Origin of the sequence: Shewanella sp. Sh95, assembly GCF_001308045.1 — a bacterium.
GTDB lineage: Bacteria > Pseudomonadota > Gammaproteobacteria > Enterobacterales > Shewanellaceae > Shewanella > Shewanella xiamenensis.
The window spans coordinates 1-57,671 of record NZ_LGYY01000215.1 but is presented as its reverse complement, the minus strand read 5'-3'; the positions used below and the strand labels follow the sequence as shown (position 1 = coordinate 57,671).

General features: G+C 46.6%; 52 protein-coding genes, 8 tRNA genes and 1 pseudogene (1 of these 61 running past the window's edge). 22 read left to right on the top strand and 39 right to left on the bottom strand.

Going from position 1 to position 57,671, the window contains the following annotated elements; all coding sequences use genetic code 11:
• The 4 genes from AEA42_RS16090 to AEA42_RS16075 all read left to right on the top strand — a co-directional run.
• On the top strand, positions 1–103 hold the final stretch of the coding sequence (locus AEA42_RS16090; protein WP_055648259.1) for a hypothetical protein. 206 nt of this gene lie to the left of the window's left edge; the window shows 103 of its 309 coding nt (coding positions 207–309); its start codon lies beyond the left edge, outside the window; it ends in the stop codon at positions 101–103.
• Positions 93–797 (top strand): hypothetical protein, encoded by a 705-nt coding sequence (locus AEA42_RS16085; protein ID WP_055648258.1) that lies wholly within the window; start codon positions 93–95, stop codon positions 795–797. The genes AEA42_RS16090 and AEA42_RS16085 overlap by 11 nt, the downstream gene beginning before the upstream one ends.
• Positions 798–1,068: 271 nt before the next feature.
• Complete coding sequence (locus AEA42_RS16080; protein WP_231640406.1) at positions 1,069–2,196, top strand: ATP-binding protein; 1,128 nt, start codon at positions 1,069–1,071, stop codon at positions 2,194–2,196.
• Between the two features lie 84 nt (positions 2,197–2,280).
• Positions 2,281–3,063 (top strand): CLCA_X family protein, encoded by a 783-nt coding sequence (locus tag AEA42_RS16075; protein WP_055648257.1) that lies wholly within the window; start codon positions 2,281–2,283, stop codon positions 3,061–3,063.
• Positions 3,064–3,073: 10 nt separating this feature from the next.
• Here the strand turns inward: AEA42_RS16075 and AEA42_RS16070 are convergent, their stop codons facing one another.
• Positions 3,074–4,000: a hypothetical protein gene (locus tag AEA42_RS16070; RefSeq protein WP_055648256.1), complete on the bottom strand. Its 927-nt coding sequence runs from the start codon at positions 3,998–4,000 to the stop codon at positions 3,074–3,076.
• Between the two features lie 475 nt (positions 4,001–4,475).
• On the opposite strand from AEA42_RS16070, the gene AEA42_RS16065 reads away from it, so the two are divergent.
• From AEA42_RS16065 to AEA42_RS16055, 3 genes are all read left to right on the top strand, one after another.
• Positions 4,476–5,645, top strand: coding sequence for a PepSY-associated TM helix domain-containing protein (locus tag AEA42_RS16065; protein WP_055648255.1), 1,170 nt, complete (start codon positions 4,476–4,478; stop codon positions 5,643–5,645).
• Entirely contained in the window at positions 5,645–6,109 is a 465-nt protein-coding gene (locus AEA42_RS16060; RefSeq protein ID WP_037429078.1) for a hypothetical protein, read from the top strand. The genes AEA42_RS16065 and AEA42_RS16060 overlap by 1 nt, the downstream gene beginning before the upstream one ends.
• 97 nt (positions 6,110–6,206) lie before the next feature.
• On the top strand, positions 6,207–6,473 hold the full coding sequence (locus AEA42_RS16055; protein WP_055648254.1) for a hypothetical protein: 267 nt from the start codon (positions 6,207–6,209) through the stop codon (positions 6,471–6,473).
• A 145-nt stretch (positions 6,474–6,618) separates the two neighbouring features.
• On the opposite strand, the gene nth is transcribed toward AEA42_RS16055, so the two are convergent.
• The 13 genes from nth to AEA42_RS15990 form a co-directional block, all read right to left on the bottom strand.
• Positions 6,619–7,260: an endonuclease III gene (nth, locus tag AEA42_RS16050; RefSeq protein WP_055648253.1), complete on the bottom strand. Its 642-nt coding sequence runs from the start codon at positions 7,258–7,260 to the stop codon at positions 6,619–6,621.
• Positions 7,261–7,326: 66 nt separating this feature from the next.
• Positions 7,327–8,025, bottom strand: a complete 699-nt coding sequence (locus AEA42_RS16045; protein WP_055648252.1) for an electron transport complex subunit E — start codon at positions 8,023–8,025, stop codon at positions 7,327–7,329.
• Entirely contained in the window at positions 8,018–8,656 is a 639-nt protein-coding gene (gene rsxG / locus AEA42_RS16040; RefSeq protein ID WP_083757899.1) for an electron transport complex subunit RsxG, read from the bottom strand. The genes AEA42_RS16045 and rsxG overlap by 8 nt, the downstream gene beginning before the upstream one ends.
• 53 nt (positions 8,657–8,709) lie before the next feature.
• Positions 8,710–9,759 (bottom strand): electron transport complex subunit RsxD, encoded by a 1,050-nt coding sequence (rsxD, locus tag AEA42_RS16035; protein WP_011622830.1) that lies wholly within the window; start codon positions 9,757–9,759, stop codon positions 8,710–8,712.
• A gap of 80 nt (positions 9,760–9,839) precedes the next feature.
• Entirely contained in the window at positions 9,840–12,500 is a 2,661-nt protein-coding gene (gene rsxC, locus AEA42_RS16030) for an electron transport complex subunit RsxC (RefSeq protein ID WP_055648251.1), read from the bottom strand.
• Between the two features lie 3 nt (positions 12,501–12,503).
• Positions 12,504–13,085 carry an electron transport complex subunit RsxB gene (rsxB, locus tag AEA42_RS16025; protein WP_011626120.1) on the bottom strand — a complete coding sequence of 194 codons (582 nt, stop codon included), beginning with the start codon at positions 13,083–13,085 and terminating at the stop codon, positions 12,504–12,506.
• Entirely contained in the window at positions 13,086–13,664 is a 579-nt protein-coding gene (rsxA, locus tag AEA42_RS16020; RefSeq protein WP_011622827.1) for an electron transport complex subunit RsxA, read from the bottom strand. It lies immediately after the preceding gene.
• Between the two features lie 125 nt (positions 13,665–13,789).
• Positions 13,790–15,694 (bottom strand): GGDEF domain-containing protein, encoded by a 1,905-nt coding sequence (locus tag AEA42_RS16015; protein WP_055648250.1) that lies wholly within the window; start codon positions 15,692–15,694, stop codon positions 13,790–13,792.
• Positions 15,695–15,899: 205 nt separating this feature from the next.
• A tRNA-Asn gene (locus AEA42_RS16010) sits at positions 15,900–15,975 on the bottom strand.
• 47 nt (positions 15,976–16,022) lie between these two features.
• Positions 16,023–16,098, bottom strand: a tRNA-Asn gene (locus AEA42_RS16005).
• 46 nt (positions 16,099–16,144) lie between these two features.
• A tRNA-Asn gene (locus tag AEA42_RS16000) sits at positions 16,145–16,220 on the bottom strand.
• Positions 16,221–16,250: 30 nt separating this feature from the next.
• Positions 16,251–16,326, bottom strand: a tRNA-Asn gene (locus AEA42_RS15995).
• Positions 16,327–16,373: 47 nt separating this feature from the next.
• Positions 16,374–16,449 (bottom strand) — tRNA-Asn (locus tag AEA42_RS15990).
• A 586-nt stretch (positions 16,450–17,035) separates the two neighbouring features.
• Between AEA42_RS15990 and AEA42_RS15985 the strand changes: the two genes are divergently transcribed.
• Together AEA42_RS15985 and uvrB are read left to right on the top strand one after the other, a co-directional pair.
• Positions 17,036–17,239, top strand: coding sequence for a hypothetical protein (locus AEA42_RS15985; protein ID WP_011622825.1), 204 nt, complete (start codon positions 17,036–17,038; stop codon positions 17,237–17,239).
• Between the two features lie 711 nt (positions 17,240–17,950).
• The gene (gene uvrB, locus AEA42_RS15980; RefSeq protein WP_055648249.1) at positions 17,951–19,972 is read left to right on the top strand and encodes an excinuclease ABC subunit UvrB; all 2,022 of its coding nucleotides are present in this window, start codon (positions 17,951–17,953) and stop codon (positions 19,970–19,972) included.
• Between the two features lie 140 nt (positions 19,973–20,112).
• On the opposite strand, the gene rrtA is transcribed toward uvrB, so the two are convergent.
• Together rrtA and queC are read right to left on the bottom strand one after the other, a co-directional pair.
• Positions 20,113–20,730: a rhombosortase gene (gene rrtA / locus AEA42_RS15975; RefSeq protein WP_055648248.1), complete on the bottom strand. Its 618-nt coding sequence runs from the start codon at positions 20,728–20,730 to the stop codon at positions 20,113–20,115.
• On the bottom strand, positions 20,727–21,443 hold the full coding sequence (gene queC, locus AEA42_RS15970) for a 7-cyano-7-deazaguanine synthase QueC (RefSeq protein WP_055648247.1): 717 nt from the start codon (positions 21,441–21,443) through the stop codon (positions 20,727–20,729). The genes rrtA and queC overlap by 4 nt, the downstream gene beginning before the upstream one ends.
• Before the next feature lie 188 nt (positions 21,444–21,631).
• Here queC and queE point away from each other — a divergent pair, with 188 nt between their 5' ends.
• On the top strand, positions 21,632–22,300 hold the full coding sequence (queE, locus tag AEA42_RS15965) for a 7-carboxy-7-deazaguanine synthase QueE (protein WP_037418685.1): 669 nt from the start codon (positions 21,632–21,634) through the stop codon (positions 22,298–22,300).
• A 198-nt stretch (positions 22,301–22,498) separates the two neighbouring features.
• Here the strand turns inward: queE and AEA42_RS15960 are convergent.
• The 3 genes from AEA42_RS15960 to AEA42_RS15950 form a co-directional block, all read right to left on the bottom strand.
• Positions 22,499–22,583: transfer RNA gene (locus AEA42_RS15960), tRNA-Tyr, on the bottom strand.
• 117 nt (positions 22,584–22,700) lie between these two features.
• A tRNA-Tyr gene (locus AEA42_RS15955) sits at positions 22,701–22,785 on the bottom strand.
• Between the two features lie 39 nt (positions 22,786–22,824).
• A tRNA-Tyr gene (locus AEA42_RS15950) sits at positions 22,825–22,909 on the bottom strand.
• A gap of 125 nt (positions 22,910–23,034) precedes the next feature.
• Between AEA42_RS15950 and AEA42_RS15945 the strand changes: the two genes are divergently transcribed.
• The 3 genes from AEA42_RS15945 (at position 23,035) to AEA42_RS15935 (ending at position 26,346) form a co-directional block, all read left to right on the top strand.
• Entirely contained in the window at positions 23,035–23,523 is a 489-nt protein-coding gene (locus AEA42_RS15945) for a VC2046/SO_2500 family protein (protein WP_055648246.1), read from the top strand.
• A gap of 164 nt (positions 23,524–23,687) precedes the next feature.
• On the top strand, positions 23,688–23,975 hold the full coding sequence (locus AEA42_RS15940; protein WP_037418691.1) for a DUF406 family protein: 288 nt from the start codon (positions 23,688–23,690) through the stop codon (positions 23,973–23,975).
• A 187-nt stretch (positions 23,976–24,162) separates the two neighbouring features.
• A complete protein-coding gene (locus AEA42_RS15935; protein WP_055648245.1) occupies positions 24,163–26,346 on the top strand; it encodes an EAL domain-containing protein in 2,184 nt (727 codons plus the stop codon).
• Positions 26,347–26,431: 85 nt separating this feature from the next.
• On the opposite strand, the gene AEA42_RS15930 is transcribed toward AEA42_RS15935, so the two are convergent.
• Together AEA42_RS15930 and AEA42_RS15925 are read right to left on the bottom strand one after the other, a co-directional pair.
• On the bottom strand, positions 26,432–26,926 hold the full coding sequence (locus AEA42_RS15930; RefSeq protein WP_037418697.1) for a YchJ family metal-binding protein: 495 nt from the start codon (positions 26,924–26,926) through the stop codon (positions 26,432–26,434).
• A gap of 29 nt (positions 26,927–26,955) precedes the next feature.
• Positions 26,956–27,531 (bottom strand): hypothetical protein, encoded by a 576-nt coding sequence (locus AEA42_RS15925; RefSeq protein WP_037418700.1) that lies wholly within the window; start codon positions 27,529–27,531, stop codon positions 26,956–26,958.
• Between the two features lie 132 nt (positions 27,532–27,663).
• On the opposite strand from AEA42_RS15925, the gene smrA reads away from it, so the two are divergent.
• Positions 27,664–28,254, top strand: coding sequence for a DNA endonuclease SmrA (smrA, locus tag AEA42_RS15920; protein WP_037418703.1), 591 nt, complete (start codon positions 27,664–27,666; stop codon positions 28,252–28,254).
• A 140-nt stretch (positions 28,255–28,394) separates the two neighbouring features.
• Here smrA and AEA42_RS15915 read toward each other — a convergent pair whose 3' ends face one another.
• Positions 28,395–30,245 (bottom strand): M2 family metallopeptidase, encoded by a 1,851-nt coding sequence (locus tag AEA42_RS15915; RefSeq protein ID WP_055648244.1) that lies wholly within the window; start codon positions 30,243–30,245, stop codon positions 28,395–28,397.
• Positions 30,246–30,463: 218 nt separating this feature from the next.
• Here AEA42_RS15915 and AEA42_RS15910 point away from each other — a divergent pair, with 218 nt between their 5' ends.
• Both AEA42_RS15910 and AEA42_RS15905 read left to right on the top strand, forming a co-directional pair.
• Positions 30,464–31,102 carry a TetR/AcrR family transcriptional regulator gene (locus AEA42_RS15910; RefSeq protein WP_037419025.1) on the top strand — a complete coding sequence of 213 codons (639 nt, stop codon included), beginning with the start codon at positions 30,464–30,466 and terminating at the stop codon, positions 31,100–31,102.
• 16 nt (positions 31,103–31,118) lie between these two features.
• The gene (locus tag AEA42_RS15905; RefSeq protein ID WP_055648243.1) at positions 31,119–33,398 is read left to right on the top strand and encodes an acyl-CoA dehydrogenase; all 2,280 of its coding nucleotides are present in this window, start codon (positions 31,119–31,121) and stop codon (positions 33,396–33,398) included.
• A 138-nt stretch (positions 33,399–33,536) separates the two neighbouring features.
• Here the strand turns inward: AEA42_RS15905 and pyk are convergent, their stop codons facing one another.
• The gene (gene pyk / locus AEA42_RS15900; protein ID WP_037418713.1) at positions 33,537–34,976 is read right to left on the bottom strand and encodes a pyruvate kinase; all 1,440 of its coding nucleotides are present in this window, start codon (positions 34,974–34,976) and stop codon (positions 33,537–33,539) included.
• Between the two features lie 185 nt (positions 34,977–35,161).
• Entirely contained in the window at positions 35,162–36,016 is an 855-nt protein-coding gene (locus AEA42_RS15895) for a MurR/RpiR family transcriptional regulator (RefSeq protein ID WP_011072455.1), read from the bottom strand.
• A gap of 312 nt (positions 36,017–36,328) precedes the next feature.
• Here AEA42_RS15895 and zwf point away from each other — a divergent pair, with 312 nt between their 5' ends.
• Genes zwf through AEA42_RS15875 form a run of 4 tightly spaced genes read left to right on the top strand, consistent with a single transcriptional unit; the run spans position 36,329 to position 41,010 of the window.
• The gene (zwf, locus tag AEA42_RS15890; RefSeq protein WP_037418717.1) at positions 36,329–37,801 is read left to right on the top strand and encodes a glucose-6-phosphate dehydrogenase; all 1,473 of its coding nucleotides are present in this window, start codon (positions 36,329–36,331) and stop codon (positions 37,799–37,801) included.
• 9 nt (positions 37,802–37,810) lie between these two features.
• Positions 37,811–38,509, top strand: a complete 699-nt coding sequence (gene pgl / locus AEA42_RS15885; protein WP_037418721.1) for a 6-phosphogluconolactonase — start codon at positions 37,811–37,813, stop codon at positions 38,507–38,509.
• 12 nt (positions 38,510–38,521) lie between these two features.
• The gene (gene edd / locus AEA42_RS15880; RefSeq protein ID WP_055648242.1) at positions 38,522–40,348 is read left to right on the top strand and encodes a phosphogluconate dehydratase; all 1,827 of its coding nucleotides are present in this window, start codon (positions 38,522–38,524) and stop codon (positions 40,346–40,348) included.
• Between the two features lie 20 nt (positions 40,349–40,368).
• Positions 40,369–41,010 (top strand): bifunctional 4-hydroxy-2-oxoglutarate aldolase/2-dehydro-3-deoxy-phosphogluconate aldolase, encoded by a 642-nt coding sequence (locus tag AEA42_RS15875; RefSeq protein ID WP_055648241.1) that lies wholly within the window; start codon positions 40,369–40,371, stop codon positions 41,008–41,010.
• Positions 41,011–41,083: 73 nt separating this feature from the next.
• On the opposite strand, the gene AEA42_RS15870 is transcribed toward AEA42_RS15875, so the two are convergent.
• From AEA42_RS15870 to AEA42_RS15860, 3 genes are all read right to left on the bottom strand, one after another.
• Positions 41,084–42,424, bottom strand: a complete 1,341-nt coding sequence (locus tag AEA42_RS15870) for an anti-phage deoxyguanosine triphosphatase (RefSeq protein ID WP_037418731.1) — start codon at positions 42,422–42,424, stop codon at positions 41,084–41,086.
• A 25-nt stretch (positions 42,425–42,449) separates the two neighbouring features.
• Positions 42,450–43,037 (bottom strand): 5'-deoxynucleotidase, encoded by a 588-nt coding sequence (gene yfbR, locus AEA42_RS15865; RefSeq protein WP_037430288.1) that lies wholly within the window; start codon positions 43,035–43,037, stop codon positions 42,450–42,452.
• 220 nt (positions 43,038–43,257) lie between these two features.
• Positions 43,258–44,472, bottom strand: coding sequence for a pyridoxal phosphate-dependent aminotransferase (locus AEA42_RS15860; protein ID WP_037418735.1), 1,215 nt, complete (start codon positions 44,470–44,472; stop codon positions 43,258–43,260).
• A 740-nt stretch (positions 44,473–45,212) separates the two neighbouring features.
• On the opposite strand from AEA42_RS15860, the gene AEA42_RS15855 reads away from it, so the two are divergent.
• A complete protein-coding gene (locus tag AEA42_RS15855) occupies positions 45,213–46,595 on the top strand; it encodes a Na+/H+ antiporter NhaC family protein (protein WP_037418738.1) in 1,383 nt (460 codons plus the stop codon).
• Positions 46,596–46,808: 213 nt separating this feature from the next.
• Here AEA42_RS15855 and AEA42_RS15850 read toward each other — a convergent pair whose 3' ends face one another.
• The 12 genes from AEA42_RS15850 to AEA42_RS15795 form a co-directional block, all read right to left on the bottom strand.
• Positions 46,809–47,024, bottom strand: a complete 216-nt coding sequence (locus AEA42_RS15850) for a DUF2897 family protein (protein ID WP_037418741.1) — start codon at positions 47,022–47,024, stop codon at positions 46,809–46,811.
• Between the two features lie 28 nt (positions 47,025–47,052).
• Complete coding sequence (gene kdsB / locus AEA42_RS15845; protein WP_011622622.1) at positions 47,053–47,790, bottom strand: 8-amino-3,8-dideoxy-manno-octulosonate cytidylyltransferase KdsB; 738 nt, start codon at positions 47,788–47,790, stop codon at positions 47,053–47,055.
• An 82-nt stretch (positions 47,791–47,872) separates the two neighbouring features.
• Positions 47,873–48,943: a 3-deoxy-alpha-D-manno-octulosonate 8-oxidase KdnB gene (gene kdnB, locus AEA42_RS15840; RefSeq protein WP_055648240.1), complete on the bottom strand. Its 1,071-nt coding sequence runs from the start codon at positions 48,941–48,943 to the stop codon at positions 47,873–47,875.
• Between the two features lie 19 nt (positions 48,944–48,962).
• The gene (gene kdnA, locus AEA42_RS15835) at positions 48,963–50,150 is read right to left on the bottom strand and encodes an 8-amino-3,8-dideoxy-alpha-D-manno-octulosonate transaminase KdnA (protein WP_037418748.1); all 1,188 of its coding nucleotides are present in this window, start codon (positions 50,148–50,150) and stop codon (positions 48,963–48,965) included.
• A gap of 339 nt (positions 50,151–50,489) precedes the next feature.
• Positions 50,490–51,095: a carbonate dehydratase gene (gene can, locus AEA42_RS15830; protein WP_037418751.1), complete on the bottom strand. Its 606-nt coding sequence runs from the start codon at positions 51,093–51,095 to the stop codon at positions 50,490–50,492.
• Between the two features lie 421 nt (positions 51,096–51,516).
• Positions 51,517–51,954: a substrate-binding domain-containing protein gene (locus AEA42_RS15825; RefSeq protein ID WP_055648239.1), complete on the bottom strand. Its 438-nt coding sequence runs from the start codon at positions 51,952–51,954 to the stop codon at positions 51,517–51,519.
• Positions 51,955–51,964: 10 nt separating this feature from the next.
• Positions 51,965–53,143, bottom strand: a complete 1,179-nt coding sequence (locus AEA42_RS15820) for a porin (RefSeq protein WP_055648238.1) — start codon at positions 53,141–53,143, stop codon at positions 51,965–51,967.
• A 243-nt stretch (positions 53,144–53,386) separates the two neighbouring features.
• Positions 53,387–54,217 carry an alpha/beta hydrolase gene (locus AEA42_RS15815; RefSeq protein WP_055648237.1) on the bottom strand — a complete coding sequence of 277 codons (831 nt, stop codon included), beginning with the start codon at positions 54,215–54,217 and terminating at the stop codon, positions 53,387–53,389.
• Positions 54,218–54,284: 67 nt separating this feature from the next.
• Entirely contained in the window at positions 54,285–54,950 is a 666-nt protein-coding gene (locus AEA42_RS15810; protein ID WP_050991402.1) for a M15 family metallopeptidase, read from the bottom strand.
• Positions 54,951–55,042: 92 nt separating this feature from the next.
• Positions 55,043–56,188: a succinyl-diaminopimelate desuccinylase gene (dapE, locus tag AEA42_RS15805; protein ID WP_037430294.1), complete on the bottom strand. Its 1,146-nt coding sequence runs from the start codon at positions 56,186–56,188 to the stop codon at positions 55,043–55,045.
• Positions 56,185–56,589 (bottom strand): ArsC family reductase, encoded by a 405-nt coding sequence (locus AEA42_RS15800; RefSeq protein WP_055648236.1) that lies wholly within the window; start codon positions 56,587–56,589, stop codon positions 56,185–56,187. The genes dapE and AEA42_RS15800 overlap by 4 nt, the downstream gene beginning before the upstream one ends.
• Positions 56,590–56,773: 184 nt before the next feature.
• Positions 56,774–57,397, bottom strand: a complete 624-nt coding sequence (locus AEA42_RS15795) for a TonB-dependent receptor (protein WP_055648235.1) — start codon at positions 57,395–57,397, stop codon at positions 56,774–56,776.
• Positions 57,398–57,499: 102 nt separating this feature from the next.
• Here AEA42_RS15795 and AEA42_RS22385 point away from each other — a divergent pair.
• A pseudogene (locus AEA42_RS22385) lies at positions 57,500–57,671 on the top strand (IS630 family transposase); the annotation flags it as partial.

The window sequence follows — 57,671 nt, the reverse complement described above, 5'->3', positions numbered from 1 at the left end:
GGATGAGACGTTGTGTGTTTCAAATTTGGCTTCGGTATCGGCTTTTAACACCCAGATCCAATTTTTGTTAAATGCCGTAAAGGAGCAAGATAATGGGGAGTAAATATACTTCAAGCATGTACTTGCTTACCGGGTTATTTATTACGCTGATTATTATTTGCTTAACGCTTGCCCATTCAATTAATGAATTTAAAGCGGTTTACCAAAAAAAAGCTCAGGCTGTATTTTCATCATCCCAAGATATGTTTTTACAACACCGTATTATGTTAGACGCATTGCGATCGTTTTTTAATGCTTCCGCTGCGGTGACCACAAAAGAATTTGAAGTATTTGCTAAGGATTTGTTGAAGATCAAATCTGCCGTTGCCTTCACATTAACCCCTGAACTCGAACTGGCGTATATTTCTGATCCATCCATCTTACCAGAACTTAAACCATTAACATTAAGTATGATGGACAACGGGAGTTTACACGCCAGGCTAATCAATTATACCCTTTTGACCGTTAAGATTGATGAACCTCAGATGCCTTATTTGATTTATGCCATTTCCCAAAAAAGGATTTTGACGCGTATCGATCAAGAGCAAGATGTATGCATTACGTATCAGTTCGAGCATTCAATTTTACGAAGCGCTTACTGTGATATCCCTGCTGCAACGGGGATTTGGCGCTTATTTGCCTATTCAGATCGTCAGTTTATTACATTGAACGAATATCAGACCCGTTTCAATTTACAGGTTTATTATCAGGTACCTCGAGCGGAAGTGATTGAGCTTTTCGTTGGCTTTGTTTCCTAAAAGCACAAATAACTACAGAGTGCTTCCTGAGCGCCAGTATGGTGCTTAAAACCCTTGTTTCATCGTCAGTCGTTTATCTGTAATCAGAATATTATTTTGATTTAAACCCGAAAAACATTGGATTTCACTATTAGGAAACAAAGCCCTTTTCGTTATAATCCTATCGATTGCGCTTCTTGGGCTAGCATTTTCGCTACTATGGTTTTTTAAAGCGAAACATCAACAGCTTATTGAACGCATCGAATGTGAAAATCGTTCGAAATTAGCGGTAATGGCCAGTATTAATCATGAGATCCGTACGCCAATAAATGCGTTGCTTGGTTATAGCCGGATGCTCAAGAAAGCTCTTTCAATACCATCCGAGCGAGCGCAGCAGGGCACATCAAAACAGGAGCTAAGCCATATTGTCGATAAAATGATCTGGTCAGCAAATTTGCTTTATTCGGTTGCTGAAAACACATTAAATTACAGTAAGGCTGAAGTTGGAAAACTCACATTAGATCAGCATGCGATTAACCTCAGAGAATATGTTGGTCGCATTCAGGAATACTATCAAGCTTTCAATACTACTTCGGGTAAAACCCTCACGGTGTCGGTGAGTGATACGTTACCTGACTTGCTTAAGCTTGATGGCACTAAGCTATTCCAACTTGTCACCAATATTATTAATAATGCTTTTAAATACAGTACTGGTGAGCAGGTACACTGTTATATGGATTTACATCCTTCATTTAATCAAGCTTCAGCTTCGCCTATGTTGAGGGTGTTGATCCGTGATTTTGGTGAAGGTATGCCTCTGCAGGCAAAGCGGGCGTTAGATAGTCCCTTTATTTATCAATCACTGTCTAGCTCCTATGGTATTTCGGGAGTAGGGCTTGGGCTTTATACCTGTAAGCGATTATTGGAGCAGATTGGCGGTAAATTACGGATACGCAGTCAGCAAGGACGAGGAACCACGGTATTAATGCACTTTCCGTGTCAGTTTTATCACCAGAAGCAGGAGCCAATACACCGTTATACCCAGCAACCATTACTATTAGTGGACGATAATCTGTTTAATCTTGAGATTTGCCGTGGAGCGCTCGAGTCCCATTTTGCCCAAATCCACTGTACAGATCAGGCTGAATCGGCGTTAAGGCTATTTAAAACGCTGCGGCCACCATTGGTGATTGTCGATTATCGGTTAAAGGAGACTGACGGATTAGTGTTAATCCAACAAATGCGCCAGCTTATCATTGAGATGGATGATAGTACTTGGGGATGCCAGTATTTTCTGCTCTCAGCCAATGATAGTGATGAGATCCCAGCACTTAGGCGATTCCCCGATGTGGTCTTTATCCAAAAGCCCTTTAGTTTAGAAGTGTTTTTGAGCAAATTAGCGGCAATTACGCCAGTATAGGATGGTTACTGGAACACTATAAATGCATTCGGCTTTCACATAGAATGGCCTTTATACATACTTAACCGACGATTCTAACGGATTGTGCTAATCCATCAGCAATACCACCGTCATGGCCCCGATTATCGCTTTGGGGAGCAAATGACTTTTCTCGACGTGAAACAAACCTTTGGCTTTAGTCATGTGCGCGTAGGGCGTTGGGTTACGCGGGAAGAATCCTTAATTGCCGCTAATTTAGTGTTTGATTCGCTGGCAGACCTTGCCTTTATCCTGCATTTACCGCCCTTAACCTTAGGGCTAAGGCAAACCTTAAGTCTTGCCTTTGGTCATGGCGGGCAAAAGGGGGTGCAGGCCCATTATGCTCCCGCGGGTAGAGAGCTGGCATTGGCAAAAAATGCCGGCGCTGGCGCCTTGGCCCATGAGTTTTGGCATGCGTTTGACCATTATGTGGCGCCGAAGGCGTTTTCGCGAACCACGGGACGTTTTAAGTGCGCCAGTGATCTCTGGCTTGCGGATCTGCCGCTCATTGATCATCCGTTAAATCATCGTTTAGCAGAAATTTTTCGAGTGACATTACTCTCTGAGGACAATCTAGCGCCGAGCGATTATGTACGCCGTGCAATAGCATTAGATAAGCGTTATGGTGCGCAGTATTTTGCTAAACCCACCGAAATGATGGCTCGGGCCTTTGAAGCGTGTATCGAATCCTATCAAGGGATCCAAAATCCGTATTTGGTGTCTGGCACACGTTACTCTGCGCAGGCAAAGGAAGGAGCTTATCCCGATGAATCACATAGACAACGTATCTTTAATGCCTTGATAGCCTACTTTGAGCCATTAGGCATAGCGTTAGGGAAAGTAGGATAAGCGATCAGTGTTAATCGGCGAGTTGCTGCTGGCAGTAGGCAAGTTGGTGGCGAATGGCATCGAGCCATTGTGAGGCGCGGTAATCCATTAAATACCAAGGGCTGAGCTGTGTTTCGGGCTGATGATTAAAAAACAGCGACTCACATGCGATGAGTTTAGCTTTATCCGCACACTGCAACCAAATAGCGCTTGGTGTATGTGCTAACTCGGCTAAATGCTGCCGAACTCCTTGCTTGGTATCCTCATTTACACACTCAATAAGGCGATATTGTCTCAATAAATCCAGTTTGATAAAGGGATCTTCACTTTCACTGATAAAGTTTACTTGGTGTGTTGCCTCCGTTGTTTGCTCCCAAGGTTTCAGCGTAAATTCAGCCCAGTCTAAGCGGTCACAGAGTAGGGCTTTAGCGATTCTTCTTTCCCCTAACCAGTTATGAACCATACAGGGGAGATGGATCGTCTCGGGCAGTTCAACACTGCGCCGTAAGCTGGGCAGTAGCGACATGCGCTGAACTTGTAGTTGTTGTGCCAAGGTCATCATAAGAACGATCGCCGTTAAGCCCGATGATGGCCAGCAACCGAGAGTTGCAGTGAGATCGGTGGCGACTTGGGTTAATGCTTTCGCCAGTTGCACACCTTGGGGATGACCTTGTACTTCAAAAGCATATTGCGATTCGGCAAAGCCACCATTGGCAATCGTAACCACATGACCATGGGGCGTGAAATGCTGCGGACATTGCGTACCATTAAAAATAAAGGTGAGACCTTTCGCGGCAGGTTGCCATTCCCCTGACGCATTGCCAATGATGGTGGCTTGCTCAAGCTTGAGTTGCTCGGCAAGTGCTTTGAGGGAAATCCTAGGTTGCGGCTTAGCCAATTGACGGTGCATATGCGTATGTGGCTGAGGCGCATCGGCTAAGGGGTGTGAATAGGGCATACTCGCAAGGACTCTCTAAAGCAAAGAGGGCTAGTGTACTGGATCTTCTGTGCTGACTAAAGAATTATTGCCGACAAGCTATCGGTAAAATAATTAATAAAATTTTATAATAACAGTACGTTACACTGTTTTGTTTATCAGTATCACTTATTCACTAATCATCATAAATACAGGTATCTCAGCAAGAAACCTATACCAATTGATCCAGTGTTTCATCTAGACGCGCCTTCGACAGGCTAGGGATATATGTCGATTTGAATCGGTGGTAATCAGCAGCATGCTATAAACATTTTCATTTAAACCTATCTCGCTTCATCCATCCTGAGCGCTGCTTGAGTTGAATATCCAGAGGCTGGCTGTCCCAAAATGTGTGACTCATCTTGTAAATATAGTAGATTACCCATATACCGTATTGATAATAATTCGTATTAACTTTACACTAACAGGATTTTAAAAGAGGTAGGAACAACTCCCCATGGCGAAAATAAGTAATCGCTTCTGGTTTATGTTACACGGCTGGGTATCATTGCCCATCTGGATTTTATTCAGTTTCATCTGCTTAACGGGCACGGTTGCAGTACTTAGTCATGAACTGACTTGGCTGACTAACCCCGCAGCCCGTGCGACCAATCCGAATGAGCTACCCGCGAAACCCGTTGATGAATTAATGCTGGTGGTGGAAAAGGCCTATCCAAATGCACAAGTCATGGGAGCGATGACCTTTGAGCCTTATATAGTCAATGCCATTACTTTTACCGATGCCGATAAGCCTTATGCCATCGCCTATGTGAATCAATATACGGGTGAGATCCAGCAGATCAACGAAGGCATCACTTTTATCGGCTTTATGCGTTCATTACATGGTTGGCTGTTGTTTCCTTGGCAGGGCGGTTATAGCTTGGGGTATTACCTAGTGTGCTCTATGGCACTCTTGATGCTTGCCTCATTAGTGACAGGGCTCATTGTGTACAAACGCTTTTGGCGCAGCTTTTTTTCGCCTAAATTACGTCTAACGCAAGGAAAGAAGACCTTATTGTCTGATCTGCATAAGTTATCGGGTGTTTGGTCGATTTGGTTTATCGCGATTATGAGCCTCACTGGGCTTTGGTATTTAGTCCAAGCTATCTTCTGGCATGCGGATATTGATATCGAGCCCCATGCACCATTGATTGCTGCCGAGCAAGTGCCGCTAGTAGAAGCTGGCGATCTAAAAGTGCCAAGCGCCAATGTCTCTTTTACTGAGGCCTTAAGTTTAGCCAAGCAGCGTTTCCCCGATTTTCAACCAAGCTATGTGATGCTGCCTGAACATCAACGGGATATGTACCATTTAAGCGGCAGTGGCGATCATATTTTTTACGATCAATATTCCTATAATCTCAGCATTAACCCATGGACTGGCGAAATTGCCAGTGCTACCTCGCCAGAAACCATGACAGGCATGCAAACCTTAATGCATATTGCCGATCCGCTGCATTACGGCACCTTAGGTGGCATTTGGACTAAATTGATTTGGTTCTGCTTTGGGCTGGTACTTTCTGGGATGTCGATCACTGGTTTTATGATGTGGGGATTGCGCCATGTTCGTGCCTTTAAACAGGCCGAAACTAAAGACTTAGCTGCAGATATGATAGGGGAGGCTCGCTAATGGCATCATCGGTATTTTGGTTAAAGCATAAATACAAGCTCAGTGGCTTGATTTTGATTTTACCCTTAGTGTTCCTCTATCAGTCGCTTAGCCCGAGTTTTCCACCTGCTTGGCCGAGTCAGCAACTGGGGGAGTTTAAGATTGCGCCTATGCCGTTAGATTTAAAGTCGCCCTATAAACACCACGATGATTACGTTAAAGATTTTATGTTGATCTTTGAGCAGGGAGATGTGGCCCATATTCGTCAAGCTTATGCCAATATCGGCCCAGTGGCACTGCCATTAGAAGCCCTACAAAAAGGTGAAAATGGGGTGTTACATGGCAGCAAACATGGCCAGCATGTGCATGCGATTACGGGCGCTAAGTTAGCGGCAACGGACAGCTTGTGGGTGTCGATTCAAAATTGGCAGGGTGAATGGTTGGTTAGCCAATGGCCCGTACCCGAGGCGGTGTTAGTTCAGTAATACCGTTCGCAAATTGTTTGCAGTAAAGTAGCCCTCAGGTGCAAACTGTGCCTGAGGGTTATTTTTTATCGGATAGGCTGACTGCAAAGGATTGGATATGGAATTTACGAATGCAGAACTTGCGCTAATCACTGCCGCGAAACAAAAAGTGCAAATGGCGCAGCGGGTGCGAGTTGGGGTTATTATTTTACTTATCTTAGGCACGCTTACGCTGCTGGCAGGATTTTGGAGTCACCCGTACGCGATTTATATTGCCTTTGCGCTGGTGGTCTTTGCGGTCGCGCTACCTCAGTTTGGCCAAGGACCCAAATATGAAGAATTGCTCGCCCTATTGCAGCAAAAAGCCGCTCAGCAAAACGATTAATCTGCACTACAAGGCTAATATCAATAGGGCTAATAACAATGTTAAAGACAGCGCTAATAACAAAAGGGCTTTCAGCAAGATCGAAAGCCCTTGTTACTTGTTCATTACGTTAGTTAAAGCGCTGAACGACAGTCTTGTGGCGCCTTTATTCTTCGGGATAGACCTTGTCCTTAAACTCGCAAAGATCCTCAATTATGCAGCTACCACAACGGGGTTTGCGCGCCAGACAGGTATAGCGGCCATGCAGAATAAACCAGTGGTGCACATCGACTTTAAATTCGGCGGGAACAACTTTTAACATGCGCTCCTCGACTTCGACCACGTTTTTACCGGGGGCGAATTTAGTGCGGTTTGCCATGCGAAAGATATGGGTATCGACGGCGATGGTCGGCCAGCCAAAGGCGGTATTAAGCACCACGTTAGCGGTTTTACGGCCGACACCAGGAAGCGACTCTAGCGCCTCTCTGTCCTCAGGGACTTCGCCATTGTATTTTTCAATCAAGATCTCACAGGCTTTAATCACATTGATGGCCTTGTTGTTATACAGGCCAATTGTCTTGATATATTCCTTTAATCCATCCACGCCTAAGGCATAAATACTGTGGGCGGTATTGGCGACTGGAAACAGTTTATCGGTCGCCTTATTTACGCTCACATCGGTTGCCTGTGCCGATAAAGTCACCGCCACCAGTAATTCAAAGGGACTGGAGAAATTCAGCTCGGTTTCGGGTTTGGGATTGTTTTCACGAAGGCGGGTGAGGATTTGGATGCGTTTTTCTTGATTCATAGTGATCCTTGTAAGCAGTGGGTTTAACGCTAAACCCACTACTTAAGCTGTTATCTCAATAAGGGCTTAACTCACTTTGGTGATCCGTGCCCGAGTTACACTGGGTTGTACAGCCGCTTCGGGTTGACGCTCTTTAAGCTTTTTATCGATAACGTTTTTCAGGGCGATAAGTAGGCCCATCACAATAAAGGCGCCTGGCGGTAACATCGCCAGCAGGAAGGGGGTATCGACTTGCCATACCTGAATCGTTAAGACTTTTGCCCATGGGCCGAGCAGTTGGTCGGCGCCATCAAACAGGGTGCCTTGGCCGAGAATTTCGCGCGTGGCGCCAAGAACCGCTAAGACTAAGGTAAAGCCAAGCCCCATCATCAGTCCATCGAACGCAGCGCTAAAGGCATTATTACGGGAGGCAAACGCTTCGGCGCGGCCAATGATAATGCAGTTGGTCACAATCAGCGGCAAGAAGATCCCTAAGGACAAATACAGGCCATAGGCGTAGGCGTTGATCAATAGTTGCACCGCCGTCACCAGCGCCGCAATGATCATCACAAACACGGGGATACGGATTTCCTTAGGCACATAGTCACGTACCAACGAGACTAAAATGTTGGAGCCTATCAGCACCAACATAGTGGCGACCCCAAGCCCGAGGGCGTTAGTGAGGGTGGCCGTTACGGCTAACAGTGGGCACAGGCCCAGTAATTGCACTAAGCCAGGGTTGTTTTTCCACAGTCCTTGCCAGGCAATTTCGCGATAATTAGTCATGGTTGGCCTCACAATTCAGAGGTTGGCTGAAAATCTCTGCTTGATGCTGAGTAAAGTACCATACGGCGCGTTTAACCGCTTTCACATAGGCGCGTGGTGTGATTGTCGCGCCGGTAAATTGGTCGAAATCACCGCCGTCTTTTTGCACTTGCCATTGCTTATCATCTTCTGATTTAAGCACTTTACCGACGAATTGCGTCACCCAGTCGGATTTACGTAAATCGATTTTATCCCCAAGGCCTGGGGTTTCTTGGTGGGCAAGTGTGCGCACGCCTAATACTTCACCTTGGGTATTGATGCCCACAATCAGCTTAATATTGCCGTTGTAACCATCGGGGGCAATGGCTTCTAGGGCGATAGCAACGGGTTTACCAGCAGCGGTGGCGATATAGGCGGGCATGGCATCTTCGGTGCCGAGCGCCTCTTTATCCTGCAACAGGGTGCATTGCGCGGTCAGCTCATTGTCATGGAGCTCATCAGGGATCAGCTGATGCAGTACGCGCATCAATTCCTGCTGCTCTTGCTGCTTAATTTTGTCTAAGGTCTGTTGATTGACCACTGCGACTAAGCCTGTGCAGAGCAGGGCAAACAGGGCAAGTAACAGACCATTTTTAATCATTGGATTATTCACTTTTATTCCTCAAGAATCTTTGTTCAAGCATGCTTGATTCTTTTGCCACAGGCCTAGGGCGCTGAATGGCCATAGGTGCGCGGACGCACATAGTAGTCAATAAATGGCGCGCACAGGTTTGCGAGCAGCACGGCAAAGGCGAAGGCATCGGGGTAGCCACCTTGGGTACGAATGACATAGACCAAGACGCCAATTAATGCGCCGAAAATTAAACGGCCGCGCGGACTGGTCGCCGCGGTGACAGGATCGGTTGCAATAAAGAAGGCAGCGAGCATGGTTGCGCCCGAGAATAAATGGAACAGTGGGCTTGCCTGAGTATCGGGCGACAGTAAAAAGCCAATGCTCGATGCCACAAATAATCCCGCCAATACGCCGGTGCTGATATGCCAACGGATGGCTTTTAATTTGAGTAGCACTAAACCGCCAGCAAGATAAGCCAAATTGACCCAAAACCAACCAACGCCGGTGCCGCCATCGAAAATGCTTTTAGCCATACTCTCAGTGGTGGTGAGCCCTAAGGACAGATCGGTTTTGAGGGTATCGAGCGGTGTCGCCATACTGATCCCATCGATACCGAGGCGGAATTGCTCCATGCCACCATGGGCGCCCACATTGAAGATCAATTGCAAACTATCGATCACACTTGGGGTATTGAGCGCAACCGTACTTGGCGCAATCCAACTGGTCATCTGCACAGGGAAGGAAACCAGCAGTAACACATAGGCGGCCATCGCGGGGTTGAACAGGTTATGGCCTAGGCCACCGTAGAGGTGTTTGACGATAACAATCGCAAACACTGTGCCCATAACGATCATCCACCAAGGTGCCAGCGGCGGGATTGCAACCCCGATTAAGATCGCCGTCAGCATAGCGCTGTTATCGCTTAAGCTCGCTTTGATGCTGCGGTTACGCAGTTTCATCACCGCGGCTTCACAGCTTAGGGCAACGATAATTGCCAGTAACACTTGAATAAGTGTGCCCCAGCCGAAAAAAGCGCATTGCACCACAAGGCCGGGTAACAAGCATAAAATGACCCTTTGCATAACCGTTGATGTATGCAAGTTACGGGTAACATGGGGTGATGAGGCTATTTTAAACGCCATTGTGATCCCTTTTATCTAATCTTGAGTCACTGATTTTTAAGCTAATCATTTTTAAAGCACTGAGGTTAAAACCCGCAGTGCTATTCATTTGCGTCGCTGATCGCATTCGCTTCTCTGGCCGCTTTTTTGGCTTTCGCGCGGGCAACCGCAGCTGCGACTTTGGCTTTCTTCTCATCTTCGGGACTGAGCGGCGCACTTGGTTCAGCGACTGAGCTTGATTCATTGTCTGATTGAGAGTCTGATTCAGAGTCTGGTTTAGCGTCTGGTTCAGAACCTGACTTAACGTCTGATTCAGGCTTTGTGTCTGATTCTAACTTGGGCTGAACTTCGACAACCTCACTCGAATCCGCTCGTTGTGCGGCGGCCTTTTTGGCTTTCGCGCGGGCAACGGCAGCAGCGATCTTGGCCTTTTTCTCATCTTCAGGACTGAGTGGCGCACTTGGTTCAGCGACTGAGCTTGATTCATTTCCTGATTCAGAGTCTGATTGAGAGTCTGGTTCAGAGCCTGACTCAACGTCTGATTCCGGCTTAGCCTCTGCTGCTAGCTTGGGCTGAACGTCGGCAACATCACTCGATTCAGCCTGCTGTGCGGCGGCTTTTTTTGCTTTTGCGCGGGCAACGGCAGCTGCGACTTTGGCTTTCTTCTCATCTTCGGGACTGAGTGGCGCGCTAGGAATAGAGCCTGACTCTGATTCTGGCTGAGCGTCTGCAAATAGCTTGGGCTGCTCGTCAACAACCTCAGTCGATTCAGCCTGCTGCATGGCGGCCTTTTTGGCTTTCGCACGGGCAACAGCTGCAGCGACCTTGGCTTTTTTGTCATCCGCTTCTGCGTTAGCCGTTGTTTCTGTTGCTGACTTATCTGTGTTGCCAGTCGCGGCGTCAGTGTCGTCATTGGCATCCGAATTGGCCTTCAACGCCGCTTTTTTCGCTTTGGCGCGAGCGATGGCAGCGGCGACTTTATCTTTTTGCGATAGTGTCTCAGTCTGCTCAGTTGGCTCGTTTTGCTCAGAAGATACTGTTTGTTCAGAAGAGACTGATTGCTTAGATGATTCGGCATCATCTGCCCCTTGAGCAGCAGCGGCGGCTTTCTTGGCTTTAGCGCGGGCAATCGCGGCGGCTACGGCTGCTTTACCCTTAGGTGCCTCAGTGCTGTTTGCATCAGCATTCACGACTTCGACCGGCGTTTTATCGGCTGTGGTTTCTGCCGCAGCTGCCTTTTTGGCCGCGATCCGCGCCATGGCTTCGGCGACGGCATTTTTATCCGTTGAGGTCATGGTCGCTTGACGACGCGCAGCGGCTTCCTTAGCCTTGGCTTCGCGGGCGAGCTTTTCTTCCTCAAGGCGTTGAATACGCGCCTCGAAACGCAGTTTGGCGCGCTCGGCTTGATGTTTCTCATCGGCGGCTTGTTTTAGTGCCGATTTAGCGATGCGGTAGTATTCCACCAGTGGAATATCACTGGGGCACACATAACTACAGCAACCGCATTCGATGCAATCTTTAAGGTTGTAGCTGGCCGCCTTGTCATATTCTTCGGCTTTTGCATGCCAAAAAAGTTGTTGTGGTAGCAAGAGTGCAGGGCAGGCGTTGGCACATTCGCCGCAGCGGATACAGGCCTTTTCCTCTGGAGTGGTTCCAATTTCTTGACTGCTGGGCACCAAAATACAGTTTGTGCCTTTTAAAATCGGCACTTGGATGGTGGGTAACGCATGGCCCATCATAGGACCGCCAATTATCACTTTTTGATCGGCTTCGGCGTTAAACTCAGTATGCTTGAGCACATGTTCAACGGGCGTGCCTATGGGTAACCAATAGTTGCCGGGCTTACCGACATTTTGCCCGGTAACGGTAACCACTCGTTCAATCAACGGTTTACCTTGGGTCACGGCTTGGTGAATCGCAAACGCGGTTCCCACGTTATGCACGACAATCCCAAGCTTAGCGGGAATGGAGCCAGAGGGCACTTCACGCCCCGAGATGATCTGAATAAGCTGCTTTTCACCACCAGAAGGATACTTGGTTGGTATCGCCGTCACCCGCGTGCTGCCCGCAGGGAGCGTGGATTGACTCACTGCCTGTTGCATGGCTTTGATGGCTTCGGGTTTGTTGTCTTCGATAGCAATCACAATACGCTTGGGCGCGAGGAGACGATGGATAATCCCAATACCCGCCAGAATGTCTTGGCTGTATTCGCGCATTAAACGATCGTCTGCGCTGATATAAGGCTCACATTCCACGCCGTTGATAATCACTAATTCGATTTCACTGACGGGATTAAGCTTGATATGGCTTGGGAAAGCGGCGCCACCCATACCGGCAATGCCTGCTCCATGGATTTTGGCAATCATCTCATGATTGCTAAGCTCAATTGAGCCTGGCGTTAACTCGCACCAGCGGTCTTCGCCATCGGCGGCGATCACGCAGGTATTGACCGGCAAGGCTGAGGCGTGATTACTGGCTCTTGGCTCAATGGCAACGACAGTGCCAGAGGTTGGCGCATGCACGGGCAAATGCCAAATCGAGGTGCCTTGGGTTAATGGCGCGCCTTTTAATACTTTGTCACCCACTTTGACTGCAAGGGTGCAGTTTTCGCCCACCTGTGGCACAGGTACAAGGTATTCCTGCGCTAATGGCAGTTGGCTAATCGGTGTAGTGTTGGAGAGGAATTTGACTTCAGGCGGATGAATGCCACCGGGTGAGCGCCAAAGGGTTCCTTTATCTAATTGATCTAATAAAGTCAGCACCGCTTATCCTCTCTTTTCTTCGTGCGGGGTCTCTTGGATAAGAGTCACGGGAATGGCATTTAAGCGCCAGTTCCAGTTTTTCAGATTTTGGCCCACAGGGATCATATCGATACAGTCAACGGGGCAGGGCTCGACACAGAGATCGCAACCTGTGCAGTCTGCCGTGAGCACGGTATGCATGAGTTTGCCCGCGCCAATAATGGCATCGACAGGACAGGCCTGAATACATTTAGTGCAGCCAATACATTCATCTTCGCGAATGTAGGCGACTTTTTTGACTTGGGATTGGGCCTCTGCATTGAGTGGCTCTGGTTCTACACCCATTAAGCTGGCGAGCTTTTCCATGGTCGCGGTGCCGCCAGGCGGGCACTTGTTGACTTTATCGCCATTGGCAATCGCTTCAGCGTAGGGGCGGCAGCCGGGATAACCACATTGACCGCATTGGGTTTGTGGCAGAATCGCTTCGAGTTCATCGACGATGGGATTACCTTCAACCTTAAATTTTAAGGCGGCAAATCCGAGTAATACCCCAAAGAACAATGCCAATAGGGTTAATAAAATAACGGCAATTAACATGGTGGACATCTATTTAACCAATCCTGTGAATCCCATAAAGGCTAAGGACATCAGCCCTGCGGTGATCATGGCAATCGCGCCACCTTTGAAAGGCATAGGCACGTCGGCCGCAGCTAAACGTTCACGCATCGCGGAAAACAGAATTAACACTAAGGAAAAACCGACAGCAGCACCAAAACCATAGATAGCAGATTGAATAAAATCGTGTTTTTCGTTCACGTTTAACAGGGCAACCCCGAGTACGGCGCAGTTAGTGGTGATGAGCGGCAGATAGATACCGAGGGCGCGGTGTAAAGCCGCACTGGTTTTTTGCACCACCATCTCAGTAAATTGCACCACCACGGCAATCACCAGAATAAAGCTCATGGTACGCAGGTAACCTAAGTCAAAGGGCAATAACAGATATTGGTTGACGAGGTAACTGAGGATTGACGCTAAGGTCAACACAAAGGTCGTGGCCATAGACATGCCGATAGCGGACTCCAACTTGCTGGAGACCCCCATAAATGGACATAAACCTAAGAATTTCACTAAAACGAAATTGTTAACCAGCACTGTGCTGATCAACAACAGGAGATATTCACTCATCTGAATACTTGTCTAAACGGATCTTGGCCGTATTATCGACTTTTCCGTTTGCATAAACAACATATAGAATGCAGGGTTAACTATCTTTACTGTAAATTTGCGCGCTCCGTTAACTCTGCGCTGGCTTAAATTTGGTCAGTTAAGGTAATGGCTTGCGGCTGAGCAATATAATAGCCCTGCAGCCCATCGACGAGCAGTTTTTCGAGGGTCAGTTTTTCCTCCTGACGCTCGACACTCGTCGCGATAACACGAATGCCGATACGTCTTGCCACATCCACCATCATCCGCACGAAGAACTTATTATTGCTGTCCTCATCGATTGATGAGGTGTAGCTGCCATCGAGCTTAATGTAGTCTGGGCGCACTTCGCTGAAGAATTTGAAGGAAGTAAAGCTCATCCCAAATCGCTCGATTGAGACACGCGAACCGACACTGTGAACCTCTCGGACGAACTTATAGCTGGCACCTAAATTGGCTTGCATACCGGACTCGTTGATCTCAAACACTAGACGTGAGGCGATATATCTGTGCTTGCCGAGAACATCTCGCAACCAGCCGACAAACAGTTCTTGATGGGCCGAAAAAGCGCTGATATTGATGCCAAAGTTACCGCTAATGGTCGGATTTTCTTTAAGCATTCTTAATGTGCTGATCACCACGAGTTTATCTAATTCGGTGCTCATGCCGTGGCGCTCGGCCATAGCGATAACCGTGGTGGTGGGTAAAAACTTGCCTTCGCTGTTGTAAAAGCGTGCCAGTAACTCGCGGTAGACCTCGACATCATTGCGGCAAGGTTGAATGGGTTGTTGAAAAAACTTCAGCGCTTGGCGGCTAATTAAGTCGTTGATTGCCACTTTCCAACGATCGTCGCCAAACTGCTCGTCACCATTGAGTTTCTCTTGAATATGAAAACTGTTGGGGCCTAAGGTTTGGGCTATGCTCACGGCGGTGTCCGCTAAGGAGAGCAGGTTAACGGGATCCGTACCCTGTTGGTAAGGCACTAAGCCAATGTGCGCAACAGATTCGGCTCTCGTCATCTGCTGGTATTCATCGAGGAATACTTTAAGTTGTTCTAAAAATTTAGGGCCGTCTTTTAACACTAAATCGGGTAAAAAGATCGCAAAATCGGCGCTGGAGACGCGGTAGCATTCCGAATCGGGATATTTGGAACAGGCCTTACGAATACAATTGGCGACGCTGGCTAAATAATCGTCACCGGCGGAGCGACCTTGTAACTGGTTCACATGGGAAAGCTCAGTCGCTTTAACCATGGCCAGCAGCCCAAGTTGCGGCACGCTGCGGTTACTAATACTTTCTAACTTAGTGGTAAAACGTGGGCGGCTGCCAAATCCGGTGATCGGATCCTGATAAGCCACCTTATGCAGTTTCTGGTTTTCTTGGGTGAGGGTATCCATTTGCGATTTGAGCTGCAGCCGGCAGTCTTCGAGTGCCAATCTCACTGGCGTCATTTCACCATTGAGTTTGGAGGACTCAATGGCGGAAAAATTCATCTCTGGAATGTGCGAAATATACTCAGCCGCATAACGGATAGCCGATCTTAACTTGTTGTTAAGCAATACAAACACAACCAAGAGTATGATGTAGGTGAGTATCAATACTAAGCCGAGTTGCTGAGTGCTGCCGATAGCTGTCTCAATCGCTTGGTCGGCACTGAGTTTTACCTGCAAACGACCCGCGGCCAGTTTTTGCGTATGAGCTAAATCTAAGGCAAATAATCCAGAGAGTGGATGCGAACCCTGGGAATTGAGCTCACCTTGGGTGTAATTGAGCTGTCCATCGGTATCATCAATATATTGAAAAAACTGCAGCGGGTAATGGGCAGAAATAGTTTGATAGAGCTCGGCGCCATTGCCTTGCCACTGGGAAAAATTACCCAAGTATTGTTTGAAGTTACTGAGCTCTTGTTGTTGCTGGACCTGGAGCTGGTTATTTTCGTTGTGATAAATCCAACCAAACAGCCCTAAAAAAATCAGCAATAAAAAGATGGGATATGATTTAGACATCGCCATAAAAATCCGCTCTCAAAGTGTCTCAGTATTACGGACAGAATATTAAATGAATGCTCAGTCAATATCCCTATCTGCGTGATGATACTCAAAATTTTGGTTAACAAGCAGATCACAGTGTAACTGTATTTGAGGCAAAACAGAAATGAAAAGCGATTAGTTTAACGGAGTCACAAAGGAGGGGATTGTGTGTATTGCGATAAGAAAGTGGCTCCCCTGACTGGACTTGAACCAGTGACATACGGATTAACAGTCCGCCGTTCTACCGACTGAACTACAGGGGAGTAGAGGGTGCGATATTGCTATCGACTTGAGATATCATCTTTTAAAGTGGCTCCCCTGACTGGACTTGAACCAGTGACATACGGATTAACAGTCCGCCGTTCTACCGACTGAACTACAGGGGAGTAGATGATGCGATATTACTATCGACTTTAAGTTGTCTTGCGTTAGTGGCTCCCCTGACTGGACTTGAACCAGTGACATACGGATTAACAGTCCGCCGTTCTACCGACTGAACTACAGGGGAATCGTTTAACGCAACAGCTTGATAATTAAGTGGCTCCCCTGACTGGACTTGAACCAGTGACATACGGATTAACAGTCCGCCGTTCTACCGACTGAACTACAGGGGAATCGTTAGTTACCTAACTGCATCCTCACTTTTATCGAGATTGAAATTTGGCTCCCCTGACTGGACTTGAACCAGTGACATACGGATTAACAGTCCGCCGTTCTACCGACTGAACTACAGGGGAATCGTTTCTCTCGTCTCGATGACTCGTTGAGAACGGAGCGCATAGTAAAACGCTCTGTGGGATGAGTCAACTCGAGTTACTAAAAAAAGTGTAATTATGCTGTTAAGTGCTCATCTAATGTGCATCGTGGTGCCAAAATCAGCATTTTGATGAAGAAATAACTTATGTTTTCGTAAGATAGCGTGTCTTCATCTTAAAAACACTTGGGATTTTTAAGGGAGACAAAAAGCGCAAATAGACCTAGTTGATTAAATTCTCGGCATTATTCTGGCGGGAGACCCATTTGATATTTCAAAAACCTCGGACTTAAATAGATAAAGTTTATTTGAGTGGCAACGAATCGATGCTTTTGTGGTCAAAACCATTACGCAGTCATGCAGCCACTCGCTTGGTAAGTCTTAACCTGATGCATTAATTACTGAGCTCACAATATAAGATACTAATATGAGGTGCTGACTATTTATAGAGTGCACATTATGCGGTAGGTATATTAGGCAGCACTGCAGCTTCCACTGGTTATCCCTAAAGCGACAGCGGGAAGCCCATCTCAGCCGAGTGGCAAAACACTTATCGAGAGGTGAAAACAATGGCAATGAGTCGATTAGAACAAGCAGAAGCGTTACTCGAGCAGCCCTTAACCTTAGATGTACTGCGTCAGTACCGTGAGTTGTCCATGCATTTAGATGATCCTGATTTTCAAAAAATCCAAGATTTAGCCGAAATCCTCTTTGTGGTTGCCTCTACGGACGAAGCGCTTTTTGCGGCCGCGCTTGCAGAAGACTTAATTTAAGCGCTAATCAAGTTATCCCTCGGTCATGAATATTCACTTTCTACTATTTTCTGCGAACAGATAGCTCCAATTCTACTGACTGATACTGATAAAGCGGAAAACGCTGTCATTTTATGCTGTAAAACACAAATAGAGGCGTAACAGCAGGAGATCAATCAGATTTTGTGAATGTTAATAGTTGTAACAAGTAGTAACATTTATCAAATGTAATAAAATTACCAAACCCGACGAGCGCGCGGGCTAAGGGTGGAATAGTCCTCAATCCCGCATGGTTTCTCACTAATTTCGACTTATCAACAAATTCTGTGGATAACCCTGTGAGTTGCGGCTTGAAACAGGCGGCAAAGCCTTGCTGCACGTGCGATGGACTTAAATTGCACTATTTTGGCGATAAAAATTTAATAATATATTTATCAGATAGATATGAATTGCAAGCCTTATCTTTTTTGGTCTTGTTTGAGGTTGCAATTTTGTAAGCAAGTGAAAGTCGACTCTTGTGTATTAATTTGGCATTTCTCCTGTATTTTTGGGCGTTTTATCGCCAATTTGAGCATTAAAAGCTCGTGGTCAAAAAGTTTCATTTTCTGTCCATCAAACTGTCATTCAGATGGTTTAGGGCTTAATGCTCCCTTTGACTTCTAAAGGAGAACTGCTGGAGCTTAAAGGATGAGTTGATTAGAATGGGGCGACTAACCACAAGGATATGTTCGCGTGTCAGAATCTGTTTTTCAGCTTGAATCTCAATTTGCCCCCGCAGGGGATCAGCCCACGGCCATTGCCAAGTTGGTCGATGGCCTGGAATCGGGCCTAGCTTGCCAAACCCTATTGGGGGTCACAGGCTCGGGCAAGACATTCACTATCGCCAATGTGATCGCCCAACTGGGGCGCCCAACCATTATTATGGCGCCAAACAAGACGCTGGCGGCGCAGCTTTATGGTGAGATGAAAGAGTTTTTCCCCAATAATGCGGTGGAATACTTTGTCTCCTATTACGATTATTACCAGCCAGAAGCCTACGTGCCCGCATCGAACACCTTTATTGAAAAGGATGCGTCGGTTAACGCCCATATCGAGCAAATGCGACTCTCGGCGACGAAAGCCTTGTTGGAGCGTAAGGATGTCGTCTTGATTGCCTCTGTATCGGCAATTTACGGTCTGGGCGATCCCGATTCCTACATGAAGATGCTTTTGCACCTACGCCAGGGCGATACCATGGGGCAGCGGGATATTCTTAAGCGATTGAGTGAGTTGCAATATACTCGCAACGATCTCGAGTTGCAGCGCGGTACTTTTCGCGCCCGTGGTGAAGTTATTGATATTTTCACCGCCGACTCTGACCGCTACGGGATTCGAGTCGAGCTCTTTGACGATGAAATTGAACGCTTAAGCGAGTTTGACCCGTTAACGGGGCAAATTGTTAAGCGTATCGCGCGCACCACAGTGTATCCGAAAACCCACTATGTGACGCCACGGGAAAAAATCCTCGAAGCGACCGAGTTAATTAAAGAAGAGCTGCGCGAGCGTAAGCAGTATCTGCTCGACAACAATAAGTTGATTGAAGCGCAGCGGATCCATGAGCGGGTGCAATACGATATTGAGATGATGGTCGAACTGGGCTATTGCTCCGGTATTGAAAACTACTCCCGCTATCTGTCGGGTCGTGCACCGGGTGAAGGCCCGCCGACCTTGCTCGATTATTTACCCGCCGATGGTTTGTTGATTATCGACGAGTCCCACGTCACTGTGCCGCAAATTGGCGCCATGTATAAGGGGGACCGCTCCCGTAAAACCACGCTTGTGGAATATGGCTTCCGTTTACCCTCGGCGCTGGATAACCGGCCGCTGAAGTTTGAAGAGTTTGAGCAATTGATGCCGCAGACCATTTATGTGTCGGCAACACCAAACCCTTACGAACTGGATAAGAGTGGTGGTGAGATTGTAGAGCAAGTTGTTCGGCCAACGGGTTTGCTCGATCCAGAGTTAGAAGTGCGCCCGGTTAGCATTCAAGTGGATGATTTACTCTCCGAGGTGGCCAAACGTGTCGCTGTCAATGAGCGGGTGCTTGTTACCACCCTAACCAAGCGCATGTCGGAGGATTTAACCGAATACCTCGATGAGCACGGCGTCAAAGTCCGTTATTTGCACTCGGATATCGATACTGTGGAGCGGGTGGAGATCATTCGCGATCTGCGCCTCGGTAAGTTTGATGTGTTGGTCGGTATCAACTTGCTGCGTGAAGGTTTAGACATGCCCGAAGTTTCCTTGGTCTGTATTCTCGATGCAGATAAGGAAGGCTTTTTACGTTCGGAGCGTTCGCTTATTCAGACCATTGGTCGCGCCGCGCGTAACGTCAATGGCAAGGTTATCCTCTATGCAGATAGGATCACCCAGTCAATGGCCAAGGCGATGGGTGAAACCGAGCGCCGCCGTGAGAAACAACACGCCTACAACCTTGAGCATGGCATAGTGCCAAAAGGCGTGGTCAAACGCATTACCGATGTGATGGATATCGACGATGGCAGAGACACTGAAAAGGGCTATAGCCCATCGTCATTGGGTAAAGTGGCTGAACCTAAAGCCAAACGTTATCAAGCCGATGCGGCGCAGCTTAGCCATGATATCGACAAGTTAGAGAAGCAAATGCATGAACATGCGCGTAACTTGGAGTTTGAACAGGCGGCGGCCCTGCGTGATGAGGTGAAACGTTTACGGGAGTTGCTGATAACGGCTTAACTCAATCTGTGTCTTAGCTGAGTTAGACGTAGGACTGCGTTATTAATCAAGCAGATACCAAGCTTTACTACCTAATAAAAAGCCGCCAACATAACAATATGAGGCGGCTTTTTTGTATGGATTAATCAAACTTTGAGGTATTAGCGCTGCGTTTCCTTGGCGAATTTGCTTCGTTGGTACACAAACACCATAAGCGCGCAGACTAAGCCACAGATCAGGCCGACTAAATGCGCCTCGGTGGCCACGCGAGCCCCAATCATGGCGGTCACATCATCACTGGCGCCATAAAACTGTTCATGGCCGACTTTGACTATCACGCCGAGCAGCAGCAAATAACCCGAGCGCATTTTGCGGTGTATATCCTGGACTGCGCCATAGGCAAATAGGCCATGTAACATGCCGCTTAGCCCCACATAGCCTAATAATTGTGGGTAACCTAAATACAGACCAATGCCTTCAAATAGACAAAGCAGGATAAACAGCGCGGTTAATCCCTTAAGCTGGTAATGAAAGTGGTGCAAAAACAGCACTACCCATAATCCTGCGAGGTTCATCAGCAGGTGCCAATGATTGGTATGTAGCAGATTGCCTGTGATCAGGCGCCACCACTGGCCGTCACTGATATCGCTGCGTCGATAGGCGAGCAGGTTATCTATGCTCGGGGTAAAAAGTCCCGTAACATACAAGAGCGCGCAGAGCAGACTGACGACAAGCGCCAGCCAATAGGGGCCGAGTTTTGTTAACGTCACCAGTCTCACGCCTGCGGTTTACCCGTTTCAGTTGCCTTGTCGAGCGAGGTCATCACCTCTGCTTTATTTTGCAGGTAATCCTCTAAGCCTCGTTTGCGTAGATGACAGGCTGGGCAATCACCGCAACCATCGCCAACAATGCCGTTATAACAGGTCAGGGTATGGTGGCGAACCAAATCGAGCTGCTGGTATTTATCGGCCAGCGCCCAAGTTTGGGCTTTGTTGAGCCACATTAATGGCGTAATGATCTCAAGTTTTTTGTCCATGCCTTGCACCAGTGCCGATTCCATCGCACGGACAAAGTCGTGGCGACAGTCGGGATAACCCGAAAAATCGGTTTCGCAGACACCGGTAATAATCGCCTCTGCTCCTAATTGGTAGGCGTAGATCCCCGCCAAAGTCAAAAACAGGATATTACGGCCTGGCACAAAGGTATTGGGTAAGCCATTTTCCATTAATTCGTGGGATACAGGGATCGCATCCCGGGTGAGGGCAGAAATCGCTAACTCATTGAGTAAGCTCACATCCATCACTTTATGGCTGGTGATGTTTAAGCGTTGGGCGAGGGATTTCGCCACGTCAATTTCTTCACGGTGGCGCTGTCCATAATCGAAGGTGATCCCATGGACTTCATCATACTGTGTTAAGGCTTGAATAAGACATGTCGTTGAGTCTTGTCCGCCACTGAATACGACCACGACCTTTGAAACTGATGCTGACATAAGATCCACTTTAGAGTGACACAAAAATAGGGCGTAAGTGTAACCCAGGTGCTAGGGCTTGAAAACTTTTTGCTGGCGTGTGGTGACGGGCATTCGGCTCTTGGCATCACTCTGTTAGCAGCGGTAAAAACTTGCAGCTGCAGCTAAAATCCTCTATAACTGCCGCCCCAGAAAAACGGAACGCTAGCATGAATTACCCAGTCAACGAAGTCTTTGAAACTATTCAAGGTGAAGGTGTCTTTACCGGAGTACCCGCCATTTTTGTGCGTTTACAGGGCTGCCCTGTAGGCTGTGCTTGGTGTGATACCAAACAGACTTGGGAGCTGCTTGAGGATAAGAAGGTGTCACCCGAACAAGTGATCACCGTCGATGGTTCTGTGGGTCGCTGGGCAAACCATACGGCGCAGAGTCTTATCGAGGCGTTCAATGCTAAGGGATACACGGCGCGCCATGTGGTGATCACAGGTGGTGAACCTTGTATGTACGATCTGCATGAATTAACTCACACGTTCCATGCTGCCGGCTTTGCCACTCAAATCGAGACCAGTGGCACCTTTGAGGTGAAGTGTGATGCTGATACCTGGGTGACTGTTTCGCCCAAGATCAATATGAAAGGGGGTTATAAGGTGTTAGCGCAGGCATTGACCCGCGCCAACGAGATAAAGCATCCGATAGCGACCGAACATCATATCGACGAACTCGATGAGTTACTCAAAGGGATTGATGTGTCAGCGAAAACTATTTGTTTGCAACCGATCAGCCAAAAACCAAGGGCGACGGAATTAGCCATGAAGGTGTGTATTGCTCGCAACTGGCGTTTATCGATTCAGACCCATAAGTACTTGAATATCGATTAATCGCCACCTAGCTCAACTGCATTGCTCTTTAATGCTCAGAAATAGTTTTAACGCTCCGAATGGGGCGTTTTTTTATGAGCAAAATCGATAGATTAAAGGCACTAAATTTAAGCGATAAATAATAAGTCCGAATTAGCTGGTGTGCTAGAAAGAAAACTTGGGGAATAACGTGAGATAAAGTGTGATATGAGAAAGAAGTGGTGGAGGGAGAAGGATTCGAACCTTCGAAGGCGGAGCCGTCAGATTTACAGTCTGATCCCTTTGGCCACTCGGGAACCCCTCCACATATTTTCTTCCGACTTTTAAGTTGCGCTTAAAAATCATCTTAAATCTTGGCCAGATTTAAGGGTAAAGCAAGTTTACAGCAGACTAACGATTGACGAACCACAGAAGATAAAAGTGGTGGAGGGAGAAGGATTCGAACCTTCGAAGGCGGAGCCGTCAGATTTACAGTCTGATCCCTTTGGCCACTCGGGAACCCCTCCACGAGTATCTTTTATAGCATCGCTAATTGTTAGTGCAAATGGTGGAGGGAGAAGGATTCGAACCTTCGAAGGCGGAGCCGTCAGATTTACAGTCTGATCCCTTTGGCCACTCGGGAACCCCTCCTCAATTGCGGCCGCCATAGTAGTCAGAAACCTTAGGCATGTAAAGTCTAAATATGAAAATTTTCCTAAAGTTCTTGTTCAACTGGTCGATTAACTGACAACGAGTTGTTTTAGCGATGTTTTTTTATGCAAATCGATGTTCCTTTAATCAATGAGGCCCAAATTGGCTCCCGCTTAAATGCGGCAATCGAACACAACAGGCGAGGTGAGTTTGCCCTGTTGCTGTCGCTATTGTCTGCTGACGCGAGGGACATGGCGCAGTTTCAATGGCAAAAAGAACTCGATACTGCCGAAAAACTACAACGTCAGTTTGAATTACCACCAAAACAAACGTTAGTGGCGGATTTATCCTCAGACAATCATATTATCGACAATAGCGCCGTGTTTATGCAGCAAGGGGCAAGAGCATTTCAATTGCAACAGGCCTTGCGACCGGAAGCGTTAGTGATCCGAGGTGGTGAACCCATCGCCATGGCCGAAGCCTTAAGTAACTGTGAGTTTACAACTCGCTTGCGTCAGCGTGGACAATTGCAATCTCCTCAAGTTGAAATCATGCACTTTGCTGATCAACTGGCGATCCAACGTAATTTGATCCCACGCTTAGCCAGTGCTTAATGCTACTGAGGCTATTTATTATCAAAGGTATTATTTCGGGTAATAAGCGTGAGCAATACCAGAGTCTCTCTCATCATCATTCCCTATAATTAGTCGTTAGTGATATTAATGTTGAGTCGCTTATGTTGAGTTTTTAACATGAGGCCATTAGAGAGGATAGCCCTATGAAAGGTATCATTGCAGGACAAACCCCCACAGTAAACGACACATGTACCGATTGCGGCAGCTTTGTTGACATCGGTGCTGTGATTGATGAACAAGATACTGTGCTTGAGTTACAGTTTACGGGTGGCGAGGCGGAAAATGAGGCGGCAAAGATGGTTGAGCGTGCCCAGACACGTTTTCGACACACGCAAGCGAGCGTTACTCGAGGTGAAACGGGTGTGACGCTCAAACTGGTATTTGATGTCAGTGTCGAAAAAATGATTTTCCAGTTAGAGAATGGTCTATAGCGCAACCCCTGTGATACAAGTCGAGGTTAATTTGTAATAAAGTGTGGCCGATGTTGCTGTTTTAAATGTAGATAGTGTAATCTGCATCAACGAAAATAAAGATAAATAGGCTCTATTAACACGCTTCTTTAGTGTGTTAGTCGCAGCAGTACCGTTTTACCCAACACGAAGTTTTGTAGGGATCAGAGTGAAGCGACGTCAGCATCAGCATTTATTAGAGTCTTTAGTGCATTCCACGGCTAAACAGCAGGGGGATTTTACTAAGACCGCAGAGTTAGCCACTGAGCTACTTTGCCAAAATTTAGCCGTTTCTCTGGTGTCGGTTTGGATTTTTTCCGCCGATCAATCGAGCCAATCCCTGGTGGCGCAATTTGGCGCTATGGCCCTACAAGACACTTACCGTCCTTCGCAGTTGCAGACGCTGCCACGCTATTTAGATGAACTCAAAAATCATCGCCATATTGATGCGAGTAATACGCTTATCGATCCGCGCTTGACTGAGTTAGTCGATAACTATTTTATCCCTCGGCAAATTTTATCTAGTCTCGAGATTGGCATTCGCATTAATGGCCATCTCGAAGGCGTGCTTTGCCTTGAGCGCGCGCAACTGACTCACCATTGGCACGACAGCGAAATTCACCTTGCCTGCCAAATGGCCGATCAATTGGCCCTCACGCTGGCCACCAAACATACCTATGACAAAGAAGAGCGCTTAAGCCTGTTTCGCTGTGCCACCGAGCAATCTCGTCAAATGACTATGTTGATTAACTTGCACACTGAAAAAGTGGAGTACGTTAACCAAGCCCATCAGGATATTAGCGGTATTTCGCGCAGCAGGAGCGTTGGCACTAATTTACGTGATTTAACTTTTTTCAAACAGCACAATGCGTTAGCTGAGCAGACCTTAGCAAAAATTTTCAGAGGTGAACTGGCAAAAGGTGAGGTGCAATTTAATCGTGCTGATGGTAGTCGTTATTGGCTGAAATATGTTGTGAGCCAATTTATCACCGATAGAGGCAATCATTACGCTTTAGTGTCGGGTGAAGAAAGTACGGATGAGCATAACTACAAAGCGGAGTTGGAACGTCTGGCGTGGCGTTGTAGCTTGACTGGACTTAACAATCGCAGTCACTTTAATCGAGTGCTCGAGCGAACAACACATGGGCTACTGTTGCTAGTCGATTTAGTCGCCTTTAAGCGTTTTAACGATACTTATGGTCATGAAAATGGCGACAGCCTGTTGATTGAGATTGGCCGGCGCTTAAAGCATTTTTCAGACATCAATAAAGCGACTGAAATCGCTCGTGTCGGTAGTGATGAGTTTGCGGTATTACTGACCGACGATAACGCAGTTTATGATCTGGACTATATCAGCACCCGCTTATACCAGCATTTAGCCATGCCGATATTAATTGGCCGTGAACAAGTGGAACCTAAACCCGCACTGGCCGTGGTTGATATTGCGTCGGTGGCAAATTTATTTGCACCACTGACCTGCGCCGATATTGCAGTGCAATATGCGAAGAAGAAAAAGGGCACAGCAATTCAAGTCTTTAACAGTACATTGCTGAGTGCGTTTAAGGAAGATGCGCAAATTGAACGCGATTTGCATAGTGCTATTCGCGGTCGACAATTTGAGCTTTATTACCAGCCCTTAAGAGATCTCGAACAGCAAACTTATATCGGTGCCGAAGCGCTTATTCGTTGGCATCATCCCAAAAGAGGCGTGCTATATCCCGGCGCGTTTATTGATATTGCCGAGCAATCGGGGATGATCAATGCGATAGGCAGTTGGGTATTAGAGGCGGCCTGTCGGCAATTGAATATTTGGCAGCATCACAATGCCGATCTTAGCATGCATGTTAATGTGTCTGCGCGGCAGTTTTTTAGTGGTAATTTGTATGAACAAGTATGGCAACTCTTGACCCGTTATCGTTTAAAGCCCAAAACCTTAATTTTGGAAATTACAGAGACGGAACTCATGGGCGATATTCGCCATGCGACCTTATTGTGTCAGGAGTTGGCTGAACTGGGGGTAGGCTTAGCTATCGATGATTTTGGGACGGGTTACAGCTCGATGCGCTACCTTAAACAGTTTCCTATCAGTAAGTTAAAAATCGATCGCTCGTTTATTTCAGATTTGACGATTAGCCGCGAAAGCCAAGAAATCGTCTCGGCCATTATTGCGATGGCGAGTGCGCTCAATATTTCCTTGACCGCAGAAGGGGTAGAAACCGTTGAGCAGGAGGCGTTTTTAGCCAAGAGTTTGTGTCATCAGGCACAGGGATATTTATACAGTCCAGCCCTGCGAGAACCCGAGTTTGCGCAGTTTTTGCTGGCCGCGAAACAATCGAGTTTTATCGCCCACTAAACCAGATGTTCGTATTGATGTGATGAAAAAATAAAGGCAATCAATTGATTGCCTTTATTTTATGAGTCGATACTGTCATCAACAACTATCGTGTTAAGCAGCACTGTTTAAATTTCTTACCACTCTGGCAAATACAGGGATCGTTGCGCCCAGGGCGTTTGGCCTGCATTTGTTGTCCTTGGGTATAGTACCAACGGCCCTGTTCAAATATAAACTCAGATCGTTCATAGATTGCATCAATCTCACCCGCGAGTTTATACCAAGCTTTGAAGGTCACATTGCCGCGTTGAGTACCATCGGGATAGATTTTTTCATTCGCAGCTAAGACCTCAAGCCCTAACCAATGTGGATGTGGGCCTTGCTGTAGTTGTTCGAAGGTTAAGCCATCGAGAAAGTCTACATGGTGAGTTTTAATAATGTAATCAAAATTTTTCAACACAAATGCGCAGTAGCGTGAACGCATTAGTTGTTCAGGACTGGTGGCCACTTGAGTCCCTGAATCAACATTAAGGTGCAAAGTTTCACAACAGTGCTGATAAGGTTTTTGGCTGCCACAGGGACAATAGGCTTCTGGTGTCATGAGTGTAACTTGCTAAATAATAAAGATTATTACTTTGGTTTTTTACTGTCAGGTAACGGCGGAAACTGACGGCCATAGTAAAGATTTGGCACAGGCTTCGCATTCAAATAAAAACTAGGCTCGGCTCGATTGTTCATATCAAGGGTGACATTCCAGCGGTGCTGGGTGTCTTTTTGTGTGCCAATGACGAACTTGCCTGCAAATTCACTCACGGGTTCGCCAGTCTCTTCGGCGGGATAAAAACGCACTAAATAATAGCCAGTGTCGAACGCGCTGTTGCCTGATAATTTGCGGTTTAGCACCCGAAAGTCGATATCGATACGGGCCTTTTTGGTTCGGATTTTATCAAAAAAGCGTTGATAAATGGCGACAATATTATCACGGCCGTAATAAATTTCTTTACTTTGACTTTCTGACAGATAACTTGCGTCTTTAGCATAAATCTCGGCAGTGACGTCGTGATTAAGTTCATTAAATGCTTGAGTAAACAAAGGATAATTCGCATTTATCAATTGATCTGTTGTCATGCTGGTCTTGGCTTTTGAGGGGGTCGCAAAACTCGGCAGCGACAATAGGCATATCAGGGCTAGCAGCAAAAATCTCATTACATTATTCTAATCAAGCATTCATGGCGCCACTATAATGGAGGCGCCCGCTGAACTAAAGGGGTGAATGTTTACAAAGTGTGTTTCTGTTGTAAAAGTGCACACTGAGTGTGAAGAGTGGAGGAGCTTGCCATGCTGGATAATGAATCGGCACTATTTTTTGAAGAAATGGCGGGAGTTGTGCCACTTAAAGGTGATGTCAAGGTGGTGAATTTACAACCTAAGGCATTAACGGATGAGCAAATTCAGCGCCGTGATGCGCTGCAACGTGAGGCTTATTTAGCTTGTATGCCGCTGGATTTAAGCTTGATCCCGATTATGGCACCCGATGATATAGCCAGTTTTAAGCGTGAAGGGGTTCAGGGGGCTGTTTTTAAGCGCTTAAGGCTGGGGCAGTACAGTATTAAAATGGAGTTAGATGTGCATGCCTACCGTTTGAGTCAGGCCAGAGATGCGTTACTCAATTATTTGTTAGCGGCGCAGGCCCATGGGGAACGTTGTGTGATGCTCATTCATGGTAAAGGCCATAACAGTAAACCCGTGGCTGGATTGCTTAAATCAGCGGTATGTCACTGGTTATCTCAGCTTGATATGGTACTTGCCTACCATTCTGCGAAAACCGAGCAGGGCGGCACGGGCGCCTTATATGTGATGTTGACTAAATCCGAGCAGCTTAAGATTGAGAATAAAGAAGCAAATCGTAAGGGAATGGGTTGGCGTTAATGGATTTGCGAACGCATTGATTTCTCTGATTGTCGCGAGCGTTAGACCTTAATACTGGAGCTTAAAAAAATGCCCAACATTGTTGGGCATTTTTATCGGTTTAGTTTAAGGCGTGGATATGACTCGCACTTGAGGGTTAATTACCAGCCACATTGACGATTCGCAGCTTTGTTCTGCTCATCAAGCCAGATTTTAAGCGGCGCAAAATAATCGAGTACTGCGCTCGCATCCATCATTTCCGTTCCTGTGACTTCTTTTAAGGCAACGGGCCAAGGTTGGCTTGCGCCAAGTGCTAACATTTTATTGAGTTTTTCTCCTGCCGCTTGATTGCCGTAAATACTGCATCGATGCACTGGGCCCTTGTCTCCAGCCGTTTCACACAGTGCCTTATGGAACTGGAATTGCAGAATATGTGCGAGGAAATAGCGGGTATAAGGCACATTACCGGGTACATGGTATTTTGCACCTGGGTCAAAATCGGCTTCGCTGCGATCAGTCGGGGCCTTAACGCCTTGGTATTTTTCTCTTAATTCCCACCAGGCTTGGTTATATTGCGCAGGGGTAATTTCGCCACTAAATACCTTCCAACGCCACTGGTCGATCATCAAACCAAAGGGCAGGAAGGCGATTTTATCCAATGCCTGCTTAAGCAATAACCCAATATCCTTAGAGGCATCGGGCACGTCTTCGAGCAAGCCAATCTGTTTTAGATAGCTCGGGGTGATAGATAGCGCAATCGTGTCACCAATGGCCTCATGGAAACCATCATTGGCACTGTTTTTAAACAGGAAAGGCTGCTGTTTATAGGCACGTTGATAGAAGTTGTGTCCAAGTTCGTGGTGAATGACGGTGAAGTCTTCAGCGGTTTTCTGGATACACATCTTGATGCGGATATCATCGAGGTTATCCAGATCCCACGCGGAAGCGTGACACACTACGTCGCGATCTTTGGGTTGTAAGAATAAAGAGCGGCTCCAAAAACTTTCTGGCAGCGGCGCAAAGCCCAAAGAGGTGAAAAAGCTTTCGGCTTGTTTCACCATTTTCTGCTCATCGTAGCCTTTCTGCTCAAGTAGCTCGGTCACATCATAGCCTGGATCGGCATCATTCGGGGCGACGAGATCGTACACATTCCCCCATTGCTGCGCCCACATATTCCCTAGCAAATGTGCCGGAATCGGGCCTGTTTTCGGCGCAATGGCATCACCGTATTCGTTATTCAGCTCGCCGCGAACATAACAATGCAGGGATTCGTAGAGGGGTTTAACTTGTCCCCATAAACGGTCTAATTCCTGTGAAAATTCATCGGGTTTCATATCGTATTGGCTGCGCCACAACTCGGACAGATTCGCGTAGCCTAAGTCTTTTGCGCCTTCGTTAGCGAGTTCAACTTCACGTTGAAATAGCGGACGCATTGGTTTTGCAATTTCACGCCAGCCTTTCCACGCTTCAAGTAATTTAGCTGGATCCCGCGATTCCGCCATCAGGGTAGACAGTTCAGGTTGCGTCATACATTTGCCATCGGCGAAGCAATATTTGCCTTTACCGTAGAGCCCATTGAGTTCGGAGCTAATTTGCGCTAGCTCAGCATTTTTGGCGGGATCCAGCGGCGCCGGTAACACAAGTGCACTGCGCAGAATATTCAGTTTGCGCGCATTGGCGGGATCGAGTTCCACATTGGCATACTTTGCGGCTTCAGTGGCAAACTTAACGGAAGCGGCGCTGACTTTTTCACCCACGGCGGCCGATAATGCTGCGGTATCTTCGGTAATAAAGTTGCTGTAAATCCATTCGGCACGATTCGCTTCGATGGATAACTGCGCCATTTGCGCTTCCGCATCTTGTATAAAGGCAATGGCCTGGGCTTTATCGGGCGCATTTTTGTTAGCTGTAGTAGCATCGGCCTTGCTTTGTGCATCATTACAGGCGCTTAAGCCTAAGGTTAGCGCAATGGTGAGCGCGAGTGTCGTGGGATGATTTAATCGAATAGTCATGTATTGCAATCCGCTGTTGTTTTTGTGTTGCACATTCTACCTAAGTGGATTGTATTTTGAATAAAACTTGATGGCTTTTGGCTCTTTTTTGCAATCACTGTGATTGGCTTGTTAAGCCTCGTTGTTGTGACGCAGCTTATTTGGTCATTTTTCGTTTGACAATGACCATACCAATGTTTAATTTAAACGAGTGTTTTAAATTAATTCAAGGTCACGGAATGGCAAGTCGATCTGATACAAAAACAAGAATACTTGATGCTGCAGAGAAACTCTTTGCCGAAAGAGGTTTTTCTGAGACGTCATTACGACTTATCACTAGCAAGGCAGAGGTCAATTTAGCGTCGGTGAATTATCACTTTGGCTCTAAAAAAGAGTTAATCCGTGCAGTGTTAGCCCGCTATTTAGACGTTTTTATGCCCGCAGCATCGACGGCTATAAAACGTTTACATACTGCATCCTCTCAGGCTTCGCTAGAGGATATTTTATCGGCGTTAGTCGATCCGTTATTGGATTTAAATGACTTGCGCACGGAAGGTACCACGATTTTCCTACAGCTACTTGGACGAGGCTATATCGAAAGCCAAGGGCATCTGCGCTGGTTTATCACCACCCACTATGGACAACATCTAGATACCTTTGTGAAGGCGGTGTCGGCAAGTGCTCCCCATATACCTCCTGCTGAAATGTTTTGGCGCTTACACTTCACCCTCGGCACAATCGTTTTCACTATGGCATCCGCTGATGCGTTAAACGATATTGCTGCGGCTGAATTTGGTGAGCACAACGATATTGAAGCCGTGATCCGTAAAGTGATCCCCTACATGGCCGCGGGCGTATCAGTTCCCGTAGCTTCTTAATAAAAAGGTCTTGATTATGTTGACGATTATAATTATTGCCCTGATAGCTGTTATTGCGCTGTTTGCAGTAAAAAGCCTCAGAATGCAATTTATCACCCAGCCAGTTTTCCATTTTTTCAAAAAAGTGTTACCGCCATTATCCGATACTGAGCGCGAAGCGATGGAAGCGGGCGATGTATGGTGGGAAGGGGAATTATTCCGCGGTAACCCGAACTGGAACACGCTGCACAGCTACGGCAAGCCAACGCTGACGGCAGAAGAGAAGGACTTTATTGATAATCAGGTCATGACGGCCCTGACAATGATCGATGATTTTGACATTGTCCATAATCGTAAAGATTTGCCGCCAGAGCTGTGGGATTATTTCAAAAAAGAAGGCTTCTTTGCGCTGATCATTCCGAAAAAATTTGGTGGTAAAGCGTTTTCGGCTTATGCCAATTCGACGATTGTGAGCAAGTTAGCTAGTCGTAGCGTGAGTGCTGCGGTAACTGTGATGGTACCTAACTCATTAGGCCCTGGTGAATTATTAACTCACTATGGCACTGAAGAGCAAAAGGAACGTTGGTTACCTGCATTAGCGAAAGGCGATGAAATACCTTGCTTTGCGTTAACAGGCCCAGAAGCAGGCAGTGACGCGGGCGCAATCCCAGATGTGGGCATTGTGTGCCGTGGTGAGTTTAACGGCGAAGAGGTATTAGGCCTTAAATTAACCTGGAATAAGCGTTATATCACCTTAGCACCTGTTGCAACGGTATTGGGTTTAGCCTTCCAGATGCGCGATCCTGACGGTCTATTAGGTGATAAAAAGAATCTTGGTATTACCTGCGCGTTGATCCCAACGGATCATCCTGGTGTGGTGATTGGTCGTCGTCATAATCCACTTAATATGGCCTTTATGAATGGTACAACCCAGGGCGATGAAGTGTTTATTCCGCTCGATTGGATCATTGGCGGTCCAGAATTTGCGGGCAGAGGCTGGCGCATGCTGGTTGAATGTTTATCAGCGGGTCGCGGTATTTCTCTGCCAGCGCTGGCAACTGCTTCAGGCCATATGGCAACCAAAACCACCACAGCCTACAGTTATGTGCGCCACCAATTTGGCATGGCGATTGGTCAGTTTGAAGGGGTGCAAGAAGCCCTTGCTCGTATTATTGCCAATACCTACCAGTTAGAAGCTGCACGTCGTTTAACCACCACAGGCATTGACCTTAAAGTCAAACCCTCAGTGGTGACGGCTATTGCGAAGTTCCACATGACCGAACTTGGCCGAGCTGTTATGAATGATGCGATGGATATTCAGTCGGGTAAGGGGATCCAATTAGGACCTAAAAACTACCTCGGCCATCCTTATATGTCGAATCCAATTTCGATCACCGTAGAAGGCGCGAATATTCTTACCCGCTCGTTAATGATCTTTGGTCAAGGCGCAACCCGTTGTCATCCTTATGTTCTGGCCGAAATGGAAGCGGCAGCAATGGAAAATCTGCACGAGGCACTTGCGCGTTTTGACTCGTTGTTGATGGGGCATATGGGGTATGCGACGCGTAACGCGTTCAGTGCATTATTTAGCGCCTTAACTGCGAGCCGTTTTGGTAGCGCCCCCGTAAGTGGCGAAACCAAACAGTACTACAAAGATATGTCGCGTTTGTCTTCGGCGCTGGCCTTTATGACGGACATTTCAATGTTGATTATGGGCGGCGATTTAAAACGCAAGGAAATGTTGTCTGCACGGATGGGCGATGTATTGAGTCAGTTGTACTTAGGCTCTGCAACGCTAAAACTATTTGAAGACAATGGTCGCCAACAGGATGATTTACCTGCGGTACGTTATGTAATGGCTAATCGCTTGCACTTAGCGGCGAAAGCACTAGAGGATGTGATCCGCAACTTCCCCAATCGTCCAGTTGCTTGGTTATTGCGAGCACTCATTTTCCCGATCGGCAATCATTTTAATGCGCCGAGCGATAAAATGGCGACTGAGCTTGTCTCTGGCATGTTAAAACCGAGTCCTGCCCGTGAGCGCATTACCTTCCTTTGTCCTGAGTTTGAAGGCGATGTGGGTGGTATTGCTGAAGTAGAACAAGCGTTTGTAGCACAGTATGCCTGTAAAGAGATTTACAAAAAGCTCAAAAAAGCACAGCGCAGCGGTGAGTTACCTGCAAAAGTACCAAACTTGGTTCTATTTGCTAAAGCGTTAGAGCAGGGCACGATTAATAGCGAAGAACATCAAACACTATTGCATGCGGATAAGTTACGTTTAGCCGCCATCAATGTGAATGATTTTGAAGCCTTATAATCTGATTTGTTAGCACGACTACAATAGTTTCTCACCGTTACAAGAGATAAAAAACCACCTCAACTGAGGTGGTTTTTGTTTTTAAGTTTAATGACTTTTAGCCTAACTTTTCGTCTAGCGAAAACCAATCAGCAAAGATTAAGCGACGATTAGCACTTTACAAGTGTTAGTGCCACCGATGGTTTCCATCGCATCACCTTTGGTCATTAACACTAAGTCACCGCTGTGTAAGTAACCCGCTTTGGTTAATGATTCCAATGCTTTTTGCGCGAGCTCATCGGCTGGATAGATCGTTGAGTCGAAGTAAATCGGTAATACACCACGGTACAGAGCCATCTTCGCCAGTGTTGTGTCATGGCGAGATAGGCCAAGGATTGGTAAAGATGAACTGATACGCGACATCAGTTTAGGTGTTGCACCTGATTCTGTTAAAGCAATAATCGCTTTAACACCTTCTAGGTGGTTTGCCGCATACATAGTCGATAGGGCGATGGTTTCTTCAACTGAGGTGAAACGTGCATCCAATCTGTGTTTAGATACTTTCACACTTGGGTGAGATTCTGCACCAACACACACATTCGCCATTGCTTTAACCGTTTCTTCAGGGAAGTCACCGGCAGCGGTTTCGGCTGATAACATCACGGCGTCTGTACCATCAAGCACGGCGTTTGCCACGTCCATCACTTCTGCACGGGTTGGCATTGGGCTTGAGATCATTGACTCCATCATTTGGGTCGCAGTGATGACGATTTTATTGAGCTGACGTGAACGGGCGATGAGTTTCTTTTGCACTGCCACAAGTGCAGCATCACCAATCTCAACCCCTAAATCTCCACGGGCAACCATGACAACGTCAGAGGCTAAAATCACATCATCCATTGCTTCATCGCTAGCAACGGCTTCTGCACGTTCAACTTTCGCGACGATCAGTGCATTGCTACCAGCCTGCTGTGCTAAAGAACGTGCGTATTCTAAATCGGCACCGCTACGTGGGAAGGAAACGGCTAGATAATCCACTTGGATCATCGCTGCGGTGAGAATGTCAGCCTTGTCTTTTTCGGTCAGTGCCGCAGCGGACAAACCACCACCTTGCTTGTTGATCCCTTTATTGTTTGATAAAGGACCAGCAACCGTTACCGTCGTATGGACTTTACGACCTTCGACGCGCTCAACACGTAGTTGGACTCGGCCGTCATCGAGCATCAGGATGTCGCCAACATTCACATCATCAGGTAATTGCTTATAGTCGATACCGACTTGATTCTCATCGCCTTCACCTTTGGGGAGTTCAGCATCAAGAATATAAGCTTGGCCTAATTTCAGTTGGACTTTCTTGTTGTCTTTAAAGGTAGAGACACGGATTTTAGGACCTTGTAGGTCACCTAAAATCGCTACATGTACACCTAATTCTTTTGCAATTTCGCGAGCTTGAGTCGCGCGTTTGAGATGATCTTCGGGGGAGCCGTGGGAGAAGTTAAGACGAACAACGTTTGCACCTGCCGCGATAATGCGGCGTAAGTTATCGTCACGGTCAGTGGCGGGGCCCAGGGTGGTGACGATTTTGGTTCTGCGGAACATAAGATACTCCGTTAAAGTTAAAAAAATCTTGTGACTATATTAGCATGCAATTCCAAATTATGTAGTAAAGTTACAATCAAATTGATCTGAAGTTATGTTTTAAAATTGTGAGGTATCGCTGAAATTTGCTTTAAAAAAGGCTAGACGTAGGGTTTGCGCTAGCCTTTTTAAAGATAGGAAGTGAATTACAGTATCGGATCTTTATTGATACGAGACTCTTTCAACACTTCTTTTACCCGTTTTAAATTATCACGGAAACGAGGGCCGCGGCGTAGGGTAAAACCCGTCGCCAATACATCTATAGTCACCAATTGCGCTAAACGCGAGGCCATAGGTAAATACATATCTGTATCCTCTGGCACCTCCATCGTCACAGGCAGTGTACATTCCATCGATAACGGCGAGTTACGAGCCGTAATACCAATAACGGCAGCGCCGTTTTCTCTTGCTAAACGTGCTATTTCAATCAATGACTTAGTGCGGCCTGTGTGGGAAATTAAAACCACAACATCGCCTTCATTGCTGTTGATACAACTCATGCGTTGCATCAGAACATCGTCAAAACAGATGACAGGCACATTAAAACGGAAAAATTTATTTTGTGCGTCATGGGCGACTGAGGCTGATGCCCCTAAGCCAAAGAATGAAATTGTCTTGGCCTGAGTCAGAATATCAACGGCTTTATTGATGGCCGCTACGTCTAAACTTTGACGGGCAGTATCTAAAGAAGCCATTGAAGATTCGAATATTTTTGTTGTGTATGACTCGGGAGAATCATCTTCTTCCACATGGCGACTCACATAAGGCGTGCCGTTTGCGAGACTTTGTGCCAGATGTAACTTAAAATCAGGAAAGCCTTTAGTATCTAAGCGGCGACAGAAACGGTTCACAGTAGGTTCACTGACATCTGCCATCTTAGCGAGTGTGGCGATACTGGAGTGAATAGCTGTTTGCGGAGAGGCTAAGATGACCTCTGCAACCTTGCGTTCTGACTTACTAAAATGGGTGAGGCTTTTTTGAACCTTTTCTAGGGTATTCATACGCGTATGTCCGCTAAATTGAGTATGTAATTTTATTTTTTTTTGTTTAGTGCCACAGATCAGCTTGACGATCCCACTAATCAAGATTGCTTAAGTAAGTTTTACGTCGGTTTTTGAAATAAGAATTTACTATCATCAGTAATTTAAGCACAAAAATCATATCAGATTTATGCCTTAGGTGCCTAGTTAGCTAGAATGTTAATATTGATAAAAAGAGATGCATTTAACAAATTCTGTTGTTATATTACAACAAAAGTGTGGATTCCTTCATTAGCATGAAGGGACACGACATACAAAGGAGAGCGTAACGCAATGGGCAAAACATCATCAGGCGCCAAAGCTTGTGACTTCGTACTCTTTGGTACTAAAGGCGACTTGGCAAGACGCAAGTTGTTACCTTCTTTATACCAGTTAGATAAGGCTGAACTTCTCGACAAAGATACTAAGGTGATCGGTGTCGCAAAAGATGAATTTAGTCAGGATGAGTTTAGAGAGCTAGTCATTCTTGCGTTAAACACCTTCGTCAAAGAACCCCTCTGCGAAGAAACGCTTAACCGATTCGTGTCCCGTTGTCATTATGTCGGCACTAATTTTACTGATTCAGCAGGTTACAGCGCCTTCCATGAATTGCTCAAACCAGAAGAGCGCGTCATGGTCAGTTACTTTGCCACCCCACCGTCGATTTTTGGGGATATCTGCCGCTGTTTACATGAACAAAATCTGATCCACAGCGACTCGCGCGTCGTTCTCGAAAAACCCATTGGCTCTGATCTCGCATCTTCCCGTGTGATTAACGATCAAGTTTCTGCCTACTTTAAAGAAAGCCAAGTCTACCGTATCGACCATTATCTCGGTAAAGAGACAGTTCAAAACTTAATTGCGCTGCGTTTTGCTAACTCCTTATTTGCCTCTAAATGGGATAACCGGACCATTGACCATGTCCAGATCACGGTTGCCGAAGAAGTGGGTATCGAAGGCCGTTGGGGTTACTTCGATAAAGCTGGTCAAATGCGAGATATGATCCAAAACCACTTACTGCAAGTGTTGACGCTGGTTGCGATGGATCCCCCTGTTAACTTAGATGCTGACAGTATCCGCGATGAAAAGGTGAAAGTACTGAAGTCGCTGCGGCCGATTAATGCTGACAATGTCTATGAAAACACCGTCCGTGGTCAGTACAGTGCGGGCTTCCTCAAGGGCAGTCCAGTGCCTGGTTATTTAGAGGAAGAAGGGGCGAACGTACACTCGCATACTGAAACCTTTGTGGCGCTGCGTGTCGATATTGATAACTGGCGTTGGGCTGGCGTGCCGTTTTATCTGCGCAGCGGTAAGCGCATGCCGTTTAAGAGTTCTGAAATTGTGGTGTATTTTAAAAATCCACCGCATAACTTGTATCGCTCTAGCTACCGTAACTTGCCACCTAACAAGTTAACCATCCGTCTGCAACCACACGAAGGGGTTGAGATCCAGATGATGAACAAGGTGCCAGGGTTAGAGCAAAAACAACGTTTGCAAACCACCAAACTCGACTTGAGTTTCTCTGATACTTTCAAAAACGAGCGCATTGCCGATGCCTACGAGCGTTTATTGCTTGAAGCCATGCTCGGTAATCAAGCCTTGTTCGTTCGCCGAGACGAAGTGGAGCAAGCTTGGACATGGGTTGATGGCATCATCCAAGCATGGGAACAGAGCAATGAAAAACCGAAACCTTATCCTGCGGGCACTTGGGGCCCCGTGGCTTCCGTCGCGCTGATCACCAAAGACGGTCGTTCGTGGGATGAATAGGGGGCTTTGATGATTAAAGAAACCGTATTTAAATCCTTTGATACACCTGCTGCGCTCGAGCAACAGTTAGCGAATAAGATCGCTAGCCAGTTACAAGAGGCGGTGGATGCCCGTGGTAAGGCGAGTTTAGTGGTCTCTGGCGGCTCAACGCCGCTGAAACTGTTTGAGCTACTTAGCATGAAATCTATCGACTGGAGTGATGTTTACATTACGCTTGCCGATGAGCGTTGGGTCGATGTCGAAGATAGCGCCTCTAACGAACGTTTAGTGCGCGAGCATTTATTGCAAAACCGCGCGGCCAATGCCAAGTTCCGTGGATTGAAGAATATGTTTTCCACCGCCGAAGCGGGCGCAGATATGACCGCCGAGTTGCTGTCTAACTTCCCGCGTCCCTTCGATGTGGTGGTGCTCGGGATGGGCAACGATGGTCACACTTGCTCATGGTTCCCTTGCAGTGCTGAGTTAAACGATGCCTTAACTACTCAAGCTTTGTGCGTGGCAACCAATCCCACCACGGCGCCCCATGGTCGGATCACATTATCTAAGAATGCGATCCTCAATAGCCGTCAGATTTATCTGCATTTGGTTGGGGAACAGAAATTATCCGTATATCGTCAAGCCTTAGAAAATGATGATGTTAATGCTATGCCTATCAGAGCCGTATTAGCGCAGCGTAAAACGCCCGTTGACGTGTTCTGGAGCGCTTAAGGAGTCACTCTCATGCACTCAGTCGTTCAATCTGTTACCGACAGAATTATTGCCCGTAGCAAAGCATCACGTGAAGCATACCTTGCTGCATTAAACGATGCCCGTAACCATGGCGTACACCGTAGCTCGTTAAGCTGCGGTAACTTAGCCCATGGTTTTGCGGCTTGTAACCCCGATGATAAAAACGCATTACGTCAATTGACGAAGGCCAATATCGGGATTATTACTGCATTCAACGATATGTTGTCAGCACATCAACCCTATGAAACGTATCCTGATTTGCTGAAAAAGGCCTGTCAGGAAGTGGGTAGTGTTGCGCAGGTGGCTGGTGGTGTTCCCGCCATGTGTGACGGCGTGACTCAAGGGCAACCTGGGATGGAGCTGAGCTTACTGAGTCGTGAAGTGATTGCCATGGCAACCGCGGTTGGCTTATCCCACAATATGTTCGATGGCGCCTTACTCCTTGGTATTTGCGACAAAATCGTGCCCGGTTTATTGATTGGTGCGTTAAGTTTTGGCCATTTACCTATGCTGTTTGTGCCAGCAGGCCCGATGAAATCGGGTATTCCTAACAAGGAAAAAGCCCGTATTCGTCAGCAATTTGCCCAAGGTAAGGTCGATAGAGCACAGCTACTCGAAGCGGAAGCCCAGTCTTACCACAGTGCGGGTACTTGTACCTTTTATGGTACGGCTAACTCGAACCAACTGATGCTTGAAGTCATGGGCCTACAATTGCCTGGTTCATCTTTTGTGAATCCTGACGATCCGCTGCGTGAAGCCTTAAACAAAATGGCGGCTAAGCAAGTTTGTCGCTTAACCGAACTGGGCACTCAGTACACGCCTATTGGTGAAGTCGTTAACGAAAAATCGATAGTGAACGGCATTGTTGCATTGCTGGCGACCGGTGGTTCAACAAACTTAACCATGCATATCGTGGCGGCGGCGCGTGCAGCGGGCATTATCGTCAACTGGGATGACTTTTCTGAATTATCCGATGCGGTGCCATTGCTGGCCCGTGTTTATCCAAACGGTCACGCGGACATTAACCATTTCCACGCCGCGGGCGGGATGGCTTTCCTTATCAAGGAATTACTCGATGCGGGCTTACTGCACGAGGATGTCAACACAGTTGCAGGTTTTGGTCTACGTCGTTACACCCAAGAGCCCAAATTACTCGATGGCGAGCTGCGCTGGGTCGATGGTCCAACCGTCAGCTTAGATACCGAAGTATTAACCTCTGTCGCTACCCCTTTCCAAAACAACGGTGGTTTAAAGCTGCTCAAGGGTAACTTAGGCCGTGCAGTGATTAAAGTGTCTGCCGTTCAACCGCAGCACCGTGTGGTGGAAGCGCCCGCTGTGGTGATTGACGATCAAAACAAGCTCGATGCGTTATTTAAATCCGGCGCATTAGACCGAGATTGTGTGGTGGTGGTGAAAGGCCAAGGGCCGAAAGCCAACGGTATGCCAGAGCTGCATAAACTAACGCCGCTGCTAGGTTCACTACAGGATAAAGGCTTTAAAGTGGCGCTGATGACCGACGGTCGTATGTCGGGCGCATCGGGCAAAGTACCGGCGGCAATTCATTTAACCCCAGAAGCGATTGATGGTGGGTTAATTGCCAAGGTACAAGATGGCGATTTAATTCGTGTTGATGCGCTGACTGGCGAGCTGAGTTTATTAGTCTCAGACACCGTGCTTGCAGCCAGAACTGCCGCTGAAATTGATTTACGCCATTCTCGTTATGGCATGGGTCGTGAGTTATTTGGGGCACTGCGTTCAAACTTAAGCAGTCCAGAAACCGGTGCGCGTAGTACTAGCGCCATCGATGAACTTTACTAATACAAAGGAAGAATAACGCAATGCTTGAGAATAACTGGTCATTACAACCACAAGATATTTTTAAACGCAGCCCTATTGTTCCTGTTATGGTGATTAACAAGATTGAACATGCGGTGCCGTTAGCCAAAGCACTGGTCGCCGGTGGGATTAGCGTGTTAGAAGTGACATTACGCACGCCGTGTGCTCTTGAAGCGATCACCAAAATCGCTAAGGAAGTACCAGAGGCGCTAGTCGGCGCTGGGACTATTTTAAATGAAGCCCAGCTTGAGCAAGCGATTGCCGCTGGCGCGCAATTTATTATCACCCCTGGTGCAACAGTTGAACTGCTCAAAGCGGGGATGCAAGGCCCGGTGCCGTTAATTCCTGGCGTTGCCAGTATTTCCGAAGTGATGACGGGTATGGCGCTTGGTTACACCCACTTTAAATTCTTCCCTGCTGAAGCGTCTGGTGGAGTGGATGCACTCAAGGCTTTCTCTGGCCCATTAGCCGATATCCGCTTCTGCCCGACAGGTGGTATTACCCCGAGCAGCTATAAAGATTACCTAGCGCTTAAAAATGTGGATTGTATTGGTGGCAGTTGGATTGCGCCTACTGATGCGATGGAGCAGGGCGATTGGGATCGTATCACTCAGCTCTGTAAAGAGGCGATTGGCGGACTTTAATCCGCTATTGCACGGATTAATTTGTGAATAAAAAACCACCTTTGCGGTGGTTTTTTAATACTAAATCAAAAGGCTACATTTCTTTACTCAACTCCACGTTTGAGCCAGCCTTAGGGCTAAAGAGTTGTTGATAGAGCCGTCCGGCAAACTCGTCCGTCATCCCTGAAATATAATCGGCTAAGACTCTGTGGCTGTTTAGACCCTGTTGCTCGCTTGCGCGCCAACGCTCTTGAGTGTTAAGCGGTAACAGGCGCTCGGGATCGGAGGCAAATGCTTCAAATAACCCCATCACAATTTGTTGCCCTTTGTATTCGAGCATTTGGATCTCGGGTTTACGGATAACATATTTATACACTAGCTGTTTTAACACATTGAGCGCATGGGCAAAGTCGGGTTCAAGGCTGGCATTAAACCGCAGCAACGGTTCCTCGAAAGCCGGATCGTCATTGATGATAATGGCGGTGACAAAGCCATTCACTAAAGTACCTATGGCATCTTTTCGCAGATGATGCTCGTGGGAGAACAGTTTAGTACCGATATCGGTCAATTCTTGGCGGATCCAGAGATCATTACTGTGCTCAAATGTTGGCGCCACATCTTGCTGCCATTGTGATGCCGTTACTATCCCCATGACGATGGCATCTTCAAGATCATGTACTGCATAGGCAATATCGTCCGCCAGCTCCATGATGGAACAATCGAAGGATTTATATTGGGTACGCAGGTGCGGGTAGTTGGGCTGAACACTTGGTTGGACTGAGGTAAAGCGAGTTCTATCTGCCGCAGATAATGGCTCAAGCACCCAGTCGAAGATGTCATTATCATCGTCGAATATGCCTTTAACAGGCGGCCATTGTGACGGTTTAAGCTGTCTGTGGTTGGTGATTTCAGGATGATTGCCTGCGACAAACAAGTGCGATTGTGGTGCGGGATATTTTAAAATCCCTAACATGGTTCTGCGGCACAGATTCATCCCAAAATCTAAGGTGTAGGGCTCGAGTTTAGAGAGAATACGAAATGTCTGGCCATTGCCTTCAAAGCCTCCGTGGTGGCGCATCATATAGTTAAGGGCAACTTCACCACCATGACCAAAGGGCGGATGGCCAATATCATGGGCAAGGCATAAGGATTCCAGCAAACTCATTGAGTCTAATAAGGGCTTATGCTCGGGATATTTACGGCTCAGCTGAGCGGCGATCCCCGTGCCGATTTGTGAGACTTCTAATGAGTGGGTTAAGCGCGTGCGATAGAAGTCATTCATCCCCACACCAAGCACTTGGGTTTTTGCTTGCAGGCGACGAAATGCAGCAGAGTGGAGGATCCGCGCCCTGTCCCTTTGGTATGGGCTGCGATGATCATTACGTCTTTGTTTATCTTCACCATGGCGGCGTTCTTGCCAAACACTTGAGGTCATATGCATTCCTAGCGGGAGTGGTACATCAGAGCATCTTGTTTATTTCGTCTAAATTCAAGGTAAAACTGGGCACAAAGCAATCCATAAAATATTTCACTGCAGGGTTAGGGTTGGACTCGAGCATGGCTTCGAGGCGTTTTCGTGCGGTGTTAAATTCAGTATTGCCAGCGCGATTTTCCTCTAAACACTTCAGGTAAGCACACAGGGTATCGGCTGATTTAACTATGGCTTTGTAGATTGGATCGGCGTTATCGCTGATAAACAGGCTGCGATAATCCTCTTTAAATTCATCAGGTACCATATCGAGCATGCGCTGCTCGGCAATGGCTTCAATTTTTTTATACTCAGCTTCAATTTCTTTATTGAAATACTTCACCGGAGTGGGTAGATCGCCAGTTAAGATCTCACTGGCATCATGGAATATAGCCAAACTGGTTGCTTGATGGGCATCGAGAGTCGTGCCAAATTTCTTATTACTGATGATGACTAAGGCGTGTGCCACCATGGCGACTTGCAGAGAGTGTTCCTGAACGTTTTCGGTGCGCACGTTGTACATTAAAGGCCAGCGCTGGATAAGTTTCATTCTGGCAAGGTGGGCAAATAAATGACTCATAAGGCTCCTTTAAATGAAGGCTAAAAGGCGCGTCACTCGACTCTGAAGATAAGTGAAAAGCAAAGTGCAAGTACGGCTATTGAGCGTAAGCCTAACACTTATCGCAAGGATAAGTGAGTGAAATAATGGCAGGATTTACAGAACAAATACAAAAATAAAGCGATCTTGTTGATCGCTTTATTGCCTAGGTTTGCTAAGTAAGCGTGATGCTTAAACCCATTTATTGTTTATAGGCTTCCAGGAAGTTACCAAATTCAGTTAATGCCTTCGTTAGATCTTCTTTATAGGGTAAAAACACCACACGGAGATGATCAGGTTCCGGCCAATTAAAGGCCGTGCCGTGCACTAATAGGATTTTTTTATCCCTTAATAAATCGAGTACTAGGCGCTCATCATCCCTGAGATTGAACTTTTTCATATCCAATTTGGGGAAAGCATAGAGTGCGCCCTTAGGCTTTTTCACGCTCACGCCTGGGATTTGATTCAACAGCTCGTAACATGCATCTCTTTGGACTGTGAGGCGGCCATTAGGCAGTATCAGCTCGTTAATACTTTGATAGCCACCGAGTGCGGTTTGAATCGCATGTTGATTGGGCACGTTGGCACACAGGCGCATCGAGGAGAGCATCTCTAACCCTTCGATATAACTCTTTGCAGCCTTAAGATTACCAGACAACATCATCCAACCAACACGAAAGCCCGCAGCGCGATAAGCCTTGGATAGCCCATTGAAGGTAACCGTTAAAATATCGTCCGACAGACTAGCCGCAGGAATATGCTTGGCTTCGTCGTATAAAATTTTGTCGTAAATTTCATCAGCAAATAAAATCAGGTTGTGTTCACGGCAAAGCTCGATAACTTGTAGCAGTAATTCTTTGCTGTAAACCGCACCCGTAGGATTATTCGGGTTGATTAGTACAATACCACGGGTGCGAGAAGATATTTTGCTCTTAATATCATCAAGATCGGGAAACCAATCCGCTTCTTCATCACAGCGATAATGTACGGCTTTACCGCCGGCTAAGTTAGCTGCGGCGGTCCACAGTGGGTAATCGGGTGAAGGGATCAGTACTTCATCAGCGGTGTTCAATAAGCCCTGCATGGCCATCATGATCAGTTCTGACACGCCGTTACCAATATAGACATCTTCGATATCAACGCCATAGATACCCTGCGCTTGATAATGCTGCACGATCGCCTTGCGGGCTGAGAATAATCCTTTTGATTCACAGTAGCCCTGGGCACTCGGGAGATTAAGGATCACATCGCGCACAATTTCTTCTGGTGCTTCAAAACCGAAGGGAGCAGGGTTACCAATATTGAGTTTGAGGATCCTGTGGCCTTCGTCTTCTAAACGTCTGGCTTCCTTGTGCACTGGGCCGCGGATGTCGTAGCAAACAGTATCCAGCTTATTGGATTTGATGATAGGGCGCATTTACACCTCGAAACATGCAGTTAATTTTGGCTTAAGTTTGTGCACCATAACGAAATTATCTGATTTAAGGAAGGGGCATTGAGCACAAATACCATGTTTTTTTTATTAAACGTACTAGTTAAATATGCTTTAACCTGGCATTAAATAAATTTATACAAGTTATATGTGCTGTTATTGTGTCTAATTTTGATTTTTTACACTGCATCTTGTTATGGGGTTAGCCTTTGTACCTATCAATTAGGCTGCATTGGCTCATGCACTCTGTTTTACTACAACCACATTACCCTAGGGGCAAGATGTTAGTAAAAATGTTAATCAGTGTTTGCTTAACTGCTGATTTATCAGAGTTGATTTAAGTTAATGTCGCATTATCCTGCATTCGGTAATTTTTCGATATTTAGGCAGATTAACTGAATGCTTATTAAGCATTTAGGTTGAAATAAAAAATTCATCACACTCTAGTTATTTTGTTTAAAATCAAGTTGATAAATCGTTTTTTAATTCAAGATGAAAAATTATTTAGCGCTAGCATAAATTTATAGTTGACTCGATATTCGATGCGCTTTATTTTCTGCGCGATGTTTTCGGCAGGGCACCTAAGATAACAAGCTTTTAGCAGGTTTTATCAGCGGAGTTAGTCATCATGAAGCAGCAATATTGGCGTCCGTTATCGAGGTGATTTCAGGCGCTGTTCTAAAAACTTTTGCCTTTTAGGCGACTTATTTAGAGGACCTAAGTGCATGTCTGAACCGACAGCGTTAAGTCTTATTCCACCTTTGGTGGTATTGGTGTTGGCCGTTTGGTTACGCCGCCCCATTTTATCTTTGATCATTGGTGCGGTAACGGGTTTTTTGTTACTTGATCCAACGCAAGTTTTAAATAATTTTGCAAGTACTTCATTAAAAGTCATGGCCGATGAAACTATCGGTTGGTTGATTTTGGTGTGTGGCTGTTTTGGTGCCTTGATTGCACTGTTAGTACGTACTGGCGGTGCTTTGGCATTTGGTCGAAATGCATTGAAATTTGCAAAAGGGCCAAGATCTTCCCTGTTTATGACCTTTATTCTGGGAATTGTGATTTTTATTGATGACTATCTGAATGCGCTAACTGTGGGTGAAACCATGAAGCGTGTAACGGATAAGTTTAAAGTCTCCCGCGAAATGCTGGCTTATGTGGTGGATTCCACAGCGGCTCCTGTGTGTGTATTAGTGCCGCTCTCCACGTGGGCGGTGTTTTTTGGTGGCTTACTGGTCGATAACGGGGTGGCCGCTGAAGGTCAGGGCATTAGCGTCTACATGCAAGCTATACCCTATATGCTTTATGCTTGGTTAGCCGTCGCGATGGTATTACTGGTTGCATTGGGCGTGGTACCTGCTATTGGCCCGATGAAAAAAGCCGAGCTGCGCGCAGCAAAAGGCGAGCCCGCTGAAGCGCAAGTCGATTTAGACCAAGTGCAAACCTCTGATGAATATGCCATCGCGGCAATTGAAGAAGAGTTTAAGCATGCTGACAATCAAGGCAAATTGCATAACTTTTTAGTGCCAATTTTATTACTGGTTGCTTTTACCGTTTATTTTGATATCGACGTGTGGAAAGGGTTATTAGCGACGCTGGTTATTACGCTCCCTTACTATGCAGTTCAGCGTTTGATGCCTCTCTCTGAAATGATGGATCAAATGATTGATGGTTTTAAGAGCATGTTGCCAGCTATTGGTACCGTAATAGCGGCATTTGTGTTTAAAGATGTGTGTGATGCGCTATTACTGCCACAGTACGTGATTGAATCTTTAAGCCCATTTATGACGCCTAAGCTGTTACCTGCCGTGGTATTCCTATCAATGGCGATTTTGGCCTTTGCGACGGGTTCTAGTTGGGGAATTTTTGCAGTAACTATCCCAATTGTGATGCCACTGGCGCAATCGGTGGGTGCGGATATTCCATTAGTGATTGGTGCGCTGTTGTCGGCTTCTTCTTTTGGTAGCCAAGCGTGTTTTTACTCTGATTCAACCGTTTTAGCTGCCCAAGGCTCGGGTTGTAACTTAGTAAGCCATGCTGTGACTCAGCTACCTTATGCGCTAATTGCCGCGGTTATTGCATTCTTTGGCTTTATCCTGATTGCTTAATGCGTGACTTAATACATAAAAAACCAGCTTCGGCTGGTTTTTTTATGCGCGAATGTTAATTGTAGCTTTGTGCTAACCGCTAGTTTATGGATGAATCACTTGAGTTTGTTTGTTACAAAATCTGAAGTAGGATTTAAAGGGATGGTAAGAAATGCAAAAAGGCGCCGATGCGCCTTTTTGTGAGGGGAGATCAAGATGAATGCTAATCTTAGTCTATTTGGACTGATTCGAAGACTTATCTGGATTTTGCGTTTCGTTACCATCGGCTTCGTGTGGAGGCTGAGTCATGTCGGATTTTAGTTGTTTCTCTTTATCGTGCTGACCAAACTGTGGCAGTTTGAATTTGGCACTGTATTTCAGTGCGGCAAGATTGCTGGCAATCACACCTACCACCAAAATTATAATGATCCACACTTCTAAGCTCGACATAACAACTCCTTATTGAGCAACACCCTGATTAATCAACGGCTAAACGCTGCTCACACTTACGAATATCTTCTGGCGTGTCAACTTCGATTGAGTCGAAGGCACTGATGGCAACTTTGATCTTATGGCCATGTTCTAGAGCGCGTAGCTGCTCTAACTTTTCAAGATCTTCGAGACGACCTAAAGGTAGGGCTGCAAAGGCTTGCACAAATCTGCGTGTGTAAGCATACACGCCTAAGTGCTTGTAAACTGGATAATCTTTGGTATCGCGACCGAAGGGAATCCGCGCGCGGGAGAAATACAGCGCGTAATAGTCGTTATCGAACACCATCTTCACATGCATAGGATCGTCAAGTTCGGCCTTGTTGACAATTTCATAGCCGAGGGTCGCCATTTCAAACTCGCCTGGATGACGTTCGAAGAGGCTGATCACTTGCTCGATGGAAGTCGGGTCGATTAGGGGTTGGTCGCCCTGAAGGTTGATGACCAGATCGTCATCCTTTAAACCTAATTGGTTAATCGCATCATTGATACGGTCTGTGCCCGATGCCGCATCAGGGCTGGTCATGACCACTTTGCCGCCAAAACCTTCTACGGCGCTTTTAATACGCTCATCATCGGTTGCAACGTAAATATTGGTGAGGCCTTTGGCTAACGACGCGCGTTCATACACGTGTTGGATCATCGGCTTGCCGTTAATCGGGGCTAAGGGCTTGCCCGGGAAGCGGCTTGAACCATAACGCGCCGGGATTAACAGAGTCACATTCATTAAATTATCCTACTTTATCAGAGATATGCAGTGTAGATAGACAAAAGGGCTCACAATGAGCCCTTGTCATCTGCTTGAGAGCTTAAATGCGACGGAACAGGGCAGTCAACATTTCGTCAGTGACTTTCTCTTCCCATGTTGGGCCGTACACGTTTGCCCATAATGGACCCATGCTCTTAGTCACGGCAACCATTTTCGCGATGGTTTCATCTGGTAGATCTTTACAGATGTTCTTCGGCAGAGTGATGTTGTGTTTCTTCATCATCTGACGGAACTCTGCCACGCCTTCTGGGTAGAATTCTTCTAACACGTCAAAGGCGATACAGTTACCGATACCATGGTGGTAGCCGAGGATGTAAGACAGACCATAGGATACCGCGTGGCATGCACCTACTTGGCTGTAAGCGATACTCATACCGCCCATAAATGACGCCATCATCAGCTTGTCGTCTTTTTCTGGGTGATCCTCTAAGTACACTTGGCGGCAAAGCTCCATGGCTTTTTCGGCATAGGCTTTAGAGAATTCGTTTAAGAAGGTACCTTCTAAGGATTCAACGCAGTGGATATAGCAATCCATACCGGTGTAGAACCATTGGTCAGTCTCAACACCATCGATTAACTCAGAATCCATGATGATTTGATCGAACACTGTGTAATCTGAGTTCAGACCTAGTTTACGCACTGGACCACACAATACCGCTGTGCGTGATGCTTCAGCACCGGTACCAGAAATTGTTGGAATACCAATGTGGTGTACCGCTGGGTTTTTGATTAAATCCCAACCTTGGTACATGGCTGAGCCGCCTGGGTTGGTCAGCATTAGCGATACCGCTTTTGCCACGTCCATGGTTGAACCGCCACCTAAACCAACGACGCTGACGGGCAGTTTGCTATTGAAAGCTTGCACTTGTTCGGTCAGGGCATCGATTTGAATCGTGCTTGGCTCTTCATCAACGTTAACCCAAATCAGTAAGTCTTGGGCTTTGACTGGGATGCGTGCTTCGAGTGGTTTGCCTTGGTGAACGTCATCGACTAAAAATACCACGAAGTCATCGTCGGTTTTACGCTGGGCAGCTAAGACGTCGTCTAATTGGGCGAAAGAGCCACGACCGAAGATCATCTTTTCAACTACTTTAAAATTTTTAAAACTCATTGCAAAAACTCCCGTTTAATTATTGGGCAAATGCTTTCTTAATGTTTTCAATACGCTCGGCAATCTGAGCATCGGTCCAAGACAATTTAATGAGCATAGAAATAGTGCGGCTCATAATGGCATCAGATTTCGGCACAGAAATTTGAGTATAGTCAGGTCGGTCGGCGATTAATGTGATTGGTAACGCAGCAGGGGCCTTAAGCTCCTGAATGTGTTTCCAGTTTTTCAGATAATGCCAGTTGTTCACGTACCAGTAGAAGCAGCCATCTACACCATTTGCAGCTAATTTCTTGCTGATCTCTTGGGTACGTGCTTCTGTTGGTAACATAAAGCTTAAGAAGCCAGCTGAATCACCCTCTGGATCGGGGATTTCGCGGAAGCTGACTTCAGGAATGCTCGCCATAGCTTCTTTAATGGCTTTTTTGTTTTTACGTTGAATGTCGATAATGGTATCGAGTTTACGTAACTGGGCTAACCCTAAGGCCGCATTCATTTCAGAGATACGGAAGTTCAGACCCATAATCGGGTGTGACTCGGCGCCACGGTCTTTACCAATATGGTCATGGCCGTGATCGGAGAACTGGTGGGCGTTATCGTAAATTTCGGTGTTATTGGTGATCACCGCGCCACCTTCACCACAGGTGATGGTTTTAACAGAATCGAAAGAGTAACAACCGACATCACCGATAGTACCAAGGGCTTGGCCCTTGTAGCTGCCGCCAATGGCTTGGCAAGCATCTTCTAACAATACTAAGTTGTGCTTTTTACAAATGGCTTTGATTTCGTCCATCTTGGCCATAGAGCCACACATGTGTACTAAGTTTACCGCTTTAGTACGTGGAGTAATTGCCGCTTCAATGCCTTCTGGTGATAAACACAGGGTTTCGTCGATTTCGGCAAAAATCGGTACTGCACCGGCCATGAAAATCGCTTCTACAGACGCTACGAAGGTAAAAGGTGGCACGATAACTTCATCGCCAGCGCCAATGCCTGCGGCCATCATCGCCGTTTGCAGCGCGGCGGTACCGCTTGATAACAGATGAGCATGCTTAACATTCATTTTCTCGCAGAGCAGTTGCTCCATATCGCGAGTCTTCCAGCGATCATTACGCATATGGTCGAAGTTATAACGGAAGGTAAAGCCGTGCTCCATCACATCGGCAACTTCTTGTTTTTCTTCTGGACCAAATAATTCAAAACCGGGCATGGAAGGTATCTCCTTAGAATTTGTGGCGCATGGTCGCGCTGCAATTAACTGGCGGATTATAACTGGGCTAAAGATCCCTTGCGATGTTTTCTTGATGAAAATAAGGTCATGTTGAGATTTCGCGCTTAGTTTTTGCTCACTTAGCAAGACTAGATGAATGAAATGATAAATGTTGTCTAACGCGATGAAGTGAAATGGTCTCCTTGAGATAGATTTTGGTTATTTCTCGTAAATGAATAGTGAGTATTTGCCTTTAGGGCGTAAAACCAAAAACCTGCACAGTGGCAGGTTTTTGTGGCGTCAGTTGGGCCGTTAATGGCATATAATACGACGAAAGACTTACACGACTTGTGCACGGTCTACCGTAACATCAAGATCCGTTAATAGACCATTATCGATACCGTAAATCCACCCATGGACAGCCAGTTCTTGGCCGCGAGACCAGGCTTCTTGCACGATAGTACTACTGGTGACATTGGAAACCTGTTCAATCACATTGAGCTCACACAGGCGATCAAAACGTTTGGCTTCATCCATTTGCATTAATTCATCATGATGTAGGCGATAGACATCGCGCAAATGACCTAGCCAGTTATCGATAAGTCCAAGGCGCTGATTCCCCATTGCAGCACGTACACCACCGCAGCCGTAGTGACCGACGACCATAATATGTTTCACTTTAAGCACATCGATGGCGTATTGAAGTACTGACAGGCAGTTAAGATCGGTATGGATCACCATATTGGCTATATTGCGGTGAACAAAGACTTCGCCAGGCATTAAATCGATGATTTGGTTAGAAGGGACTCGGCTGTCGGAACAACCAATCCAGAGATACTCAGGGTTTTGCTGTTTTGCCAGTTGTTCAAAAAAATCAGGGTGTTCTTGACTGATGCGTCCGGCCCAACGGCGGTTATTATCGAATAAGGGTTTGAGTAGTTTCATTTTAACCTATTGTTTTATAGACATATTAAAATGTCTTTTGCCCTAAATGATGCAAGCCGCACCTTTTTTGCGATTGAGTATACCAGCAAAATCGTGGCCTCTGGTCTATCCAATTAAGATTAAACTCAGGTTTGACCATGACTTAATTCCATCAACAGTTAAATAATTTGGTCTAATGCTTTGAATTTTTAGGGATAAAATTTATTTAGCCTGCGTCTAAGAGCTCAATGTTACTGTTGGCAAATGAGGTAACGCGGGAATGAATGGGGAAATCTGTTATTGCGCATGGTGCAATCACGCAGAACTTTTCGTTTAACTTAGGCCGGGGTTGTATATATCTATATGATTTAAAATGCTTAATGTAAAAATTTGATGCCTTCTTATTGAAAGAAGGCATCAATAGGTACAATCAGGTTAGTCCCTAAAACTTACCTACAACTTTGACATTGGGCGTCACTTCTGCTGCATCCACAAAGCCGATCATATTTGGATTGGCGGCGACGAGACTAAGAATCTCAGCACTGGATTCGACCACTTTAGGCGGTTGTCCTTGTCCAGAAAATACGAGTTTTGACCAATAGGCTTTTAACTGACTTTCTGTTTTATTGAGGATTTGTTTTACAAAGGCTTCCCTGACAGGTGAGCCTTCCGCTTGATCGAGTGCGACAATCGTGCCTCCTGTCGAAAAGGTTTTAAGCTTTCCCGAATAAATTCTTGAAATATCGGCAGCTGATATCTCTGAACTGTTCGAAGGGTGAACGATTACGGCGATTTCCGCTTGAGCCCATTGACTGAGTAATAGGAGTGCACACAAGCTGATTGGCTTGACGATGTATTTAGCAATGTGAGGTAAATTCATAAATGACTCCTTAGAAAACAAGATCAACAGCCATGCTTAAGAGTTGTTCGTCGGAGGTCGGCTTATCATTACTGTAATTGGTGTATTCCAGTTTTAGCGCCGCAGAGGGATGAAAATCCCAGCGGGTTCCGATGATGTAATAGGAACTATCCTCTTGTTGTGCTTCTAATGCGGCTTTCGTTCCCATCACTAATGGCGCGAGAGCTGCTTGATTGGCCGGTGGTAGGGCGTTGTAGACAGGCAACATTGCATCATAGGCATCATATTGTGGGTCACCTTTATCAATGCCATAGGTTAAATGAAAGGTAAAATCATGGTAACGAACACCCGCTGAAACAAAGGCAGAATCTTGAATATTAAAACTGCTAGGGTCGACATCTATTCGGGTGTATTCCGCTAATATAAACCACTTTCCTGCGTCATATTTCACGTTAGCGCCAATAAGTAAGGCACTATCCTCTATCGCTAATAAGTCATTTACAACTTGATCATCGAATAAACCTGTTTGGGAAATGGCTTCACCCAAACCAAGTAGTGCTGGCAGTTCATATGAGAAATCCGTGACTATCCCCACATTTAAACCGTATTCAAATCCAGCGGTGCTAAAATTGAAGTTCATAATATGGCCCTTGGCGGAAAAGGGCGCAGGGGGCGTTGATGAACCGACAGGCGCATAGTCAGACACCGATGTCGTAATATATTTATAGGTTAAGCCAACTTCAGTATTGCCCCATAAATCTGAATAAACTAATCCAACGCCTTCGCCAGAATTAAAGGGGAGCGAATAGACTCCCCTTGGTGGCGTTATCCAATGGTAGGCATAGCCAACATCGATATAATCGGAATATTTGTAAAGATTAAATCGTTGTCTTCCAGCCATTAGCATCACCTTATCGCTAATGTCATAGGAAATATAAGCCCATTCAAACTCTGCACTATAATCGTCACTGCCACGGGAGAGGACTTGTGCGGTTGCTCGTAAGCCGCTCCCTAAATCTGCAGCAAATTGTAGTGCGACTTTGGAGTCATTATTAAAGTCGATTTCTTTATCATAACCGTAGTAACTTTTATCATCGGATAAACTTGAGCCAGCAACAATGGAGGCAAAGCCGTTTATTTCAACATTCGCGTAAAGGGATGGAATATAGAGTGCGGTCAACACACCTAATGCAACTGTACTTTTTCTCATGTTAGGAAACCTTTTTGAGGGAATACAGTTTAAAGGTAGTTGAATTTTTGGTGTTTTCACGATTTTGCAACATTTTTGAGGGCCAGTTAACAAATCGATGTTTGTTAAGCCTCAAGTGGGATAGCACTCCAAGATTATTGGAAAAGGTTTCGAGTAATAGGCAAAAGACTCATTCTTATTGAGGGTTCTAGAATATGAATCTGTTAGAGCATGGGTGACATGCTCTAACCATCATGGTGCGTATTAAGCGTATTGGCTCAGAAATGCTAATAATTGCTGATTAACAAATTCGGCTTGTTCTAGACTTGAAATATGGCCAGCATTTGGAATATGCACTAATTGGCTGCCATTAATGGCATCACTCATCAAATAACTTTCTAAAACACTGCGCGCCTTGTCTTCTACACCCACCATGATTAAGCAAGGTAAGGTAAATTGTTCGGCAAATTCTAGGGTATCGCGCCGACCAAAAATGATCCGTCCAAGTTTTACTATGTCGGGAATGCGTTCTGGCGTTAGCGCAGCTAAGTCGCTTTCAAAACGTTGCACTAATTCGGGATTATTCGCTTTGGCATTATCTGCAAAAAACAGCGGTGAAATTGCTTTGATAAGTGCTGGCGGAATACTGCCAGCGGTTTGGATCATGTCTAACATCCCAAAATATTTGGCACGGGTGATTTCTGGCTCAAAACCAATAAAACTGTCCAGCATGGCAAGCGTCTTGACGCGAGCAGGCGCCTTAAGCACCAGCTCTGCCCCCCACATGGCGCCCACGGATAAACCGATGAGGGAAAATGTCTCAAGTTCGAGGGCGTCCATCAGGGCTAACATATGCTCACTAATGTCTAACAGGCTATGGCAGTTTTCCGGTACGGTGCCAGATTGGCCGTGTCCCCAGAGATCGGGGACGATACAGCGGTAGCTTTTGCTTAAGAGCGCAATTTGTGGCGCCCACATGGCGCTGTCCCACAGGTAGCTGTGGCCAAATAACAGGGCAGGGCCTGTGCCGATATCAAGGTAACTAAGTTGGCTACCCGCGATGCAAATTTGTTGTCTGTATGATGATAAATCCATAAAACCTACTTAATCTATAAAACCAAAAACGGGAAGGGACGTCGGCTAAAACGTGCAGAAAAAGCTATTAAGGCTGCGCAATCCGATGTACATATTCCGCTACTAACTCGGGTAAACGCCGGATCACGGCGTCTTTTAGCAACATATCGCTCTGCTGGATAACCTGCGCTAAGGCCTGCACCTCAAATTGGGGTAACAGGGTTTGAGACACGGGGAAATAGCTAATATGCCAAGGCTCTGCACTTACCGCGCTTTGGCCTTTCTGGAACGGAAAATAAAACCCAAAATCCTTGGCATTAGCCACTAGCCACTGGTGCAAGTGGGCGCAGGGGCCGCCGTCACGGTATTCGGCGTCCACCAGACGCAGGGATTTGACCTCAATTTGCTCGGCATCAAATACATCGATATCCGTTCCCCAATGGTGACGCGAAGCACCAGGCAGTGCCGACCAGAGTAAGATCAAATCGACTAACTCATCATCGCTGAGCGGCGCGATATCCACGGGCTGCTCATTGATATCCAGGACCACTCGTTTACCGCTGGCCTTGGCATTCCAAATGGCGAGTTGCCGATCGAAGGGGCGATAGGCAGAGCAAATCGCTAGCTTAATACCGTCTTTGGCGGCACTGTCGGCCATTGCCTGAAAGGCAAGGGCGGTTTGTGACTCTAACTTAAACCGCGTTTCTCGCTGATGATAGGGGCTGAGTAACTCAACGAGCACTAAGTCGCTCATTGAGTCAGAGTCTAGATCCGCTGTTAAACCTGTCTCTCCCCTTGGCTCTAGACCATAGAGCAGGGCTTTTTTTGCCGTGATAGCCATGGTATTTAACACAGTAACTGTTCCAAAATCACTTCATAACACAGCGCTAATTGCTCTAGATCGTCTACCTTCACGCACTCGTTCACTTTATGGATTGTGGCGTTTACTGGGCCAAGTTCCAACACTTTGGCGCCCGTTGGCGCAATAAAGCGCCCATCGGAGGTGCCGCCGGTGGTTTGTGGATCGGTATCATAGCCCGTGACTTGACGAATAGCATGGCGGGTCGCGTCTAACAGTGGGCCTTCGCCGGTTAAAAAGGGTAAGCCATTGAAAGTCCAACTAATGTCATAATCCAGTTCGTGGGCGGTTAATAAGGCTTCCACACGCTCGATGAGTATCTCGGCGGTCACTTCGGTGGAATAGCGGAAGTTAAACATCACCTCCAAGGCGCCTGGGATCACGTTCGATGCGCCTGTGCCGCCGTTAATGTTGGCGATTTGCATGCTGGTGGGCGGGAAGAATTCGTTGCCATTATCCCAATGGGTTTGGCTTAACTCAGCTAAAAAGGGGGCGGCTTTGTGGATAGGGTTATCCGCAAGGTGCGGATAGGCCACATGGCCTTGAATACCTTTAACGGTTAAGTTGGCGGTGAGACTGCCACGGCGGCCATTTTTAACCACATCACCGAGTTTTAAGGTCGACGAGGGTTCACCCACCAATGCCCAAGTGATTTTTTCATTACGGGCTTCTAGGGTGTCGATAACCCGTGTGGTGCCATTGATAAAGGGGCCTTCTTCATCGCTAGTGATTAAAAACGCAATCGAGCCAGGATGATTTGGGTGCTTAGCCACAAAACGTTCGGTCGCGACGATCATCGCCGCCAGTGAGCCTTTCATATCGGCAGCACCGCGACCATACAGATAACCGTCAATAATGGTTGGCTCAAAAGGCGGGGTATGCCAGCGGCTTAAATCGCCTGCGGGCACCACATCGGTATGGCCGGCAAAACAAAATACCGGGCCTGTATTACCGCGCCGCGCCCACATATTGGTGGTGTCTTCAAAGACCATGGGCTCAATATTAAAGCCTACGGCGGCAAGACGTTCGGCCATTAAGCTTTGACAGCCTTCATCTAGCGGTGTGACCGAAGGACGGGCGATTAACGCTTTAGTCAGTTCGGTAACCGGGTGAGTGTTCGAAGCGTACGTCATAGAGAAAACACCTTCTTATATTCGGCTTCGTTAAAGCCCACTAGCACTTGTTCACCCAAAACCAGCACTGGCCGCTTGATCAGTGTCGGGTGAGTGAGCATTAGTTGAATGGCTTTGGCTTGGTCGATATCCGCTTTATCGGCATCACTTAAGGCACGAAAACTGGTACTGCGTTTATTAAAGACGGTTTCCCATCCGGCAATTTGACACCAATGCTGCAGATCCTTTTCTGCTAATCCATCTTCCCTAAAGTCATGGAAGTTGACCGAAAGTTGATGGGTTTCAATCCATTTACGTGCTTTACGCACAGTATCGCAATTTTTAATACCAAAAAGGGTCAAGATGATGCTCCTTTCGAGGGGCGCCGTTGGCACGCATTGATTTTGCTCGCATTGTGGCATTGTGCGCTGGATGCTACAAGGGGATATTGCCTAGGGCATGTTGAGAATAAGGTAAGATAGCCGCAAAGATTTGATAGGTGGTCGATGTAGGTAAAAGTGAAATATTTGATGTTAATTTGGGTATCAGTATGCAAATAAAAAGCCGAGCAAATATGCTCGGCTTTGTCTTTGGAAATGTTTTTAATTAAAAGTTCATTTCCAGAGCGAGGTAATACTCACGGCCTACTACGTTGTAGTAAGAACGTGGATAATGTGGCCACGATGACTGGGTTTGATCAATCTCAGGGCCCGCATCAAACAAGTTGTTGATGCCGGTTGAGATTTTTAGTGCATCGTTGACAAGATAACTTGCTGACCAGTTCACTTCAACATGGCTGTCGATCGTTACGCTGTAATCTGCGTCCAGACCATTTTCGACAAAGTAATCCATGCGATCGCCATTCATGCTGTCAGTGTATTTGAACAATAAGTTAGTCGCAAAATCGTTATAGCTCCAACCTAAGTTCAAGTTACCGCGGATTTTAGGCGCTGAACCTTCACCATCAATAAGATCTAATGCCTCTGAATCTGGGGTTAATTGCTCTTCCCATTTCAGTAAGTAGGTGCCTTCTAAGCGGGCGGTTAAATCACCTAAGTTGGCAGTTTCATAGCGATAACCGATAGAGAAGTCGATACCAGAGGTTTTTTGTGATGACATGTTAATCGCTTGGGTATTCACCTGAATTAACTTGCCATTCGCATCACGTATAATTTTGTCTGTAAATGCATCTGAATGATCCAGAATATATTGGGCGCTAGGATCATTCACTAAATAGCTGTTCCAAATAGTAGATCAAAGGAAGGGAACTCAGTCCTGTTTGAGCGATCTGATCTATCGCCAAACAAACCCACCACTCGCCGAGGACTGAGAATGGCCATCTTACCACCACTTTGTCGCGCAGAGCGCAAACAACTACAGAAATTGATCCATAAAACCAAGGATAAACACTTCGCTCGACGTCTTATCGCTATGCTGATGCTGCATCAAGGGCTGTCGATTACTGACGTTCATCATGCTACTGGTGCAGCACGCTCCAGTATTG

Excerpts from the sequence above, each read along its gene's own strand:
- AEA42_RS16085 (WP_055648258.1), top strand. The coding sequence starts at position 93 with ATGGGGAGTAAATATACTTCAAGCATGTACTTGCTTACCGGGTTATTT.
- AEA42_RS16080 (WP_231640406.1), top strand. The coding sequence starts at position 1,069 with ATGGCCAGTATTAATCATGAGATCCGTACGCCAATAAATGCGTTGCTT.
- AEA42_RS16070 (WP_055648256.1), bottom strand. The coding sequence starts at position 4,000 with ATGCCCTATTCACACCCCTTAGCCGATGCGCCTCAGCCACATACGCAT.
- AEA42_RS16065 (WP_055648255.1), top strand. The coding sequence starts at position 4,476 with ATGGCGAAAATAAGTAATCGCTTCTGGTTTATGTTACACGGCTGGGTA.
- AEA42_RS16060 (WP_037429078.1), top strand. The coding sequence starts at position 5,645 with ATGGCATCATCGGTATTTTGGTTAAAGCATAAATACAAGCTCAGTGGC.
- AEA42_RS16055 (WP_055648254.1), top strand. The coding sequence starts at position 6,207 with ATGGAATTTACGAATGCAGAACTTGCGCTAATCACTGCCGCGAAACAA.
- nth (WP_055648253.1), bottom strand. The coding sequence starts at position 7,260 with ATGAATCAAGAAAAACGCATCCAAATCCTCACCCGCCTTCGTGAAAAC.
- AEA42_RS16045 (WP_055648252.1), bottom strand. The coding sequence starts at position 8,025 with ATGACTAATTATCGCGAAATTGCCTGGCAAGGACTGTGGAAAAACAAC.
- rsxD (WP_011622830.1), bottom strand. The coding sequence starts at position 9,759 with ATGGCGTTTAAAATAGCCTCATCACCCCATGTTACCCGTAACTTGCAT.
- rsxB (WP_011626120.1), bottom strand. The coding sequence starts at position 13,085 with ATGTCCACCATGTTAATTGCCGTTATTTTATTAACCCTATTGGCATTG.
- rsxA (WP_011622827.1), bottom strand. The coding sequence starts at position 13,664 with ATGAGTGAATATCTCCTGTTGTTGATCAGCACAGTGCTGGTTAACAAT.
- AEA42_RS16015 (WP_055648250.1), bottom strand. The coding sequence starts at position 15,694 with ATGGCGATGTCTAAATCATATCCCATCTTTTTATTGCTGATTTTTTTA.
- AEA42_RS15985 (WP_011622825.1), top strand. The coding sequence starts at position 17,036 with ATGGCAATGAGTCGATTAGAACAAGCAGAAGCGTTACTCGAGCAGCCC.
- queC (WP_055648247.1), bottom strand. The coding sequence starts at position 21,443 with ATGTCAGCATCAGTTTCAAAGGTCGTGGTCGTATTCAGTGGCGGACAA.
- queE (WP_037418685.1), top strand. The coding sequence starts at position 21,632 with ATGAATTACCCAGTCAACGAAGTCTTTGAAACTATTCAAGGTGAAGGT.
- AEA42_RS15945 (WP_055648246.1), top strand. The coding sequence starts at position 23,035 with ATGCAAATCGATGTTCCTTTAATCAATGAGGCCCAAATTGGCTCCCGC.
- AEA42_RS15940 (WP_037418691.1), top strand. The coding sequence starts at position 23,688 with ATGAAAGGTATCATTGCAGGACAAACCCCCACAGTAAACGACACATGT.
- AEA42_RS15930 (WP_037418697.1), bottom strand. The coding sequence starts at position 26,926 with ATGACACCAGAAGCCTATTGTCCCTGTGGCAGCCAAAAACCTTATCAG.
- AEA42_RS15925 (WP_037418700.1), bottom strand. The coding sequence starts at position 27,531 with ATGAGATTTTTGCTGCTAGCCCTGATATGCCTATTGTCGCTGCCGAGT.
- smrA (WP_037418703.1), top strand. The coding sequence starts at position 27,664 with ATGCTGGATAATGAATCGGCACTATTTTTTGAAGAAATGGCGGGAGTT.
- AEA42_RS15915 (WP_055648244.1), bottom strand. The coding sequence starts at position 30,245 with ATGACTATTCGATTAAATCATCCCACGACACTCGCGCTCACCATTGCG.
- AEA42_RS15910 (WP_037419025.1), top strand. The coding sequence starts at position 30,464 with ATGGCAAGTCGATCTGATACAAAAACAAGAATACTTGATGCTGCAGAG.
- AEA42_RS15905 (WP_055648243.1), top strand. The coding sequence starts at position 31,119 with ATGTTGACGATTATAATTATTGCCCTGATAGCTGTTATTGCGCTGTTT.
- pyk (WP_037418713.1), bottom strand. The coding sequence starts at position 34,976 with ATGTTCCGCAGAACCAAAATCGTCACCACCCTGGGCCCCGCCACTGAC.
- AEA42_RS15895 (WP_011072455.1), bottom strand. The coding sequence starts at position 36,016 with ATGAATACCCTAGAAAAGGTTCAAAAAAGCCTCACCCATTTTAGTAAG.
- zwf (WP_037418717.1), top strand. The coding sequence starts at position 36,329 with ATGGGCAAAACATCATCAGGCGCCAAAGCTTGTGACTTCGTACTCTTT.
- pgl (WP_037418721.1), top strand. The coding sequence starts at position 37,811 with ATGATTAAAGAAACCGTATTTAAATCCTTTGATACACCTGCTGCGCTC.
- edd (WP_055648242.1), top strand. The coding sequence starts at position 38,522 with ATGCACTCAGTCGTTCAATCTGTTACCGACAGAATTATTGCCCGTAGC.
- AEA42_RS15875 (WP_055648241.1), top strand. The coding sequence starts at position 40,369 with ATGCTTGAGAATAACTGGTCATTACAACCACAAGATATTTTTAAACGC.
- AEA42_RS15870 (WP_037418731.1), bottom strand. The coding sequence starts at position 42,424 with ATGACCTCAAGTGTTTGGCAAGAACGCCGCCATGGTGAAGATAAACAA.
- yfbR (WP_037430288.1), bottom strand. The coding sequence starts at position 43,037 with ATGAGTCATTTATTTGCCCACCTTGCCAGAATGAAACTTATCCAGCGC.
- AEA42_RS15860 (WP_037418735.1), bottom strand. The coding sequence starts at position 44,472 with ATGCGCCCTATCATCAAATCCAATAAGCTGGATACTGTTTGCTACGAC.
- AEA42_RS15855 (WP_037418738.1), top strand. The coding sequence starts at position 45,213 with ATGTCTGAACCGACAGCGTTAAGTCTTATTCCACCTTTGGTGGTATTG.
- AEA42_RS15850 (WP_037418741.1), bottom strand. The coding sequence starts at position 47,024 with ATGTCGAGCTTAGAAGTGTGGATCATTATAATTTTGGTGGTAGGTGTG.
- kdsB (WP_011622622.1), bottom strand. The coding sequence starts at position 47,790 with ATGAATGTGACTCTGTTAATCCCGGCGCGTTATGGTTCAAGCCGCTTC.
- kdnB (WP_055648240.1), bottom strand. The coding sequence starts at position 48,943 with ATGAGTTTTAAAAATTTTAAAGTAGTTGAAAAGATGATCTTCGGTCGT.
- kdnA (WP_037418748.1), bottom strand. The coding sequence starts at position 50,150 with ATGCCCGGTTTTGAATTATTTGGTCCAGAAGAAAAACAAGAAGTTGCC.
- can (WP_037418751.1), bottom strand. The coding sequence starts at position 51,095 with ATGAAACTACTCAAACCCTTATTCGATAATAACCGCCGTTGGGCCGGA.
- AEA42_RS15825 (WP_055648239.1), bottom strand. The coding sequence starts at position 51,954 with ATGAATTTACCTCACATTGCTAAATACATCGTCAAGCCAATCAGCTTG.
- AEA42_RS15820 (WP_055648238.1), bottom strand. The coding sequence starts at position 53,143 with ATGAGAAAAAGTACAGTTGCATTAGGTGTGTTGACCGCACTCTATATT.
- AEA42_RS15815 (WP_055648237.1), bottom strand. The coding sequence starts at position 54,217 with ATGGATTTATCATCATACAGACAACAAATTTGCATCGCGGGTAGCCAA.
- AEA42_RS15810 (WP_050991402.1), bottom strand. The coding sequence starts at position 54,950 with ATGAGCGACTTAGTGCTCGTTGAGTTACTCAGCCCCTATCATCAGCGA.
- dapE (WP_037430294.1), bottom strand. The coding sequence starts at position 56,188 with ATGACGTACGCTTCGAACACTCACCCGGTTACCGAACTGACTAAAGCG.
- AEA42_RS15800 (WP_055648236.1), bottom strand. The coding sequence starts at position 56,589 with ATGCCACAATGCGAGCAAAATCAATGCGTGCCAACGGCGCCCCTCGAA.